Origin of the sequence: Pseudomonas sp. DR208, assembly GCF_019823005.1 — a bacterium.
Taxonomy (GTDB): Bacteria; Pseudomonadota; Gammaproteobacteria; order Pseudomonadales; family Pseudomonadaceae; genus Aquipseudomonas; species Aquipseudomonas extremorientalis.
In genome coordinates this window covers 4,116,722-4,173,944 of the sequence record NZ_CP081944.1, presented here as the reverse complement: position 1 = coordinate 4,173,944, position 57,223 = coordinate 4,116,722, and the positions used below count along the sequence as shown (strand labels likewise).

The window sequence follows — 57,223 nt, the reverse complement described above, 5'->3', positions numbered from 1 at the left end:
GTCCGGTCCTTATCGTTATGCCCCCATTACACGCCAGTCCCGCTGCCTTGGGAATGCGACGATAGACAGCAAAACCAGTACCAAAGTAGTAGGTCCCATTGGTCCCCGGGGTTCTAGCATGGCCAGAGGTACTGCCATGGGAGGCACTATGAACATCCTGCTGGTCGATGATCACGCCGTGGTCCGCCTGGGTTACGCCAGCCTGTTGCGCAGCGGGCTGCCGGGTGTGGTGGTGCGCGAAGCCGCGAGTGGCGAGGACGCCTTGACGCGGGTGCACGAAGCGGTACCCAACCTGGTGATCATCGGCTTTGGCCTGCCGGGTATCAGCGGCCTGGAAACCACCCGCCGCCTGCGCCAGCGCCTGCCGCAATTGCGCGTGCTGTTTTTCAGCCAGCATGCCGAGTTGCCCCTGGTGCGCCAGGCGTTGGAGGCCGGTGCGTCCGGCTACCTGACTAAAAGCGCGTTGCCGGCGGTGATGCTGGATGCGGTCGAGCGCATTCTTGACGGCCACACCTATATTGAACAGGACCTGGCCACCCAGCTGGCTTACCACCCCACCGACCGGCGCCTGCAAAGCATGACCCAGCGTGAGCTGGAGATTTTCCTGATGCTCGCCAAGGGCACCCCGGCGCGCGCGATTGCCGCTCAGTTGAGTATCAGCAGCAAGACCGTGTCCAATCACCTGACCTTGCTCAAGAGTAAGTTGCAGGTGAGTTCCCATGCCGAGTTGGTGCATTTGGGTATCGACATGGGGGTGGTGCGGGTGGCGGGTTAACGATCCCAGGTGGTCGGGCAATCCTTGCAACCGTCCATATTCGCGTCCTGGAAATTCGCATAGTGCTGGCGGCTCCCGGTGAGCGTGGCTTTTTCCAGGTTGCTTTCGCCGAACTTGGCTTCTTGCAGGTTGGCGTCGCTGAGGTCGGCGCCTTGCAGGTCGGCCTTGCTCAGCCAGGTCATCTCCAGGTCGGCCGCACGCAGGTTGGCGTGGTGCAGCTTGGCCCCCGACAGCCGGGCAAATTGCAGGTAGGCGGCGCTGAGGTTGGCGTTTTCAAACTGCGCACCCTGGGCGAACAGCCCCCAGCCTTGCACGGCCATCAGCGTGGCGCCAGTGAAGTCGGCCAGGCGCAGGTTGGCTTGTTGCAGGCTGGCGCGGGTCAGGTTGGCGCCTTGCAGCTGGGCTTTTTCCAGGTTGGCCAGGTCGAGGTTGGCGTGGCGCAGATCGGCATCGCGCAGGTCGGCACCGGCCAGGTTCATTTTGCTCAAGTCCTGGTTGCTCAGGTCGGCGCCCTTGAGGTTGGCACCGGGGCATTGGCTGTGTGCGGCCAGGCTGCAGCCGTTGATGACCAGCGGCGCGTCGTCGCCCTCGTCGGCGTGAGCCAAGGGCAGGGATAGCAGGATTAAAAATGGCAGATATTTCATCGCGAAACCTCTGGGGATCCTGGGGTGAGCGGGCTTGCTGTGGCGAGCGGGCTTGCCCCGCGTTGGGCTGCGCAGCAGCCCAAAACCTGACGACTCGGTGAGGCTGGAGAAAAGCCGGGGGCCGCTTCGCTGCCCAACGCGGGACAAGCCCGCTCGCCACAAAGGATGACCCCGGCATATAGGGTGAGGTTACTTCTGCGCGGTTTTCAGGTCCCAGCTCGGGATCTTGAACACCCAGAACGACCCACCCTGTGCCACCGGCTTGGTCAGCTCCGCCATGTCGCCGCCCCACAACGGCACCGCGCCGCCGTAGCCGACTGTCACGCCGATGTACTGCTCGCCATCCTGTTCCCAGGTGATCGGCGGCGAGACGATGCCGCTGCCGGTCTGGAATTTCCACAGCTCCTTGCCAGTCTTCGCGTCGAAGGCCTTGAAGAAGCCATCGCCGGTGCCGGTGAACACCAGGTTGCCCTTGGTCGCCAGTACGCCGGCCCACAACGGCAGGTGTTCCTTGTGCTCCCACACCACCTTGCCGGTGGTCGGGTTCATCGCCCGCAGGGTACCGACGTGGTCGTCATACATGCGCTTGATGCGAAAGCCCATGCCCAGGTACGCCGAGCCCTTCTTGTAGTTGACCTCTTCGGTCCAGTATTCCTCTTTCCACTGGTTGCCCGGGATGTAGAACAGCCCGGTGTCCTGGCTGTAGGCCATGGGGTTCCAGTTCTTGCCACCCAGGAACGGCGGCGAGACTTCCACCGGCTTGCCCTTGGTTTCACCCGGCAACGGCTTGGCCGGACGCTGGCCTTCGTTTTCCACGGGGCGGCCGGTCTTCAGGTCGATGTGGCTGGCCCAGGTGATGTTGTCGACGAACGGGAAGGCGTTCTGCAGCTTGCCGTTGTTGCGGTCGACCACGTAGAAAAAGCCGTTGCGGTCGGCGTGGCCGGTGGCCTTGATGACTTTGCCGGCCTTGTCCTTGTAGTCGAACAGCACCAGCTCGTTGTTGCCGGAGAAATCCCAGGCATCGTTCGGCGTGTGCTGGTAGAACCACTTCACTTCGCCGGTGCTCGGGTCGACGCCGACCTGGCCGGAGGTGTAGAGGCTGTCGAAGTCGTGGGGGTTACCGTCCTTGGAGGTGCGCGCCCAGGTGTTCCACGGGCCAGGGTTGCCGGCGCCGACGATGATGGTATTGGTCTCGGCATCGAAGCTCGCACTCTGCCAGGGCGCGCCGCCGCCGTGGCTCCAGGCCTCGACCTTGCCGGTTTCGGTGGTCGGGTCATCCGGCCAGGACGGAGCCTTGACGTCGCCGGTCGGGGTGCTGTCCTTGCCGTTCAGGCGGCCCATGTGGCCTTCCACGAACGGGCGCATCCACACCTCTTCGCCGGTGTCCGGGTCGCGTGCATACAGCTGGCCGACCACGCCGAATTCATCGCCGGAGCTGCCGTGGATCAGCAGCACCTTGCCGCTGACCTTGTCTTTGATCAGCACCGGGGCGCCGGTCATGGTGTAGCCAGCGGCGTGGTCGCCGAACTTCTTGTTCCACACCACTTTGCCAGTGTTCTTGTCGAGGGCGATCAGGCGTGCATCGAGGGTGCCGAAGTAGATCTTGTCGCCGAAGATCGCCGCGCCCCGGTTGACCACGTCGCAGCACGGGCGAATGTTGTCGGGCAGGCGGTGGTTGTAGGTCCACAGGCGTTTGCCGGTCTTCGCATCGAGGGCGAACACCCGGGAATACGAGCCGGTGACGTAGACCACGCCGTCGCTGACGATGGCCTGGGATTCCTGGCCACGCTGCTTCTCGTCGCCGAACGAATAAGACCAGGCCGGTGTGAGCTTGAACACGTTCTTGTCGTTGACCTGGGCCAGCGGGCTCCAGCGCTGGGCGTTGGTGCCCATGCCGTATTGCAGCACGTCCTTGGTGGTCAGGTGGTCGTTGGCGATGTCTTCCCAGGTGACGTTGCGGGTCTGTTTGGCAGGCTCGGCGGCGGCGAAGCTGGCCGCACTCAAGGACAGGCTGCCGACCAGCAGGAAGGCCTGCACGGCAAGGCTCAGCGGCGAGAGGGCGGGTAGCGATCTTATTGTCATGGTTGCAGTTCCCAGTGGAGGTTATGGCCTGCACAGGGTGCGATGTGAACGCCGTGGCGAATACGGAAAAAGTCCCGGTGTTGCCGGGACAATTTCCCGAACCGCCTCTGATTTAGCAGTGCCCCACAAGGCCTGCTACCAACGGATGAGAACCCGCCCACCAAAGCAGCATACGGGTCCTGCCGGGTGCTTCCTAAGATGGTTGCCATAGCCTCTGCCAAGAGGTTTTGCGTGCACTCCCGAGGGAAAAAATAATGACAACAAAACGCAACGCCTTGATTACCGCCTGCCTGCTCGCCAGTGCAATCAGTAGTGGATCCGCCTGGGCTCATGGCAACGTGACGCCCACCGCCGTGGAAACCAAAGGCCTCACCCCGATCAAGGACGCAGGCGTGCCGCTGGACGCCGATGGCTGGGCCGCCACCAACCCCTATCGCACCACGCCCGAACATGACAAAGCGGTGGAGGTCGGTGCGTCGGCCTATAACCAGAACTGCGCGGCGTGCCATGGCCTGGAAGCCAAGTCCGGTGGCATCGCCCCCGACCTGCGCATGCTCGATGCCGGCGACGCCGGCGATGAATGGTTCGTGGAACGTGTGCGCCACGGCGCCGTGCGCGATGGCCGGGTGTACATGCCGAAAATGGCCGACTACCTCAGCCAGGAAGCCCTGTGGGCGGTGCGCACCTACCTCGACAGCGTGCACGTCGAGGAGTAAGCCATGGGCCTGCGCGGGTGGTGGCTGTGCTGTGTGCCGATGCTGGCCTGGGGCGCGCCCGTGGACCCGGTGCCCTCGGTGATGTGGGCCTACTATCACCAGCGCTTGCTCGACAATGCAGCGTTTGTCTTCGACGAGCGGGTGAAGCTCCTGGCGCCGCCGTTCGCCGAGGATGCGCGCCAGGTGCCGCTGGAGATCGACGCCCGCGCCTTCAAGGGGGACGTGGTGAAGATCCTTGCCTGGGCCGAGCTGAACCCGCTGCCGCAGATCGTCGATTTCCAGCCGTTGGGGCCAGTACTGCCGTGGCTGTCGCTGCGGATTCGTATCGAACAGGCCACGCCGTTGCGTGCAGCGGTGCTCACCCGGGATGGCATGTGGCATGTCGGCTCGGCCCTGATCGATGCCGCCGGTGGCGGCTGCACCGCGCCCAGCGTGGTGCGCACCCAACCCGGCTGGGAAGAACACCTGGGCGAAGTGCTCGGCGGCCGTTACCCGCGTGCCGAGTTCAGCCGCGTGAAACTGCAAGTTGCCCATCCGATGGATAACGGCATGATCAGCGGTATTCCCGAATTCTTTATCCACCAGGCCGAGCTGCGTGGCGCAGATAACCAACTGCTGGCACGCCTGGAACTGTTCCCCGCCGTCAGCGAAAACCCCAGCCTGGCCTTCGACATCGAAGGCCGCGAGCCCACGCGCCTGACCCTGCGCGACACCAGCGGCAACCAGTTCGAGGCGGCCATCCCATGAGCCTGCGCTGGATTGTGCTGTGGCTGCTGCTGTTCAGCCTGCCGGTGCTGGCGGACCTGGATTACGTCCTCAAACCTCGGTTGATCGCCGATAACACCTGGCTGCTGGAAGGCAGCACCGACAACTTCACCAGGGACAATGGCGGCAATATCGTCAATGTCGGGTTCATCGTCACCGAGCCCGGCGTGGTGGTGATCGACACCGGGCCGTCCAGGCGCTACGGCGAAGCCCTGCGCCAGGCCATCGCCCGTGTCACCGACAAACCGGTGATCCAGGTGCTGCTGACGCACCACCATCCCGACCACGGCCTGGGCAACCAAGCCTTCAGGGATGTACCGATTGGCGCCCTGGCCGGCACCAAGGATTTGCTGCATGAGCAGGGCGACAGCATGGCCGAGAACCTGTACCGCATGGTGGGTGACTGGATGCGTGGCACCGAAGTGGTGTTGCCCAACGAAGCCCTGCCAGCGGGGGGGAAAACCTTCGGCAGCCACGACCTGCAACTGCTGCACCTGCGCGGCCATACCGGCGCCGACCTGGCGATCCTCGACCGCAGGACCGGCGTGCTGTTTGCCGGCGACCTGGTGTTCTACCAGCGCGCACTCACCACGCCCCATTCACCGGGGCTGGCGATCTGGCTGGCGGATATCGCCACCCTGCAAGGCTTGCCCTGGACCCTGATCGTGCCCGGCCACGGCCCCATTGCGACCGACGCCAAACCCTTCGAACAGATGCGTGACTACCTCACCTGGCTCGATCAATTGCTACGCGACGGGGCAGCCCATGGCAGCGACATGCCAGAGCTGATCCGCAGCCCGATCCCCGAGCGATTCGCGGGCATCAACCTGAGCCGCTATGAACTGACCCGCAGCGTGACCCACTTGTACCCCCACTACGAACGCACCCAGATGCAGCCCATCAACACCCAACAATAAGCAGAGGCCTCACCATGATCTACGCCCAACCTGGCACCCCCGGCGCCATCGTCAGCTTCAAGCCGCGCTACGGCAACTACATCGGCGGTGAGTTCGTCGCACCGCTCAAGGGTGAGTACTTCACCAATACCTCGCCGGTCACCGGTGAAGTCATCGCCGAGTTCCCGCGTTCCAGCGCCGCCGATGTCGATAAGGCCCTTGACGCCGCCCACGCCGCCGCCGATGCCTGGGGCAAGACCTCGGCCCAGGACCGCGCCCTGGTGCTGCTGAAAATCGCCGACCGTATCGAGCAGAACCTGGAAGTGCTGGCTGTGGCCGAGACCTGGGACAACGGCAAGGCCGTGCGCGAAACCCTCAACGCCGACGTGCCCCTGGCCGCTGACCATTTCCGCTACTTCGCCGGGTGTATCCGTGCCCAGGAAGGCGGGGCCGCCGAGATCAACGAGCACACAGCGGCTTATCATTTTCACGAACCATTGGGCGTGGTCGGGCAGATCATCCCGTGGAACTTCCCATTGCTGATGGCGGCGTGGAAACTCGCGCCAGCACTCGCCGCCGGTAACTGCATCGTGCTCAAGCCGGCCGAGCAGACGCCGTTGTCGATCATGGTGTTTGCCGAGCTGATCGGCGACCTGCTGCCGCCCGGCGTGCTGAACATCGTGCAAGGTTTTGGCCGCGAGGCCGGGGAGGCCCTGGCTACCAGCAAGCGCATCGCCAAGATCGCCTTTACCGGCTCCACCCCGGTGGGCGCGCACATCATGCACGCGGCGGCCGAGAACATCATCCCGTCCACTGTGGAGCTGGGCGGCAAGTCGCCGAACATCTTCTTCGAAGACATCATGAGCGCCGAGCCTGCGTTTATCGAAAAGGCGGCCGAAGGTCTGGTGCTGGCGTTCTTCAACCAGGGCGAAGTGTGCACCTGCCCCTCGCGGGCGCTGGTGCAGGAGTCGATCTACGAGCCGTTCATGGCCGAGGTGATGAAGAAGATCGTCAAGATCAAGCGCGGCAACCCGCTGGACACCGAGACTATGGTCGGCGCCCAGGCCTCGGAGCAGCAATACGACAAGATCCTGTCCTACCTCAAGATCGCCCAGGAAGAGGGCGCGGTGCTGCTCACCGGCGGCGCGGCCGAGCGCCTGGAAGGCGACCTGTCCAGCGGCTATTACATCCAACCGACCCTGCTCAAGGGCCACAACAAGATGCGTGTGTTCCAGGAGGAAATCTTCGGCCCGGTGGTGGGCGTGACCACCTTCAAGGACGAGGCCGAAGCCCTGGCGATTGCCAATGACAGCGAGTTCGGCCTGGGCGCCGGCCTGTGGACCCGCGACATCAACCGCGCCTACCGCATGGGCCGGGCGATCAAGGCGGGTCGGGTGTGGACCAACTGTTATCACCTGTACCCGGCGCATGCGGCGTTTGGCGGGTACAAAAAATCGGGCGTCGGGCGTGAAAACCACAAGATGATGTTGGATCACTACCAGCAGACCAAGAACCTGCTGGTGAGCTACGACATCAACCCGCTGGGTTTCTTCTGACCCTCTGATTGCAACGCGGTCCCCTGTGGGAGGGGGCTTGCCCCCGATAGCGGTGTGTCATTGACATAAATGTTGACTGACCCGCTGCCATCGGGGGCAAGCCCCCTCCCACATTTTGGCCTCTGTACATTCGCGACTAATGCAGTGCGCTTGATACTTCGAAAGTAGCATTCGCTGCCCCATCTCCCCCATGCATTAATGACCCCACCGGAATTTTCCGGAACAACAAGAGGACTGCCCCCATGTGGACCAAACCTGCGTTTACCGACCTGCGTATCGGCTTCGAAGTGACCATGTACTTCGCCAGCCGTTGATCGCGGGAGCTGTCGGAAGGATGCCTCTTTGGTCTGATTGCATTCGCAGCCGGATCGGTTAGTGTGGAGCGCATTCTTCCAAAATAATAAAAACAGGCTTTCCAATGAGCCCAAATCTGAGCCTCCTGCGTAAATTCGTCTCGCCTGAAATCATCTTTGGAGCCGGTTGCCGGCACAACGTCGGTAACTACGCCAAGACCTTCGGCGCGCGCAAGGTGCTGGTGGTCAGCGACCCTGGCGTGATCGCCGCCGGTTGGGTGGCCGATGTGGAAGCCAGCCTGCAAGCCCTCGGCATCGACTACTGCCTGTACAGCGCCGTCTCGCCCAACCCGCGTGTCGAAGAAGTGATGACCGGCGCCGAGGTGTACCGCGAACACCACTGCGACGTGATCGTAGCCATCGGCGGCGGCAGCCCGATGGACTGCGGCAAGGCCATCGGCATCGTGGTGGCCCACGGGCGCAGCATTCTTGAGTTCGAGGGCGTCGACACCCTTCGTGTGCCCAGCCCGCCGCTGATCCTGATCCCCACCACCGCCGGCACCTCGGCGGATGTCTCGCAGTTCGTGATCATTTCCAACCAGCAGGAACGCATGAAGTTCTCTATCGTCAGCAAGGCGGTAGTGCCGGATGTGTCGCTGATCGACCCGGAAACCACGGCCAGCATGGACCCGTTCCTGTCCGCCTGCACCGGCATCGACGCATTGGTGCATGCTATCGAGGCGTTCGTTTCCACCGGCCACGGCCCACTCACCGACCCCCATGCGCTGGAGGCAATGCGCCTGATCAACGGCAACCTGGTGCAGATGATCGCCAACCCCACGGATATCGCCCTGCGCGAGAAGATCATGCTCGGCAGCATGCAGGCCGGGTTGGCGTTTTCCAACGCGATTCTCGGCGCAGTGCACGCCATGTCCCACAGCCTCGGCGGCTTCCTCGACCTGCCCCATGGGCTGTGCAACGCAGTGCTGGTGGAGCATGTGGTGGCGTTCAACTACAGCTCGGCGCCGGAGCGTTTCAAGGTGATTGCCGAGACGTTTGGCATCGACTGTCGCGGCCTCAATCACCGGCAGATCTGCGGGCGGCTGGTGGAGCATTTGATAGCGCTCAAGCGGGCCATCGGCTTCCACGAAACCCTGGGCCTGCATGGTGTGCGCGTGGCGGATATTCCGTTCCTGTCCCAGCATGCGATGGGGGATCCGTGCATCCTCACCAACCCGAGAGAGTCGAGCCAGCGTGACGTCGAGGTCGTCTATGGCGAAGCTCTCTGACGACCAGCAACGCGCACTCGCCGGGTTGCTGGGGCTGGGCGACCAGTCGGCGCGCAAGAGCCATTACCCGGAACTCACGGCGCGGCTGGATGAGCTGGAGGCTGAGCGCAAGCGCTATATCCGTCTCAATGACGAGTTGGAGCAGCGGGTCGCCGCACGCACCGATGAACTGTTGGAAGCCAACCACAACCTGCAACAGCAGATCGCCCAGCGCGAGCAGATCGAACAGGACCTGCGCGACGCCCGCGACGCCGCCCAGGCCGCCAACCGCAGCAAGGACAAATACCTCGCCGCCGCCAGCCACGACCTGTTGCAACCGCTGAATGCCGCACGCTTGTTGATCGCCACCTTGCGTGAACGGTCGTTGCCCAGCGTCGAGCAGGTGCTGGTGGAGCGCACGCACCAGGCGCTGGAGGGCGCCGAGGACTTGCTCACCGACTTGCTGGACATCTCGCGGCTCGACCAGGCGGCGGTCAAGCCAGATGTGGCGCTGTACCGCCTCGACGAATTGTTCGCGCCGCTGGTCTCGGAGTTCCAGTCGGTGGCCCAGGCGGCCGGGTTGAACCTGCGGGTGCACACCGGCTGCTATGCGATCAGCACCGACTTGCGATTGCTGACGCGGATCTTGCGTAACTTCCTCAGCAATGCCTGCCGCTATACCGACGAAGGTTGCATCCTGTTGGGCGCGCGTAAGCGGGGCGATGGCCTGCGCCTGGAGGTCTGGGACACCGGGCGCGGGATTGCGGAGGACCGGCTGGAGGCGATCTTCCTCGAGTTCAACCAGCTCGACGTCGGCCGCGCTGCGGACCGTAAAGGCGTTGGGCTGGGGCTGGCGATTGTCGAGCGGATCGCCGAAGTCCTGGGCTACCCGATTGCCGTACGCTCGTGGCCGGGACGTGGCTCGATGTTCAGTATCGAGGTGCCGTTGAGCAACGAGATCCCTCTGCCGATCAGCCAATTGCCAGCCCAGCCGACCACCGGCAACCCGCTGCCGGGACGGCGTCTGCTGGTGATCGACAACGAGGTGAGCATCCTCGACAGCATGCGCGCGCTACTCGGGCAATGGGGCTGTGATGTGGTCACCGCCACCGACCAGGCCGGAGCGTTGCTGGCGTTGGAGGGCAGGGCGCCGGAACTGATCCTGGCCGATTATCACCTCGACCATGGGGTGGTGGGGTGTGCGGTGGTCAAGCACCTGCGTGAGCATTTCGAACTGAACATCCCGGCCGTGATCATTAGCGCCGACCGCACCGACCAGTGCCGTAGGGCGTTGCGCCGGTTGGAAGCGCCGTTGCTGAACAAGCCGGTCAAGCCCGGCAAGTTGCGGGCCGTGTTGAGCCAGTTGTTGGCCTAGGTCAACACGTCGCAGGTGCTTTTAGCTCATGCTCAAGGCCTGATCTAGAGCCTTGGAGTGGCCCATGAGTGCGGCATCTTTCAAATTACCCCTGGGCCTGGTCGTCGCCGTGTTGGTGATGGCCGGGGTGCTGCTGTTGCCGGTGCCCGCCGACTTGCCGGTCGCCGGGCACCGCATGCTGGCGATCCTCGCGTTTGCCGTGGTGGTGTGGATCACCGAAGCGGTGTCCTATGAAGCCAGTGCGATCATGATCACGTCGCTGATGGCCTTTCTGCTGGGCACCGCGCCGTCGTTGCAGGACCCCGCGCATGTGATCGGCACCAGCCCGGCGATCAGCATGGCGCTCACCGGGTTTTCCAACCCGGCGCTGGCGCTGGTGGCCGGGGCGCTGTTTATCGCAGCAGCCATGACCCACACCGGCCTGGACCGGCGTATCGCCTTGGTGACCCTGAGCCGGGTCGGCACCAGCACCCGGCGCATCCTGCTGGGGGCGATTGCGGTGACGGTGCTGCTCAGCCTCGTGGTGCCCAGCGCCACGGCGCGCAGTGCCTGCGTGGTGCCGATCATGATGGGCGTGATCGCCGCGTTCGGCGTGGACAAACGCTCGAATATCGCCGCCGGCATCATGATCGTGGTGGCCCAGGGCACCAGCATCTGGAACGTCGGTATCCAGACCGCCGCCGCGCAGAACCTGCTCACCGTCGGTTTCATGGACAAGATGCTTGGCCAGCGCGTGTCGTGGATCGACTGGCTGATTGCCGGCGCGCCGTGGGCGTTGATCATGTCGGCGGTGTTGCTGTTCCTCGTGCTCAAGTTGCTGCCGCCGGAGACCGACAGCATCCCCGGCGGTAAAGAGGCGGTGGCGCAGTCGCTGGTGGAGATAGGGCCGATGACCGGCGCGCAGAAGCGCCTGTTGAGCGTTTCGGTGTTGCTGCTACTGGCCTGGGCCACGGAAGGGCGCCTGCACAGTTTCGACACCACCTCGACCACCTACGCCGGCCTGGTGTTCCTGTTATTGCCGGGTATCGGCGTGATGACCTGGAAGGATGTGCAGTCGCGCATTCCGTGGGGAACGGTGATCGTGTTCGGGGTAGGCATCAGCTTGGGAACGGCGCTGCTGACCACCCAGGCCGGGCAATGGCTGGGCGCGCAAGTGGTGGCGCATACCGGGCTTGACCAGGTGGGGCCGCTGGGTGTGTTTGCGATTCTTGGTGCGTTCCTGATCCTGATCCACCTGGGCTTTGCCAGCGCCACCGCGTTGACCTCGGCGCTGTTGCCGATCCTGATCGCGGTGTTGCAGACCTTGCCGGGGGATTTCAGCCGGTTGGGCATGACCATGCTCTTGGGGTTTGTGATGAGCTACGGGTTTATCCTGCCGATCAATGCGCCGCAGAACATGGTGTGCCTGGGGACCGGGACGTTCACGGCGCGGCAGTTCGCCAAGGTGGGGGTTCTGGTGACGCTGGTTGGCTACCTGTTGATGCTGGTATTCGCTGCGACCTACTGGAGTTGGCTCGGCTGGATCTGAATACGCAGGACATCCCAGGGGGGGCAGGGCGCCGAGTCGACTTGCCCTCGCACATTTCAGGTGATGCCTGTTCTTCGCATCAATTATGCCCTCGACATGGCAAGATGAACTCCGCTCAGGTTTACTGTCTCTGAGTATGGGTTTACCTGAGTCATCGAATGAACAAATACACCCCCCACACCTGGGAGCCCCACGAGCGCCCGAGCCTGCCCGGTTCGCCGTCTACGCCGCTGCACCCGACGCACAAGCGTTGGCTGTTCGCGATGGTGGGCGTGCTGGTGGCGATTACCGGCGGGTTGGGAAACGCGCTGGTCATCGCCAACCTGCAATACCTGCAGGGCGCACTCGGCGCGACCACCGCTGAAATGGCCTGGCTGCCCGCCGCCTATGTGATGACCAACGTGTGCATGAACCTGCTGCTGGTGAAGTTCCGCCAGCAGTTCGGGCTGCGTGCATTTACCGAGGTGTTCCTGGTGCTGTACGCCTTGGTGACTTTCGGCCACTTGTTCGTCAACGACCTCAGCTCGGCCATCGCGGTGCGCGCGGCCCATGGCATGGTGGGGGCGGCGCTGAGTTCGCTGGGTTTGTACTACATGATCCAGGCGTTCCCGGCCAAGTGGCGCTTGAAGTCCCTGGTGCTGGGGTTGGGTACGGCGCAGTTGGCGTTGCCACTGGCGCGCCTGTTCTCCGAAGACTTGCTGCAAATTGCTGAATGGCGCGGGTTGTATCTGTTTGAACTGGGCATGGCGCTGATCTGCCTGGGCTGCGTATTCCTGCTTAAACTCCCGCCCGGCGACCGCTTCAAGACCTTCGAGAAACTCGACTTCCTCACCTTCGCCATCCTTGCCACCGGTGTCGCCTTGCTCTGCGCCGTGCTGTCCCTGGGCCGCATCGACTGGTGGCTGGAGGCGCCGTGGATCGGCGTGGCCTCGGCCTGTTCCCTGGTGCTGATCATGGCCGGCCTGGCCATCGAGCATAACCGCGCCAACCCGATGCTGATGACCCGCTGGCTGGGCAGTGGCGTGATGATCCGCCTGGCGCTGGCGGTGATCCTGATCCGCATGGTGTTGTCCGAGCAGTCCACCGGCGCCGTGGGTTTCATGCAGATGTTGAACATGAGCTACCAGCAGATGCACACCCTGTACGTGGTGATGCTCGCGGGGGCGATTGCCGGGCTGGCGGTGAGTGCGTTGACCATCAACCCGGCGCACCTGTTGATGCCGCTGGTGATCTCCCTGGCTCTGATGGCCACCGGGTCGGTGATGGACAGTTTTTCCAGCAACCTGACCCGGCCGCAGAACCTGTATGTCAGCCAGTTCCTGCTAGGCTTCGGCGGTACATTCTTCCTGGGGCCGACCATGGTGCTGGGCACCAGGAACGTGCTGGCCAACCCGCGCAACCTGGTGAGTTTCTCGGTGATGTTCGGTATCTGCCAGAACCTCGGCGGCCTGATTGGCGCGGCGTTGCTGGGCACGTTCCAGATCGTGCGCGAGAAGTACCACTCCAGCATGATCGTCGAGCACTTGACCCTGCTCGATCCGCGTGTGGCCGCGCGGGTATCGAGCGGCGGTTCGGCCTATGGCGGCATTGTCGCCGACCCCGAGTTGCGCAACCTCATGGGCATTCGCAGCCTGGCCACGGCGGCGACCCGCGAGGCGAACGTGATGGCCTACAACGATGTCTTCATGCTGATCGCGATCATCGCGATACTGACCATGATCTGGATCTTTATCCGCAGCCTGTGGCTGATGAGCACGACCAAAACAGCAGCCCCTCCCGTTCAACCCAGCGGCGCTTCTTCATGACCGAACCGACTTCCACCACCACGACCACCAACGCCATCGCCGCCACCCCGGAAGGCACCACGCCGCCAGGCGCCTCGGTCACCGAGCCACGTTCCCTGCGGGTGCGCATCGTCTCATCGCTGGGGTTTGCCGCGATTGCCATTGTCGGGGTGCTGATCGTGTTGTATGCCTGGCAGTTGCCGCCGTTCAGCAGCGCCGTGGAAACCACCGAGAACGCCCTGGTGCGTGGGCAGGTGACGATCATCGGCCCGCAACTGAGCGGCTATGTGTTCGAAGTGCCGGTGCAGGACTTCCAACACGTCAAGGCCGGTGACCTGCTGGTGCGCCTCGACGATCGCATCTACAAACAGCGCCTGGACCAGGCGTTGGCGCAACTGGCGGTGCAGAAGGCCTCGCTGGCGAATGTGGTGCAGCAGCGCAACAGCGCCGAAGCCACCATCAAGCTGCGCCAGGCAGCCTTGGTGGACAGCCAGGCACAAGCCCGCAAAAGCACGGCCGATTTGCGCCGCAATGAAGAACTGATCAGCGACGGCTCAGTGTCCAGGCGCGAGCTGGACGTGACCCGCGCCGCCAATGCACAGACCATCGCCGCCGTGGCGCAAGCCCAGGCCAGCCTGGAAATCGCACGACAGGACCTGCAGACAGTGATCGTCAACCGTGGCTCCCTGGAAGCTGCCGTAGCGAGTGCCGAGGCCGCGGTGGAGCTGGCGCGTATCGACCTGTCCAACACCCGCATCACTGCGCCGCGTGACGGTCAGTTGGGGCAGATTGGCGTGCGCCTGGGGGCCTACGTCAACTCCGGCGCGCAACTGATGGCGCTGGTGCCGCCGCAGCTGTGGGTGATTGCCAACATGAAGGAAACCCAGATGGACAACGTGCAGGTCGGCCAGCCGGTGACCTTCACGGTAGATGCCTTGAACCACCGCAAATTCCACGGCACGGTGCAGCATATTTCCCCGGCCACCGGTTCGGAGTTCAGCCTGTTGCAGGCGGACAACGCCACCGGCAACTTCGTGAAGATCGCCCAGCGCGTGCCGGTGCGGATCACCGTAGATCCGAACCAGGCCGAGAGCGAGCGGTTGCGGCCTGGGTTGTCGGTGGTCGTCAGTATCGACACTGCCGGGCGCCTGAAAAACGCTCCACCCTGACTCAACACACATCAAAACTGTGGGAGGGGGCTTGCCCCCGATAGCGGTGTGTCAGCTACCCACTGTATTACTGATTCACCGCCATCGGGGGCAAGCCCACTCCTACATGTTGTATGTATTTGAGCTTGAAGTTGAGTTGTACCGACTGATTGTGTTCCAGCAGTTTCAGGCCCGGCCGTCCGGCCAGGTGATGGGCATTCACCGGATGGCTCACCGGTTCGATGCAGAAGAACCCCAGCCCCGGTGGGCAGTACAGCAGAAAGTAGTCGGCGCCGGTGGCCTCGCATTCCAGCGTGTAGCCCAACTCTGGCTGCTCGATCAGGCAATGCCCGTCCCACTGGCAAAAGCCATTGTCCACCAGGCCTTCCGGCAAGGTCTTCAACGTCTGGAAGTCCCAGGCGGCCGGCACGGGTGCCAGCCCCGTGGGCAGTTTCGACGCATCACTCATCCACACCTGCGAGGCCTTTGCCTGCAACCGCGTTTGTGGTGTGCGCGGCAGGTAGGGATGCAATCCCAAGCCATGCCACGCGGGGTTATCCGCCAGATGAGTCACCCGCAACGTGATGCTCAGTTCACCGTCGCGCAAGCAAAACCGCTGCTCGGCGCGATAGGCGAACGGTGTGTCGCACAGCAGTTCCAGCACCACTTCGTCCGCCGACTGGCTGACTACCTGCCACGCCTGTTGCCAGGCCGACCCATGGATGGGCAGCGGGTCGGTCAGGCTGTTCGGCGTGAGCGCCAGCCAGCCGTCGGGGTTATCGAACCCGCCTTGGGCGATCCGGTTAGACCAGGGCGCCAGCGGATAACAGCCGAGTTTGCCCGGCAGGCCTGTATCCAGGGCCTGTTGGTCGCTGTGGCGCAACAACGGCTGGCCGCTGGCCCGCACGCGCCAGTTGACGATGCTTGCGCCCACGGCCGGGGCCAGGGTGAGGTGGGTCAGGTTGTCTTCCAGTTCGATCAGCATCACAGCACCACGCTTGGCAGCCACAACGACAGCGCCGGAATGTAGGTCACCGCCATCAGGATCAGGAACAGCACCCCATAGAACGGCAGCAGCGCTTTCACGGTCTTCTCGATGCTCACCTTGCCCACTGCGGCGCCCACGAACAACACCGCGCCCACCGGTGGGGTGATCAGGCCGATGCCGAGGTTGACCAGCATGATCATGCCGAAGTGCACCGGATCGACACCCAGCCCGAGCACCACCGGCAGCAGGATCGGCGTGAGGATTAGGATCAGCGGCGCCATGTCCATCACCGTGCCGAGCAACAGCAGCATGATGTTGATGCACATCAGGATCACGTAGCGGTTGTCCGACAGGGTCAGGAACGCCGTGGTGATCTTCGCCGGGATCTGCATCAGGGTCATGATGTAGCCGAAGCTGGCGGCGAAGGCGATCAGGATCATCACGATGGAAATGGTGCGCACCGTGCGGTGCATCAGCTTGGGCAGCTCGCGCCATTTGTAGTCGCGGTAGATGAACATGGTCACGAAGAATGCCCACAGCACGGCAATCGCGGCCGATTCGGTGGCGGTGAAGATGCCCGAGAGGATGCCGCCGAGGATGATCACCATGGCCATCAGGCCCCAGAGAGCATCGGCGGCGATCTTCAGCGCCTGCTTCAGGGGAATGACTTCGCCCTTGGGGTAGTTGCGCTTTTTCGCGAAGATCAGGCACAGCACCATCAGGCAGGCGCTCATCAACAGGCCCGGCACCACGCCGGCCATGAACAGCGAGGCGATGGACACGGTGCCGCCGGCGGCCAGGGAGTAGAGCACCGAATTATGGCTGGGTGGCGTCAGCAACGCCTGCACCGAACCGCTGACGGTCACGGCGGTGGCAAATTCCCGCGGGTACCCACGGCGTTCCATTTCCGGGATCAGCACCGAGCCGACCGAGGCGGTATCGGCCACCGAGGAGCCGGAGATGGCGCCGAAGAACGTCGAGGCCATGATATTGACGAGGGACAGGCCGCCGCGCACAAAGCCCACCAGCACCCCGGCAAACGCCACCAGCCGACGTGACATGCCACCCTCGGCCATGATCGCCCCGGCCAGCACAAAGAACGGAATCGCCATCAGCGAAAACTTGTTCACGCCCCCGGCCACCTGAATCATCAGGGCCTGGAACGGGATGTCGATCCACCACGCGCCGATCAGTGCCGACATCCCCAGGGCATAGGCCACTGGCATGCCCAGCAGGATCAAGGCGATAAAACTGCCCAACAGAATCAATGCATCCATTTCAGGCAGCCCCTTCGTTTTCTTCCACCAGGTCGAACCGCACCACGCGCCGCTGGCTCTGGTCGCCGAGCAGGAGTTTTTCCAGCACGAACACCAGGGTCAGCAGCCCGCCGATGGGGATTGGCATATAGGTGATGCCCACGCGCAGTGTGGGGATGGCGCTCATGAACTGGTTCCAGGTGGACAGGCACAACTTGGTGCCCCACACGGCCATGAACAGGCAGATGGTCGCCATCAGCAGTTGCGCGACGATACCGGCGATCTGGCGTTGGCGTGGCGGCAGGCGGTCAGTCACCACCGCCACCGACATATGCGCACCCGCGCGGTAACTGGCGGCGGCGCCGACGAAGGTGAAGATCAGCATCAGCAGGATGGCGGTGGGTTCCGGCCAACTGGCGCCGGTGCCGAGGACGTAGCGGGCGAAGATGCCCCAGGGGATGATCAGCGCAACCCCCAGTACCGAGAGGCCGGCGACCCAGATACAGGTCATGTACAGGCGGTCGTTGATGCGCAGCAGTAAATTCTTCATGGCGTTCACCGTAACCGGGCGCGTCGGTGCCGACCGCGCCGGGCCTTGCTAGAGAAGGAGGGCGTTACTGAACGGCGTCGATACGCTTGATGATATCGGCGTAAGCCGCGCCGTATTTGGCGCGAACCGGCGCGGTGGCGTCATAGAAGGGCTTTTTGTCGACGGTGATGAATTCCACGCCGGCGGCCTTGAGCTTGGTTTCACTGCTGGCGGACTTGGCGTCCCACAGCACGCGCTCGTCCGCCTGGGCGGCCTTGGCGGCTTTCTTCACCATGTCCTGCTGGGCGGGAGTGAGCTTGTTCCAGGTGATTTTCGACATCACGATGGGCTCGGGCAAGATCAGGTGTTCGGTGAGGGTGTAGTACTTGGCGTTCTGGAAGTGGTTGTGTTCGAGCAGGGTCGGCGGGTTGTTTTCCGCGCCGTCGATCACCCCGGTCTGCAGGGCGCTGAAGATCTCGCCGGTGTCCATGGCAATGCCGTTGGCCCCCATTTCATTGAAGGCCTCGATGAACAACGGGTTGCCTTGCACGCGGATCTTCATGCCCTTGAGGTCTTCGATCTTGCGCACCGGTTTCTTGGTGTAGAGGTTGCGCGTGCCACCGTCCATCCAGGCCAGGGCCACCAGGCCGAATTCCGAATTGGTGATCTTGGCGAGGATCTCATCGCCGATCTCGCCGTCGATGACCTTGCGCATGTGCGCCTGGTCACGGAACACGAACGGCAGGTTGAACACATTCACGTCCGGCACCACCGGGCCGACGATACCGAGGCTGACACGGGTCATCTGGACCGCGCCGACCTGGGCCTGTTCGACCACTTCTTTCTCGGAGCCCAGCACACCGCCTGGGAAGTACTTGAAGGTCAGTTCGCCGTTGCTTTCCTTGGTCAGGGCCTTGCCCATGTTTTCTTCGGCGACGACGGTGGGGTAGCCGGCAGGGTGGATGTCGGCGAACTTGATTTCCAGGGCGTGGGCGGCGCTGGCGAGGGTCAAGCATGCAGCGGCGAGCAAGGTGCGTTTGAAGTCCATGGGGTGTCACTCCTGTCTTGTTATTGTTGTATTCAAGGCACAGCGATGCAGCTAGAGGGTGAACGTGGGCTCCGGCAATCCGACAACGCCGGGGTTGAGGGCGAACACGCCGCCGGACAGCGACTGGGGACTCTGGTCGTCACGGATCGAGGTGACGAACAGGGTGTCCAGGCGGCTGCCGCCGAAGGCGCACATGGTGGGTTTCTTCACCGGTACGGTGAGGGAACGGTCGAGGCGGCCGTCGGGGGTGAACCGGTGGATCAGGCCGGCGTCATTGGCGCAGATCCAGTAGCAGCCGTCGGCGTCTACTGCCGCGCCGTCGGGGCGACCGAGGTAGTTGTGCATGTCCACGAAAACGCGGCGGTTGGAAGGCGTGCCGGTGTCGGTGTCGTAGTCGAAGGCCCAGATCTGTTGCACCAAGGGGTGCGAGTCCGAGGCGTACATCGTACGGCCATCCGGGCTGAAGGCCAGACCGTTGAGGGTGATGAAACCGTCCAGTTGTGCATGGGGCGCCGCGCCGCAAGCGTAGCGGTAGAGGATGCCCTCGGCCGCATTCAAGCCCATGTTCAGCACCATGCTGCCGGCCCAGAAGCGGCCCTGGCGATCACAGCGACCGTCGTTCAGGCGCATGTCGGCGCGGGGGTGTTCGACACCGGCCAACGGCGTGGTGTCGAGGCTGCCATCGTTGTGCGGGGTCAGTTGGAAGAAGCCGGTTTCCATTCCCGCGACCCAGTTGCCGGCATCGGTGCGGGCGATACAGGCGAGCATCTGCGGGGCTTTCCAGGCGGCGAGATGGCCGGTGGCAGCACTCCAGCGTTGCAGGCCACCGTTGGGAATATCCACCCAGTACAGTGCGTTCTCCTCGGGCACCCACACCGGGCATTCGCCCACGGCGTTGCGGGCGTCGACGATCAATTCAGCGTTCATGGTCAGTCCCCGAATGGCCCGGCCGCGCAGAACGCGCCACCCTGGTAGACCTTGGCCGGGTCATCGGCGGCCACCGGTGGCTGGGTCTCGACCTGGGCGCGGAACACTTCCGAGCTGTCCTTGGGCGCAAAGCCCAGGTGCGCGGCGTAGCGGTTGTCCCACCAGGTGTCGAGGTTATCCGACATGCCGTACACCACGGTATGGCCGACGTTGGGCGTGTACAGCGCACGTTCCAGCAACTGTGTGAGGTCATCGAAACTCAGCCAGGTGTGCATCATCCGGCGGTTCTGCGGCTCCGGGAACGACGAGCCGATGCGGATGCTCACGGTCTCGATGCCATAGCGGTCGAAGTAGAAACTGGCCATGTCTTCGCCGTAGGACTTGGACAAGCCGTAGTAGCTGTCCGGGCGGCGCGGCGAGTGGGCGTCGAGTTGTTCACCCTGCTTGTAGAAGCCGATCACATGGTTGGAACTGGCGAAGATCACACGCTTCACGCCGTGGCGGCGGGCGGCTTCGTAGATATGGAAAATCCCGCAGATATTGGCGCCGAGCACTTCTTCGAACGAACGCTCAACCGATACGCCGCCGAAGTGCAGGATGGCGTCGACGCCTTCCACCAGGTGGTGCACGGCTTGCTTGTCGGAGAGGTCGCAGGTCTGCACTTCTTCGGACGCGTCGGCGGCCGGCGCCATGTTGGCGATGTCCGACAGGCGCAGCACGTTGGCGTAGGGGCGCAGACGTTCGCGCAGGACTTTGCCGAGGCCGCCGGCGGCACCGGTGAGCAGCAGGCGGTTGAATGGAACAGGCGTGGTTGTGGAAGTGGTCATGAGGGTTCCATTGTTGTTGTAGGTTGTCGTATGACTATGGGGAAGTATCGTTAGGGATTCCCTGGGTTGTCAACGCTCATACAGGCGATGGGGTTTCAAATGCGGGATATCCATTGACTCGACGTTTGCGCCCGACCCGAAACCTACAGCAGCGAAATCGGGTAGCTGATAAAGAGCCGGTTCTCGTCGAACTCGTTATTGCTGAAATCCCGACGCATGGTCGAGTTGCGCCAGCGCACGTTCAAGTCCTTGAGTGCACCGCTCTGTACGGTGTAGGCCAACTCCGATTCGCGACCCCATTCCTTGCCATCGGTGATCGCCCCGGTGTGCACGTTGCTGCCGCTGATGTAGCGGTTCATCAGGGTCAGCCCCGGAATGCCGAGCACCACGAAGTTGAAGTCATGGCGCACCTGCCAGGATTTCTCCTTGGCGTTGTCGTAGCTGGCGTTGTAGCTGTCGTTGGCCAGGGTGCCGCCGCTGGTGCCATTGACCCGCATCCACACGCTGTCGCCGGTGAGTTTTTGCAGGCCTACATAGAAGGTGTTGCCGTTGTACCTGGCCGAGAGCAGGGCGAAGGCGGTCTTGTTGTCGAGGTCGCCGGCCAGCGCGCTGCCATCTTCCTTGCCGGTGAAAAAGCCGAGGTTGGCGCCCAGGGTCCAGTCGCCCACGGGTTGGCTGTGGGTCAGGTTGAAATACTGCTGCTGGTAGATGTCGGTGAGTTCGGCGTACCACACGCCGATCTGGGTGCGTTTGTCGTTGAAGCTGTATTCGCCGCCACCAAAGTTGAAACGGTCGGAGGTGAACGCGGCCTTGCCGTTCATGAACATGTCTTCCATGCTCGCGTCGTTGCGCGGGCTGTTGCCGCGAAACTGGCCGCCGTAGAGGGTCAGGCCGGCGATCTCATTGGACGTGACCTGGCCGCCACGGAAGGTCTGGGGCAGGGAACGGCCATCGTCGGAGCGCAGGATCGGCAGTACCGGCATCCATTCGCCGACTTTCAGCTCGGTCTTCGACAGCTTGGTTTTCAGCGCCACACCCAGGCGTCCGAAGTTATCGGCCGGGCGGCCATCGCTGTGGATCGGCAGCAACTGCGTACCGCCGGTGCCTTTACCGCCATCGAGCTTTTGCGAATACAGGCCCAGCACATCAATACCGAAGCCCACCGTGCCTGTGGTGTAGCCGGACTTGGCATCGAGGATGAAGTTCTGCGTCCACTCTTCGGCCTTGCCCTGAGGGTTGCTCGGGTTGGTGAAGTTGCGGTTGAAGTAGGCGTTGCGCAGGTTGAGCGTGGCTTTGGCATCGTCGACGAAGCCTTCTGCCGAGGCGGCGAGGGGGAAGGTGAAGGCCAGGCTGCCGAGGCCGATAACACCCAGGCGAACGGAGGAATTGCGGGCGAGTGAACTCACAGTGAAGCTCCCTTTCTTTTGTTGTTTTTATTATTTGTCATACGTTGTCGTACAACATTGAGTGCGATATTTGCGAGGTTTTCAGGCGCTGTCAAGTAGAAGTTATACGATGACCTGCTCGGTGTGGAGGTTCAATGTAGGAGGGGGCTTGCCCCCGATGACGGTGTGTTTCAGTCAACCATGAGCATCGGCGGCAAGGTGCCCAGGAGGGAAACGGCGGCGACGGCGGCAATCCCCAGCACCCACTCCAGCTTCACGCTGGCCTTCAGGCTGCCCAGGCGTTCTTCACAGCGCTCGATACGCAGCCGGTTCAGCAGCGCCAGGGCCAACATGCCCAGCACCAGCATCACCTTGATCAACAGAATCAGGGCGAACCCGTTGAACAACGGTGTAGGCCACAGTTGCCCGGTGAGTACACGCACGTTGATCAAGCCAGTCACCAGCAAGCCGGCGACCAGGCCATAACCCACACCGCTGAACCGTCGCAGGATCGGCTCCAGCGCAACAGGCGGGGATTGGCGCAGGATCAACACCAACAGCAGCAACCCGCCGAGCCAGGCACCGACACACACCAGGTGCACCACCTGATTGAGGATCAGCAATCTGCCGCTGAGTCCGTCCAGCATGGCGCCATGGCCGACCGGTGCCAGTGTCGCCAGCAGCAGTGCGATCACTGGCAGGCGCATCATCGGCCATGGTTTGACCAACACGATCACCAGCAGCAGGTTCAGCAACAGATGCCACACCCACACCTGGCCAAAGAAGGTCTTGCCCAGCACCAGCTGTACGGTGGCCGGCTGCAATGCCGCGTCCCAGCGGCCGGCCATGCTCGCGGTGATCAGTAACAGCCAGGCGAGACCGGAGCCCAGCCCCAGCCAGGCCAGCCCCCGGGTGATCCGCTCAAGTTGCCGGTCCAGCGCCGGTTGCGGTGCAGCGCCGAGCAGCCAGGGCCTGAATGCGCAGGCCCCGAACATCAACAACACGACGCTGAAATGCAGGAAACGGCACAGCACCAGCAGGGTAGCCATGGGTTACTGGCCGACTTTGAAGCTGTATTCGCCGTTGCTCTTGTGGGTGTCGACCGAGACCGCGTTCCACACCACTTTGTAGGTGCCGGCGGCCAACGGGGCGGCCGGGGTGACCACCAGCACTTTCTTGTCGGCGTCCGGCGTTTCCAGGCCCTTGATCGCGATTTCGGTGCCGTCCTTGCTCAGGGACACCTTGGTGAAGGTGGCTTCGACGCCTTCGCTGAAGGTCAGGCGCAGGTCCTTGGGCGCAGCGACGCTGCTGTCGGCCGCTGGCTCCGCAGCCTTGAGGTGGGCGTGGGCAAACGCTGCCGAGGCGCCTAGCAAGGAGGCGAGCAGGGCGAGGGTGGTGAGGCTTTTCTTGATCAACATTGTTCAATACCTTCGGGGTCAGGGAGTCGGTAGAGCCATGTGCAGCAAGGGAAAGGGCTTGCCTTCGCCATCCAGCGGCGAGCGCGCGACCTGGATAAAACCATAGTGCAGGTAGAACCTCACGGCTTGTGGGTTTTGTTCGTTTACATCGACGGTGAGCGTGTCGTGACGGGCACGGACGTGGTCCAGCAACTGGCGGCCGATGCCCTGGCCACGACGCTCGGGGTCGATAAACAGCATCTCCACATTGTTCCCGCCGGTACCGATAAAACCGGCGATGCCTTGTTGATCTTCATACACCCACACTTCCAGGGCAGGCATCGGCAGGTAGGTGTCGCGTACCAGGGGCAGCAAACGTTGAATGTCATCCTCGGGGAGGAAGTCATGGGTGGCGCGCACCGAGCGTTCCCACAGTGCTCCCAGCACGGGGTCGTCGGTGGCCACACGAGGTCGAATAGTCATTGCAATGATCCTTCATGGGGACCGCGATCCTAACCAATCCGATTTCCGGGGGAAAGGTTCGCGTCAGAAGTTTCACTATGGCCTGTCGCCCCGATCTAGAGCCGATGGTAGTCTTTAAGCCAAGTTGTTGTCAGGGAGCCCTTATGGGCAATCACAAGATCGGAATTCGTCGGGTCAACGTCGAAAAAATCCTGCTGGCCGCGGAGAAAATCTTCGCCGAAAAAGGCTACGGCAGCACCGCCATGGCCGACATAGCTGAAGAAGTGCAACTGCCGCGCTCCAACCTGCATTACTACTTCACCACCAAGAGCGAGCTGTACAGCGCCGTGCTGTTCGACCTGCTGGAAGTGTGGAAGCAGGACGCCCTGAGCTTCGAGACCTTCGATGACCCCCGGGTGGTGCTCAGCAGCTACATCCGCGCCAAGATGCAGCGCTCGCGCACGCGGCCGTATGGTTCGAAAGTCTGGGCCAACGAAATCATCCACGGCGCGCCGACCCTGGGTGAGGCGCTGGATGAAAGCCTGTACGACTGGGCCAAGATGAAGGAAGCGAAAATTCGCCAATGGGTGGAGGACAAACGCATCCTGCCGGTGGAACCATCGAGCCTGCTGTACATGATCTGGGCCTCGACCCAGCACTATGCGGACTTTGATCACCAGGTAAAAATCTTGAATGATCACCAGCCGTTGTCAGATATGCAGTTCGAGAAGGCGATCCAGACGGTGACCAGTGTGATTTTGCGGGGGATTGGGTTGGAGCCTTGATCTTTGTTGGGACTGAGGGCCTCATCGGGGGCAAGCCCCCTCCCACACGTTGATTTATGAACATATTCAAAAATGTGGGAGGGGGCTTGCCCCCGATGGCGGTCTAAAGGCCTACACAGCCTCCCGGTAGGGATTCCTCGGATCCTGCGTCCAATTCAAAAACGGCTTGCCGGTGTCTATCGGTACCATCTCGATGCAATTGGCCACCGGACAGGTGATCTGGCATAGGTTGCAGCCCACGCACTCATCGTCGATCACCTCATATTTATGCGTGCCATCCGCCTGTTTCAGGCTGGCAATGGCCTGGTGCGAGGTGTCTTCGCAGGCGATATGGCAACGCCCGCAGCCAATGCAGGCGGCCTGATCGATCCTGGCGATCACCTGGTAGTTGATATCCAGGTACTTCCAATCCGTGGTGTTGCCCACCGCTCGCCCGGAGACCTCCTGCAGGCTGGTGTAACCCTGGCTGTCCATCCAGCGCGACAGCCCGTCCTTCATTTCCTCCACAATGCGAAAGCCATGCAGCATTGCCGCCGTGCACACCTGCACCGCGCCGCAGCCCAGGGCGACGAACTCCGCCGCATCGCGCCAGTTGCCGATGCCGCCAATGCCGCAGATCGGCAGGCCCTGGGTCTGCGGGTCGCGGGCGATTTCGGCGACCATGTTCAGCGCAATCGGCTTCACCGCCGAACCGCAGTAACCGCCGTGGGTGCTCTGGGTGCCGACTACCGGCAGGGCGACCATGCGTTCCAGGTCCACGCTGGTGATGGAGTTGATGGTGTTGATCAGTGACACCGCATCCGCACCGCCGCGGTACGCCGCCCGCGCCGCCACGCGGATATCGGTGATGTTCGGGGTGAGCTTGACGATCACTGGCAGCGAGCAGTACGTCTTGCACCAGCGCGTCACCTGTTCCACGTACTCCGGCACCTGGCCCACCGCCGCGCCCATGCCGCGTTCGGGCATGCCGTGGGGGCAGCCGAAGTTCAGCTCGATGCCGTCGCAACCCGTGGCTTCAACCAGCGGCAGGATGTTTTTCCAGGACTCTTCGACGCACGGCACCATCAGCGACACGATGAGTGCACGGTCGGGCCAGTCCTTTTTCACCTGGGTGATTTCCCGCAGGTTGATCTCCAGCGAGCGGTCGGTGATCAGCTCGATATTGTTGATGCCCAGCACTTCCCGGTTGGCGCCGTAGTGCGCCGAGTAGCGTGACGACACGTTGACCGCCGCCGGGTCTTCGCCCAGGGTTTTCCACACCACGCCGCCCCATCCGGCTTCGAAGGCGCGGACCACGTTGTAGGCTTTGTCGGTGGGCGGCGCGGAGGCCAGCCAGAATGGGTTGGGGGCCTTGATACCGGCGAACACTATCGAGAGATCGGCCATTACGCAGCCTCCACAGTCAGCATGAGTTGGGCGTGCATGGCTTCGGCGGCCAGCTTGCCGTGTTGCACCGCCTGCACGGTGAGGTCCTGGCCGAGGCTGACGCAATCGCCGCCGGCGTACACCCCGGGAATGCTGGTGCGCAGCTGTTCGTCGACGAAAATACGCTCGCCGACCCGGTGCAGTTGCTCGGCCAACGGGTCGTGCAGGGCCTCGTTATCGAAACCCTGGCCGATGGCCTTGAAGATCGCGTCGGCGGCCAGTTCGAAGGTTTCACCGGTGGGGTGCAGACGGCCGTTTTCCATGCGCGTGCGCAGGAAGCGCATGCCGCGTACATGACCCAGGTCATCCAGCAGCACGGCTTCGGGCTGGGCCCAGGTCAGCAGGCGCACCTGGTTGGCCTTGGCGATATCCTGTTCGTGGTGGGTGGCGCCCATGTCCGCCAGGCCGCGGCGGTACACCAGGTTCACATCGCGAGCGCCGAGGCGGGCCATTTGCACGGCCATGTCGACGGCGGTGTTACCGGCGCCAAGCACGATGCAGCGATCGGCCAGGGGCAGTTGGGTGAGGTCGTCGGCCTGGCGCAGCTCGCGGATGTAGTCGGTGGCGGCGAGCAGGCCGGGCGCGTCTTCATTCGGCAAGCCGAGCTGTTTGCTGGCGGCAAGGCCGAGGCCGAGGAACACCGCATCGAAGTGCTGGTGCAGTTCGCTCAAGGTCAGGTTGTCCCCCAGGCGCTGGCCGTGGCGGATCTCGATACCGCCGATCTGCAAGAGGAAATCCAGCTCCTTCTGCGCAAAGTCATCCACCAGTTTGTACTTGGCGATCCCGTATTCATTCAGGCCGCCAGCTTTTTCCCGGGCTTCGAAAATCACCACGTCGTGACCGTGCATGGCACTGCGATGGGCACAAGACAGACCGGCAGGCCCGGCACCGACCACGGCAATCCGCTTGCCGGTGGGCGCGGCGCGGTGGAAGGGGTGTTCGCTGAAGTGCGCGTTGTCGATGGCGTAGCGTTGCAACAGGCCGATCAGCACCGGAGCGCATTCTTCGGCGTTGTTACGCACGCAGGCTTGCTGGCACAGGATTTCGGTGGGGCACACCCGCGCGCAACTGCCGCCGAGGATATTGGCCGAGAGAATCTTCTGCGCCGCGCCTTGCACGTTTTCGGTGTGGATGTTGCGGATGAACGACGGGATATTGATTTCGCTGGGGCACGCGTTCACGCAGGGCGCGTCGTAGCAATACAGGCAGCGCGAGGCTTCCAGTTGGGCCTGGCGGGCGTTGAGGGGCGGCGCCAGGTCGGTGAAATGGCTGGCGAGTGTCGGTCCATCCTCAACGGGATGGGGGAGGTGGGTCAGGGTCTGGATCACGGTGTTGGCCTCACGGTTATTGAGGTGCTGCCTCTGATGGGCATTGGTTTTGTTGTTGCTTGCACTGGCCTCATCGGGGGCAAGCCCCCTCCCACACTTGACCGCGTTGATCCTGTTGGAATGGGGTCAATGTGGGAGGGGGCTTGCCCCCGATAGCGGTTTCAGCGCTTTACAGCAGTGGGCTTGGAATACTCAGCCCGCTTGCTCAACTGCTCGAACACCGGCGGATACGCCGGCCGCTCCACATAACGCCCGGCCCCGCGCTCGGCGCGCAGATCGCCATCGGCCCAGACCTGCTTGCCCTGGCTGATGGTGTGGCTGGGCACACCGCGTACGGTCTTGCCTTCGAAGATGTTGAAGTCGACCTGCTGGTGATGGGTCTTGGCGGAAATGGTCCGCGTGCCCTGTGGGTCCCACAGCACCAGGTCGGCATCCGCACCCACGCGAATCGCACCTTTGCGCGGGTAGAGGTTGAAGATCTTCGCAGTGTTGGTGGAGGTCAGCGCCACGAACTCCTGCATCGACAGGCGCCCGGTGTTCACGCCTTCATCCCACAACAGCGCCATGCGGTCTTCGATACCGGCGGTGCCATTGGGGATCTTGCTGAAGTCGTCGCGCCCGGCGGCTTTTTGCTCGGCGCAGAAGCAGCAGTGGTCGGTGGCGGTGGTGTGCAGGTTGCCCGATTGCAGGCCGTGCCAAAGCGCGTCCTGGTGCCCGCGGGGTCGGAACGGCGGGCTCATCACGTAGCCGGCAGCGGTCTGCCAGTCGGGGTGTTGGTAGACGCTGTCGTCGAGCAACAGGTGCCCGGCGAGGACTTCACCGTAGACCGGCTGGCCTTTGGCACGGGCGTAGGTGATTTCGTCCAGCGCTTCTTTGGTGGACACATGCACCAGGTACAACGGCGTGCCGAGGGTCTCGGCGATCCGGATCGCCCGGCTGGCCGCTTCGCCTTCCACCTGCGACGGACGCGACAGCGGGTGCGCTTCCGGCCCGGTGATGCCCTGGGCCATCAGCTTGCGTTGCAGGTGATACACCAGCTCGCCGTTTTCCGCATGCACGGTGGGCACTGCGCCCAGCTCCAGGCAGCGCTCGAAGCTGGCGACCAGGGTGTCGTCCGCCGCCATGATCGCGTTCTTGTAGGCCATGAAGTGCTTGAAGCTGTTGATGCCGTGGTGGCTGACCAGCTCGGCCATTTCCTCGCGCACCTGCTCGCTCCACCAGGTGATCGCCACATGGAAGCCGTAATCGGAGGCGGACTTTTCCGCCCAGCCGCGCCATTGGTGAAAGGCTTCCAGCAAGGATTGCTGCGGGTTGGGAATGACGAAGTCGATGATCGACGTGGTGCCTCCCGCCAGGCCCGCCGCCGTACCGCTGAAAAAGTCTTCACTGGCCACGGTGCCCATGAAGGGCAATTGCATATGGGTGTGGGGATCGATGCCGCCGGGCATCAGGTATTGGCCGCTGCCATCGAGTATTTCAGTGCTGGCGGGAATATCCAGGTTCGTACCAATAGCCCGGATCAGACCGCCTGCGCATAACACATCGGCGCGGTAACTTTCATCATGGGTAATAACGGTGGCGCCACGGATCAACAGCGACATGTCGAGTTCCTCACAGGCTTGACCGGCTTGTGCCAGTTCTAAGTGTTGTATTGCTGCTTGCCGATGGTCGGTTAATTCCTGTCATCGGTGACAGGAATAGAAACTAGCCCGAGTTTTTCGATTGGGCAAGAAGATTTTTTATAAGCATATATCGTTTTCAACCTATTGATTTTTAAGGATAAAAATCAATAATCACCAAAATGTAGCGACCTCTCACCATTTTGACGCACTTGACAGGTTCTTGAATTGAGCAACATTTCCTATTGCAAATCAGACGCTTGAGACATGCCTCTTGACGGGTAGGGGAAATAAAAATAATTGTGTTGCACCAGATTGAGTCCTGATGGTTCGGGCAACTTCCGCACTATTTAGCCTGAGTAAGGCGGCAAGTACCGAAGGCGCAATCGGAAAGCTGATAAACATCAGCACGTTATATAAGCGGTGAGGGTGCGGTAACGCTTGTCGGCACGGTTATTGAGTGCAGAGGCGGCTGGCCGGGCCCGTGATGTCATGTTGTTTACGAGGTACTCCGGCCGCCTGCACCCAACTGCAGGCGCGCAACAATAATTCGAAAAAACCGTGGAGCGGCCATGCAACAGAACAGATCGCAAGTCATTGAACGCAACGGCCTGTACGAACTCGACGCCGGCCCCGACGTCCTCGACAGCCCTCGCTACAACCACGACATGGCACCGACCAAGGTGCACGAACGCACCTGGAACAAGTGGCACATCACCGCGCTGTGGGTCGGTATGTCGATCTGCGTGCCCACGTATACGCTGGGTGGCGTGCTCACTGCGTACTTCGGGCTGTCGGTGGGCGAGGCGCTGATGGCGATCCTGCTCGCGAACATCGTGGTGCTGATTCCGCTGACGCTGAACGCCTTTCCGGGCACCAAGTACGGCATACCGTTTCCGGTGTTGTTGCGGTCGTCATTCGGCATCCTCGGCTCCAATGTGCCGTGCCTGATCAGGGCGTTGGTGGCCTGTGGCTGGTTTGGTATCCAGACCATGTTTGGCGGGCTGGCGATCCACCTGTTCCTGGGCTCGATCTTCGAGGGGTGGAAGTCCCTTGGCGGCACCGGCGAGGTGATCGGTTTCATGATTTTCTGGTGCCTGAACCTGTGGGTGGTGCTGCGTGGCGCCGAATCGATCAAGCGCCTGGAAACCTTGTCGGCGCCGTTGCTGGTGGCGGTGGGCATCGGCCTGCTGGTGTGGGCGATGCCCAACGTGTCGATCAGCGAATTGATGGCGATCCCGCCCAAGCGTCCCGAGGGTGCGAGCCTGACCGGTTACTTCATGGCCGGGCTCACCGCGATGGTAGGGTTCTGGGCCACCTTGTCACTGAACATTCCCGATTTCAGCCGCTACGCCAAAAGCCAGAAGGACCAGATTCTCGGGCAGATTTTCGGCCTGCCGCTGACCATGTTCCTGTTCGCCGCCCTCGGCGTGATCATGACCGCCGCTTCGGTGAAACTGGTGGGCGTGAGCGTGTCCGATCCGGTGACACTGATCGGGCATATCCAGAGCCCGGTGTGGGTGGCCGTGGCCATGGCGCTGATCATCGTCGCCACCTTGTCCACCAACACCGCCGCGAACATTGTCTCGCCCACCAATGACTTCCAGAACATCGCGCCCAAGCTGATCAACCGCACCACGGCGGTGATCCTCACCGGCCTGGTCGGGCTGGCGTTGATGGCCCATGAGCTGCTGAAGAAACTCGGCCTGATCGTTTCCGAGGTGAGCCTGGAGACCGTCTACTCCAACTGGTTGCTCGGCTATTCCAGCCTGCTGGGGCCGATCGCCGGGATCATGGTGGTGGACTATTTCATCACCCGCAAACAGCAACTGGACTTGGCCGGCCTGTATCGCGATGACGTTTACCCGGCATGGAACTGGAGCGGTTTCATCGCCTTCGGCGTGCCGGTGGTGCTGACCTTGCTGTCGTTGGGCAGCGATGCGTTCAGTTGGTTCTACAGCTATGGCTGGTTTACCGGTTCGGCGCTGGGTGGGTTGCTGTATTACGGCCTGAATGCCAAGCGCGGGGCCACGCCGGTCACCGTCAATCCATAAGAAGAAATGTAGCCTGAGGAGATCCCCATGAACGCTGCCCTGGACGTTCTGCAATCCACCCATCAGCACATCAACCGCGACCGCCTGTGGCAATCGCTGATGGACCTGGCCAGGCTCGGCGCCACGCCCAAGGGGGGTGTGTGTCGCCTGGCCCTCACCGACCTCGACCGCAAGGCCCGCGATCTGTTCGTGCAGTGGTGCGAAGACGCCGGCTGCACCGTGACCGTCGACGGCATCGGCAATATCTTCGCCCGCCGCCCCGGACGCAACCCTGACCTGCCGCCGGTGATGACCGGCAGCCATATCGACACCCAGCCCACCGGCGGCAAGTTTGACGGTTGCTTTGGCGTGCTGGCAGGGGTGGAAGTGCTGCGGACGCTCAATGACCTCAAGTTGGAGACCGAGGCTCCGTTGGAAGTGGTGGTGTGGACCAACGAAGAAGGCTCGCGTTTTCCGCCCTGCATGATGGGCTCGGGGGTGTTTGCCGAGAAATTCACCCTGGCCGATACCTTGGCCAAGGTCGATGTGGATGGCGTCAGTGTGGGCGATGCGCTGAATGCGATTGGCTACGCGGGCTCGCGGCCGGTCAGCGGGCACAAGGTGGGAGCGTATTTCGAGGCGCATATCGAACAAGGGCCGATTCTTGAGGATGAGAAGAAGACGATTGGCGTGGTGCTCGGCGCCTTGGGGCAGAAGTGGTTCGACCTGAAACTGCGCGGCGTCGAGGCGCATGCGGGGCCGACGCCGATGCACCTGCGCAAGGATGCTCTGGTGGGCGCGGCAGCGGTGGTGGCGGCGGTGAACGCAGCCGCATTGGCGCACCAACCTCATGCATGTGGGACGGTGGGTTGCCTGCAGGCTTATCCGGGATCGCGCAACGTCATTCCCGGTGAAGTGCGCATGACCCTGGATTTTCGTCACCTGGAGCCGGCGCGCCTGGACTCGATGATCAGTGAGGTGCGCAAGGTTATTGAGGACACCTGCACCAAGCATGGGCTCAGTTTCGAGATGGAGCCCACCGCTGACTTCCCGCCGCTGTATTTCGATCAGGGCTGCGTAGACGCGGTGCGCAATGCCGCCAATGGCCTGGGCTTGTCGAACATGGATATCGTCAGCGGGGCAGGGCACGACGCAATTTTCGTCGCCGAACTGGGCCCGGCGGGGATGATTTTCGTGCCGTGCGAGGGCGGCATCAGCCACAACGAAATCGAGAATGCCGCACCGGATGACCTGGCGGCGGGATGTGCGGTGTTGTTGCGGGCGATGGTTGCAGCGTCAGCCGCTATCGCCAGCGGCAAGCTGGCCGCCTGACATGCAGTAAAAAATGTGGGAGGGGGCATGAACTGGTCAAGTAATCTTGGACACCGATTAAGGTTCATGCCGCCAACCTTTCCTTCGCGACCGGCGACCGGTAGTCGTTGTAGCTGTGAGGCCTGCTGATGTTGTAGCGCGAGACATAGCGCTGCACATCTGCCCGGGCCTCATGCTCCAGTTTGTAGCCCGTTTCAGGAACCCACTCGGATTTCAAACTACCAAAGAAACGCTCCATCGGGGCGTTGTCCCAGCACTCGCCTTTACGGCTCATACTTTGCCTAAACCCATGCTTCACAAGCGCGTTTCGGAATTTATGGCTGGTGTACTGGCAACCTTGGTCAGAGTGAAACAACACATCCTCGGGATGGCCGCGTAGCTCAACTGCCATGCGTAGTGCCTCGCAGGTCAGGTTGGCATCCGAAATCATCGAGAACGACCAGCCTACGATCCTGCGAGCGTACAGATCCAGAACGGCGGCGAAGTACATCCAACGCTTGCCGACCTTGATGTACGTTACGTCGCCACACCACACCTGATTAACCGCCGTCACATCAAATTTCCGCTTGAGCACATGCGGCGCCACCAAGGCCTCCACGCCCGGCGACTTGTACTTATGGCGCCTGCGCTGACGACTAGCGATGCCAGCCTCGCGCATCAAATTGCGAGCCATGTAACGTCCGACACGATGTCCTTTGGCTTGCAGCTCCTTGGACAAGGTACGTGCGCCCGCCGACTCTCTCGACGCCTTGTGGTGCCTGACCAGCGCGGCTTTGAGCTTTTCCCGCTCAGGATTTGCTCTGCCCTGGCGCTGGCGCCAGGCATAGAAGCTGCTGCGGTTAACCCCGAACGCCCGGCAACACCTTTTAACGCCGTACTGCTCGTCCAGCTCATCGATCAGCGTGAATGATCTTTGGCGTCCAAAAGCAGGAGAGCACTGGCCTTTTTTAAGATTTCAATGTCCAGGTCTTTCTCCCTGAGCAGGGCTTTGAGTCTCTGGATCTCTCGTTGATCAGCGGTAATTGCCTTGGCTCCCACCGGAGTCGAGCCCAAGCGTTCTTTTTGCACTTGATCGACCCAACGGCGCAGAGCAGTAGGACCAATATCCAGGCTGGCACAGACCTCGGTAACCGGCTGACCTTCATCCAGCACCATGCTGGCAGCCTTGAGCTTGAACTCACTCGAATAAGATTTACGCATATCCAAACACCTCAGATTTGGGCGCTATCATAGCGCCCGATTGAAGTGTCCAAAATCATTAGGCCAGTTCAAGCCCCCTCCCACATTATTTTGCGGTGTGCCTGGACCAAGAGGTGCTCGTACAGAATTGTCGCCCCCACTAGCATCAGCACCACACCACCGACCATCTCCGCACGCTTGCCACCAGATCATGTGCAGCCCCAGCCCGACCAGCAGGGTAAACGCGATCCAGTGCTCCCAGTCTCTGGCTGAAACCCTCCCGTTAAGAGCGAACACTGCAACTGTGGCAAGCCCGCTCGCCACAGGGGACTTATCGCCCGTTTTGAAAGGGTTGGCCCTCAGGGCCGCTGCGGTTTCACCGACGTCCCGAAGGTATTGCCCATGCGCACGCTGGTCGCCGCCGGGGTGGATAGGCCTACCGCGTTCGGCGGGCGTTTTTCGATGGGGAGGTTCTGCGCCTCGCGGTTCTTTTTGGCCGCCTTGGTAGCGTTCGTGTCGTTGCCCATCTGCTGGCTCAGGCAGCCATAGTCGGGCGCCTTGTAGCCATCCACGCTGACCTCGGCGCACGTGCCGGCGGCAGTTTCGGCATGGCCCAGCAAGGGCAGGGTGGCGCACAGCAACAGGCTGGCAACGGTCGGCAAGGTTTTCATCGGGCCTCCTGGCAGGCCCGAAGGAGTGGGCCGGTAAGGCTTGGAAGTCTAGTGCAGCGAGTCTCTCATCACCGTGATGTTTTTTTTGCTATCACCGTAACATCAGGTTCATAAACTGGCCTCAGGATGACGGTTTTCTAGGGCGCGTCGGCCGTGCAGCGATGCAGAACAGGGGGTGAACAGGGAGCCTGGAGGCGCGTCATGCGCGCCCTGGTCTTGCTGTTGCTGCTGGCCGCTGGTCGCGCGGCGCAGGCAGAGTCACCGCTGCTGCCGTTGAACCTGCCGGCGCAGGACCTGGAACATGCACTGCAAGCCTACAGCCGTGCCACCGGGATGGCGGTGCTGGTGGACCGTGAGTTGACGCGCGGGCGGCGCTCCATCGCAGTGCGCGGGCGCTTCACGGCGCAAGAGGCACTGGCGATGTTGCTGACAGGGAGTGGCCTGATGGCCCGTTATGCACGCAGCGATGCGTTTACCTTGCAGACCCCAGTCAGCCCTCCGCCTACTACTACGCGGGGTGCGGCGGCGCGCAACGCTGCGCGGATCAACAACAGCTATGCGACGGCGTTGCAGCAAGCCATCGAGACCAGCCTGTGCCGCTCGCCGCTGACCCGGCCCGGCAGTTTTCGCGCGCTGGTGCAGGTGTGGGTCAACCCGGATGGGCGGGTCGAACACAGCCGGTTGGTGAGTTCCACCGGCGATGAACAACGCGATGAAGCACTGGTGCGCAGCCTGGCAGCGGCGCGGGTCGAACGCCCGGCGCCAAGCTCGCTGCGCCAACCGGTGACTTTACTTTTGATGCCTGACACAACAGGAACGCGCATGGAATGCACAGCCGCAAAAGGAGCCTCGGAGGGATGAAAAATACCGGGCACAGTACGATGGTCAGCCTGTTCCTGGCCTCTTACGAAGACTTCAAGGTGCGGTTGCGCAAGCGCCTGGGCTCGGAGGACCTGGCCAACGACGTGCTGCACGAGACCTACCTGCGCGTCGACCGCATGGACGTGCCGCCGAACCTGCAACAGCCCAATGCCTACCTGTACCGCATGGCCCTGAACATCGCCGCCGACCGCCGCCAGGCCGATGCGCGCCTGCTCACCGGCAGCGAGGTGGAAGAGCTGCTGCAAAGCGCCGACGAAGCCCAGGACCCGTCGCGGGTGGTGGGCGGCCAGAAAGAAATCCAATCCCTGGTCAAGGCCCTCTACGAACTGCCGGCGCGTCGGCGCAAGATCCTCATCGCCGCGCGCCTGGAAGAGGCGCCGCACCTGGAAATCTCCCAGCGTTTTGGCATTTCCACGCGCATGGTCGAAAAGGAAATCAAGGCCGCCCTGGGCCACTGTGCCAAGCGCCTGGAAAGAAAAGTGATTCAGCGGTTCGGTCCCGGGGCCGGAAAACCGTCTTAGTGTCGAGTCCCTGATAAATCCGTGAGTACGTGCGCGCTTGAATATTTTTAGCCTCTCCACCGCCCGGCAGTCCGCCGCCAGCCCCCTGCACGATGAAGCCCGCGACTGGCTGCTCCTGCTGACCTCGGGCCGCGCCACCGTGGCCGATGCCAAGGCCCTCAAAGCCTGGTGCGCGCAGAGCCCGGAACACGCCCAGGCTTTCGAACAGGCCAAGGCGCTGTGGCAGCAACTGTCCCCGGCCCTTGATCAAATGTCGCAACCGCGCAGCTTTGGCCGCCGTGCCTTCCTCGGCGGGGCCATCGCCGCCTCGGCAGCCGTGGTGATGGTGCGCGTCGGTGTGCCGGGCGGCTTCGCCGGGCTCACAGCGGACTATCGCACCGAAGTCGGCGAGCAGCGCCAAGTGCTGTTGAGCCAAGGCATCAGCCTGGAACTCAACACCCAGACCCGCATCAGCCGGGTGGGCGAGGGCATCGAACTGCTCGAAGGCGAAGTCGAGGTGGTCACCCACGTTGCGCAACCGCTGCTGGTCCAGGCTGGCGAGGGCTCGGTCAGCGCGGCGCAGGCACGCTTCAATGTGCGCAATACCGACCACCGGGTATGCGTCACCTGCATCGACGGTTCACTCGCGGTGGCCATCGCCGGGCGCAGCGTGCGCCTGGACAGCGGCCGGCAACTCACCTACGGCGCGTCCGGCGTCAGCGAGGTGACAATGGTGGACACCCAGGCAGTGGTGGCCTGGCGTGAACAGGTGCTGGTGTTCAACAACGCCACGCTGGCGACGGTGGTGGACGAGATCAACCGTTATCGCCCGGGCATGCTGCTGCTGTTGAACAAGGAACTGGGCCAGCGTCGGGTTCAGGCGCGCTTCAGTTTGCAGCAGTTGGCGGGCGTGGCGTTGTTGATCCGCGATGCGTATGGGGCCAAGTGCACGGAGTTGCCGGGTGGGGTGGTGTTGTTGAGTTGAGGGGCTGCCGCTCGTCGGGTAACTCCAATTTTTACGATGTAAATGGACCGGGCCAGAACGCTAATCTACGCCTGTCGCTTTCAGGTATGCCTGTGTGCTCATGGGTAGAGCGACCGGTCTTTTTCCTCTGACAGATCTCCTTTCTTATCCTCTCTGAATTGTCTTTCTCGTTTGTAGGGGAAAGGATTTTCAGCGTAAGAAAAACCCAGGAAATGTACGTTTCAAGTCTCACTTCCTATCCGGTTTCTTCCTTCGACTGACATTGTTCGGAAGCATCTGACAGCCCTCCAGTGGCTGTGTGACAGACAGGGCGACGCCCTCAGGAACGCCGAATTTTTTGTAACCTTTCCTGTTTTCCTTAAGCGTTTCAGCCTCGGCAGCATGGGTGCTCTTTCCATTTGAGTACCTGTATGAGGGTGAAAGGATGCCGGCTGTTTTTCGACCTGCGCTGCTGGGGATAGCGCTGTTTTCAGGTCCGCTTCTTGCCGCGTCCCCCGTGTCGCCCGGCGACCGCGAATTGGCCCGTGAGCGTCAGCAGCAAGTGTTGGAAGAGCAGCGTCGTCGCCTTGAAGACCTGCAGAACCTGCCCGGCCAAATCGCTGTGCCAACGGCTCCCGCGCTGCTGGAAGACGGCCAGTGCATCACCGTCACGCGTATCAACATTGAAGGCGCGACATTGCTGCCCGAAGGCCAGCGCGAGGCGCTGTTGCAACCCTGGCAGGGGCGTTGCCTGGGGGTGCCCCAACTCAACGCCGTGCTCAAAAGCCTCACCGATCACTACCTGCATCGCGGCTACGTCACCACCCGCGCCTACCTGCCACAACAGGACCTGAAACATGGCGAACTGAACATCATCGTGGTCGAAGGGCGCCTTGAAGGGCTCGACAGCTCATCGCTGGCCAGCCCGCTGGAGTCCGCCATGACCTTTCCCGGCACCGTAGGGGAGGTGCTCGACCTGCGCGAGCTGGAGCAGTGGGTGGATCAACTATCGCGCTTGCCCTCGCGCCAGCCGCAGCTTGAGGTGTTGCCGGGGCAGGCAGTGGGGGGCAGCCGCGTGACGCTCAAAGGTGAGCGCCGCGAACCCTGGCGTGTCTCGGCCAACCGCAACAACCATGGCGATGCCAGCACCGGTCGCCAGCAGGCCGGTATCGGCCTGGATTGGGACAGCCCCCTGGGCCTGGCGGATCAATTGAACCTGCGGGCCAGCCGCGACACCGTCAGCGACCGCTGGCGCCATTCCCATAGCCAGAATCTGTTCTACAGCCTGCCGTATGGTTGGTGGACGTTCAATGTCAGCCACAGCCAAAGCTTCTACCGCACGCGCAACGACCTTTCCGGGTTTGCCTTCGCACTGTCGGGCGAGACGTCCAGCCAGCAGTTGCGCGCCGAGCGCGTGCTGCACCGCGATAACCTGGGCAAGACGGCGTTCAGCTTTGGCCTGAGCCACCTGCGGACCCGCAACTACCTGGAAGACGCGTTGCTGCGCACCTCCAGCCATCGCATCACGGAGCGTCAACTGGGCTTCAACCATGGCCGCCGCATCGGCAACGCCTTTCTCAACCTCGATGCCGGCTGGCAACAGGGCATCGGCGCCCTGGACGCCCAGCGCGATCTCTCTACACAGCGCGGCGCGCCGACCTCGCGCTATCAGAAATACACCCTGACCCTCAGCTATTTGCAGGCCTTTCGCTGGCTGGGCCAGCACTGGAGTGTCGACAGCCTTGCCACCGGCCAACACGCCGAAGACGAACTCTATGGGCCACAACGCCTGAGCGTCGGCGGCCTCGGTGCGGTGCGCGGGTTCCAGCAACAGAACCTTTCGGGCAATAGCGGCGGCTACTGGCGCAGCCAGGTGCGCTGGCGCCAACCGGTGGCCTGGGACGCGCTGCGGCCCTGGGTGCACGAAGTGGGCGTGGGCTTTGGCTACGACGTCGGAGTGATCCGCCGTGGCCCGCACAACCCTGACGTTGCCGGGCGCCTTACCGGCCATGCCTGGGAGCTCAGCGCACGCGGTACTCACCTTGCCGCTTCGCTGGTGCTCGCCCGCTCCCTGGAGCGCCCGGCCATCGTTGAACGTCGCGAACACCCGATCTATGCCCGAATCGACCTGTTTTTCTGAATAACAACAAGGAACCTAGCCTATGGACGTGCGCCGCCCGTTTTACCAGTGCCTGGCCCTGAGCCTCGCAGGCATCATCTTCCTCAACCCGATTGTCGCGGCCGCCGCCGAGCTGAGCGTGGACCCGGCCAGCCCCGACACCAGCCTCGGCCATGCGCCCAACGGCGTGCCGGTGGTGAATATCGCCGGGCCCAATGGCAGCGGGCTGTCCCATAACCTGTTCACCGACTACAACGTCGGCAGCAACGGGCTGATCCTCAATAACGCCACCCAGTCCACGCAAAGCACCCAACTGGGCGGTGTGATCCTCGGCAACCCAGGCCTGCAAGGGCGGCCTGCCAGCGTGATCCTCAACGAAGTCACCGGTGGCAACCGCAGCCATTTGGGGGGCTACACCGAAGTGGCGGGGCATGCCGCGCGGGTGATCGTCGCCAATCCTCACGGCATCACCTGCAATGGCTGCGGGTTTATCAATACGCCGCGCGCGACGCTGACCACCGGCAAGCCCGTGATCGAAGGTGGGCGGCTGGATCACTTTCGCGTAGACGGCGGCGATATTGCGCTGGAGGGCGCCGGGCTCAATGCCCGCAATGTCAGTCAGTTCGATCTGATCACCCGCACGGCCAAGCTCAACGCGCAACTGCATGCCGACCAGCTCAACATTATCACCGGCCGTAACGATGTCAGTGCCGACACCTTGCAGGCCCGTGCCCATGCCGAAGATGGCCGGGACAAACCGCAACTGGCCATTGATGCCAGCGCCCTCGGCGGCATGTACGCCGGGACGATTCGCCTGGTGGGCACTGAGCAGGGCGTCGGCGTAAGGCTGGCGGGCGATATGGCCAGCACCGCCGGCGACATCGTGATCAACGCCAATGGCGGCTTGAGCCTGTCCCACACCACCAGCGTCGGCGCCCTCACGGCCAAGGCCGCGTCGATTGACTTGCAAGGCCCGACCTTTGCGATGGCTGATATCGACCTGCAGGCCCAGGGCGATCTGGTGGTACGGCAGACTCTGGCCAGCGCCGGGAATGTCAGCCTCGAAGGCAGTACGGTGAGCAACCAGGGCAAGGTCGTCAGCGGCATCCTGGAAGACCGGCGTATCGCGGGCAAACAGCTGAGCATCAAGGCCCAGCGCCTGGATAACCCGGGTGAACTCAATGCCAGTGGCCACCTGGAAATCACCAGCGGCAGCCTCGATAACAGCGGCCAGATCGCCGCCGACAGCGCCAGGATCGAAGCCCGCCAGGACCTGAGAAACACTGGCCAGGTGGTCACCGCCGGCCAACTTGAAATTGCTGCCAGACAGGCCATCAACCATGCCGGGACGCTGCATGCCGAAGGCGATTTGAGCCTGGTCGCCGACAGCGTCGACAACAGCGGCAAGATCGTGGGGGCAGGCACTGCGCTGAGTATTGCGGCCGGCACGTTCACCAACGCGGGCGAACTGCTCGGCGACAACCACCTGCTCCTGCAGGTCGATGGCGACCTGAACAACCGCGGCCTGATCGCCGCCAAAGGCGATGCCTATATCAGCGCATCAAACCTTACCCAAGACCACGGCCAGATTCTCAGCGGCCAAGACATCCAACTTCGCGTGCGCGATGTACTGCATAACCTCGGCGTGCTCAGCGCAGCGCGGCATATGCAGATCAATGCGGCTCAACTGAATAACCCCGGCACGCTCGGCAGCCAAGGCAATCTCCTGCTCACTGCCAACGTCACCAACAGCGGCCTGCTGTTCAGCGGCGGCGACCTGCATGTGCGTGGCGAGCATTTCAGCAACCTTGAAGGTGACCTCTACAGCGTCGGTGATTTCAGTTTCGCCGGCACGCGCTTCAGCAACCTCTCCGGCAGCGTGGAAACCGAAGGCAACCTGCACATCAACGCCCGCGAGTTTGAAAACGCCCGCACCCACCTTGTCCTCGAACGCGAGCTGGTCGGCGGCAGTATCCAATGGGTCTGCGGCCAGCACTGCCACGGCAACGACAGCTTCAAGCGTGGGACCATCTACATCAGCGAAACCTGGCGCGAAACCGCCGCGCCCAACTCCACCAGGGCGGCGCGACTGGTGGCCGGCAAAGACCTGCGCATCGACGCGCAGACCCTGGAGAACCGCTACAGCCTGCTCGCCGCCAATGGCGACGTGCACCTTTCCGCCAGCCGCCTTATCAACCAGGGCGCAGCCTCCCAGACCGGCATCTCCAGCACCATCATCGGCACCCCCGGTCGCATCGACAAAGCCCTGTGGGACCAGATGGAATTCCACGACCTGCCGGCCTTCAATAACGCACCCTTCGACCCCGTGCGTTTTGCCGAACTCAAGGCCCGCTCGACCGGAGAGGGGTTCAGCAACCCCGGCACCCTCACCACCTGGCGCGAGGATGGCCGCGAAGTCTATGCCGCCACGCTGCAAGCCGGCGGCCGCCTCAACCTGCAGGCTACCGAGTACCTGCAAAACGGCACCCTGCGGGAAAACACCCTGGCGCAACTGACCGGTGACATTGGCCACAACCCCAACGACCTCGAACTGAGCCCGGATCGCCTCAGCGATGACCTGACCCAACCGCCGGAATTCCAACTCCCCAGCGGTAAATACGGGCTGTTTATCCCCAGCAAGAATCCGGGCAGCCCCTACCTGATTGAAACCAATCCCCTGTTCACCCACCTGGCCAACTTCCTCAGTTCCCAGTACTTGCTCGACAAGATCGGCTACAGCACCGACGAGGCCTGGCGACGCCTGGGCGACGGCTACTACGAAAGCCGCCTGATCCGTGACGCCGTGCTGGCGAAGACCGGGCAACGCTTCCTCGCCGGGCTGGAGAGCGACGAGGAACAGTTCCGCTACCTGATGGACAACGGCCTCAGCGCCCGCGACAGCCTGCAATTGAGCGTCGGCGTCGGCCTCACCGCGCAGCAGGTGGCGGCCCTGACCCACGACATCGTGTGGATGGAAAAACGCCAGGTGCAGGGTGAAGACGTGCTGGTGCCGGTGCTGTACCTGGCGACGGTCGACGCCAATAACCTGCGCGGGGGCAGCCTGGTGCAAGGCCGGGACATCAACCTGGTCAGCGGTGGCGACATCGTCAATGTCGGCACCTTGAATGCGGCACAGGAGCTGACCGCCATCGCCGACGGCCGCCTGCTCAATGGCGGTACGCTAAGCGCCGGTGAACGCATCAGCCTGCTGGCCACCGACAGTATCCGCAACGCGATGGCCGGCGAGATCCGTGGCAGCCATATCGAACTTACCAGCGTCACCGGCGACATCGTCAACGACCGCACCGCCCATGCCAAGCATCAGGGCGACGGCACCCTTGTCACCCATCTCGACCAGGCGGGCCAGATCAGCGCCGCACAGCAACTCACGCTCAACGCCGGGCGCGACATCACCAACCGAGGCGACATCAACAGCGCTGGCGATGCCAGCCTGAGCGCCGGGCGCGACATCAACCTCATCGCCGTCACCGACACCCAACAGGTACGCACCACGGAAAACGGCGGCCACCGGGTCACCCAACACAGCCGCACCGAACAGCTTGGCGCCAATCTCAACGCCGCCGGCAGCCTGAGCCTGCATGCCGGGCGCGACATCACCCTATTGGCCAGCCAAGCCAACGCCGACAAAGACCTGACCGTCGCCGCCGGTGGCAACCTCCACCTGTTGGCCGCCGCCAACGAAACCGATCACGCGGTCAACAGCAAACGCGGCGGCGCCAAGGTGCATGAGCAAACCACCCAGGTGCGTCACGTGGGCAGCCAGCTCACCGCCGGCGGCAAACTGAACGCCAGCGCGGGGCAAGACATCGTGCTGCACGCCAGCCAGGTCAGCAGCGGCAAGGATGCGTACCTGGTGGCGGGTGGGCAGTTGCAACTGCTGAGTGCCAATGACAGCGACTACAGCCTGTATGACTACAAGAAAAAAGGCAGCTTCGGCGCCCTCAAGACCCAACGCGACGAAGTCACCGACGTGCGTGCGGTGGGCAGCCAGATCACCACAGGCGGCAACCTCGACCTGATCAGCGGCGGCGGTCAGTTGTATCAAGGGGCAAGGCTGGAAAGCGCGGCGGATATCGCCATCACCAGTGGTGGGGCGGTGACCTTCGAAGCAGTGAAAGACCTGCATCAGGAGAGCCACGAGAAGACCAACAACAACGCATTCTGGGTGGCATCCAAGGGCAAGGGCAGCACTGACGAAACACTACGCCAGAGCCAGTTGGTTGCCGGGGGCACCATCGCGATCCAGGCCGTCGACGGTTTGCAGATCGACATCAAGCAGGTCAATCAGCAGAGCGTCAGCCAGTCCATTGATGCGATGGTCAAGGCCGACCCGCAATTGGCTTGGCTCAAGGACGCAGAACAGCGCGGGGATGTGGACTGGCGCCAGGTCAGGGAGGTCCACGACAGCTTCAAGTACAGCCACTCCGGGCTGGGGCCGGCCTCGCAACTGATCATTGCCATCGTGATGTCGGCGGTCATCGGGCCCATGGCGACGGCCGCAGCAGGCGGCGGTGTCGGCGGCGCCATGGTCGGTGCGGTTGCGACCGGCGCCTCGACCAATGCCAGTGTCAGCGTGGTCAACAACCGGGGCAATCTCGGTGCCGTGTTCAAGGACGTGACGTCATCCGATGCCCTGAAGGGCTACGGGGTTTCGGCGATCACTGCCGGCCTGACGGTGGGTTACTTCGACCCATGGACCGGAGCGCAGACCAATACCACCATCAGCAAAGTGGCCACCTCCGGCTCGCTGGGCACCTGGAGCGGCGTCGGCCAATTCGCGGCCAACCAGGCGCTGCAGAACGGCACCTCTGTGTTGCTGAACAAAGCCCTGGGGCAGGGCGGCAGTGTCAGTGACGCGCTGAAAAATGCCTTGTTCAACACCTTGGCGGCGGCCAGTTTCAACCTGGTAGGGGACTACACGAAAAACGTCCTGGCGGACGGCTCGTTACCCAAGGTGGCGATCCACGCCATGGTCGGTGGCTTGCTGGCCGAAGCCACCGGCGGCGACTTCAAGACCGGCGCATTGGCGGCGGCGGCAAGCGAAGCGCTGGTAGGCCATCTGGATACGTTGGTCAAAGGCAACGACACCCTGCTCACCATGAGTTCGCAGATCGTCGGCGTGCTGGCAGCCGCGGCACAAAGCGACACGGACGCCGCCAAGCTGGAGACCGGCAGCTGGGTGGCGAAGAACGCCACGCAATACAACTACCTGTCACACAACCAACTGGAACGGGCCGCCAAACAGATAGCCCGATGCACCGACGCCTCCTGCATCCAGGATGCCACGTGCAAATTCCAGGAACTGAGCCTCCAGCAGGACATTGACGCCATCGTCAGTTGCCAGACCGACCCCAGTTCCTGCGCGGCAAGCTCCAAAGAAGTCGCCAACACCCTGGCGAACCTGAATGCCATCCGCGACATCGCCGACTACGCCTCGCCAGACGCACGGGAGGCGGTACAGAGCCTGATCAACGGCAATTACGAATTTCAGGAAATGCTGGCGACCGCCACGACCGAGCACTCGGTGGGCGCGATGGTCGAGTCGCTCAAGTCGAAGTGGGCACTGAGCGATGCTCAGGCGCAGGACATTGCGGACAATCTGAAGATCGCGCTGGCGGTTGGGGTGGGGACTGCGGCGGGGGTGGTGGCTTATAGGCGGGCTGTGGCGAGGGGGGCAAAAGGGGCAGGGACTGCGCTGGAAACAACCAATCCCATTGCTGTGAGTGGTAGTCGGGCCATCGACAAGGCGCAGAGCTACGAAAGTGGTCTTCGAGACCTATACGGTAGTGTTCCTTCTGCGGAGCGTCAGTACACAACTGTTATCAATGGGCAACGTGTTAACGGTGTCGCGGACAATGTGACTATTGTTAATGGACAGCGGACTGCTGTTGAAGCTAAGTTTGTAGCGGACTGGAGCAGCTCTCTTCGAAATCCTGCTAGCCCGGTGGGCTCAAAGCCTTGGTCGGCTGCTGAGCAGACCAAAATGGTAGATCAGGCGAAGAAATACTCATCCGGCTTCGAGGGCGGTGTTATTTATCATACGAATAGTCCAGAGTTGGCTAGTTACTATTCGAAAGTATTTACTGATGCGGGTGTCACAAACTTTAAGTTTTTAATTACACCAGTGAAAAACTGAGGTGATATTTTGGCTAACCAAATAGAAGAATTGGAGAAGGTTTTAGGCGGGAAGCTAGAAAGGTCTGATGCTAGAGTCATTCCTGGGACGGATGGTGCGACCACCAGGGAGGCTATCTATTTTTCTGATGATGGGAAAAGTAAATTTCGTAAGCAATTTAAAAATATAACGTGTTTTTCTGAACCTCCGAATGCAACTAGTGGTGGGATCAACGAAGCCGGATGCAGCATCACACCGAGAAATGGCCCGCTCTTTCATGCTGTCGTATATCACGGTGATATTGACGGCTGGAGAAAAGACATCGAAGCCGGTGCAGAGGGCCTTGGTCTACTGTTGGCAAGAATCGAAGGCGATCAATTTATGGTCTCTGATGGCCGCTCGATCCCTCTGTCAGATTGCAAAATAGAGTTTTCTTGAACACTGCTCACCCTCAACACCGGCCTCGCGCCGGTTCGGCCAAAGCAGCCGCAGAGAGTGCGCTTAAGGCTGGCAGGGTCGAAGGCCGAATATTCAAATGGCCACAATAGGTTTGAGGTATTTAAGATGAAAGAATGGTCATCGCTGTGCAAGTCAAAGGTTGGGGACGCCGTTGATGTGCGGGAGCAATGCGTTATCGCTATGGACGACGGCGCATACAAAATTTCAGACGAACAGTATTTTTTAGCTGACGCTTTTTCTGATGAGGGAGAGGAAAAACTTCGTTTGCTATCCCTTTACTGGGCCTGCAGAGCCTGCATTTAGAAGAGCCTACTACAGGGATGTTGAAAATGATGACATGGCCGTATGCCGACCGCCGCCTGAATTGCTTCCAGTTGGGGCGGGGGGGACCTATAGTCAGATTAAAAATGCTCTTAGCTCTCTTGGTTCTGACAAGTTTATGGAGTGCGCCTCTTATCGTGTTATGTCTGATGGTGCATTTGTTCATAAGGGCTTAGAAAGTTCATTGGCTGTTTATTATTTTCGCTTGCATGATATTGTTAATGATGAGCTGCCTTGCGCGATACTGTGGAAGCTTTCTAGTGTGTGATTTAATAAGAAGCAACATCCTGTTGCCGGGTTGAAACCGGGTAAACGGGGTCAGACCCTGAGGGACTGAACAAAGCCCTGAGGCAGGGCGGCAGTGCCAGTGACGCGCTGAAAAATGCCTTGTTCAACACCTTGGCGGCGGCCAGTTTCAACCTGGTAGGGGGGTAAACGGGGTCAGACCCTGAGGGACTGAACAAAGCCCTGAGGCAGGGCGGCAGTGCCAGTGACGCGCTGAAAAATGCCTTGTTCAACACCTTGGCGGCGGCCAGTTTCAACCTGGTAGGGGACTACACGAAAAACGTCCTGGCGGACGGCTCGTTACCCAAGGTGGCGATCCACGCCATAAGAGAAGGGGACAGATTTATTTGGTGCTTGCCGAGCAGCGCCAAGCCTAAATAAATTCGTTCCCTTTTTTCGGAACTCAATACATCTTGCCTGATGGTTCGCGAGTTCGGGTGATGCAGGCGGATGGTCGAAGCCCCCAGCGCGCCTCATTCGAGAACGCTAATGGTGGACCTGTCGATCCTACTACTGGAAAGCCGTCGCAGCCCCGCAGGGTTTATCGAAGGCTGAACGGAAGCAGTGGATTAGAGAGCGTACGCATATTGAGCAGGTGGACTAAATGACGAATACATTCTTGCAAGCTGTGGCCCTTTTGTTGCCTATGAAAATTGAAAGAGTATTTTGGGATGGCGATATTTTGATGCTTTTTTCTGCGGGTTGGAGCTTTCAGACCGAGAGTGCGTGGCGTGTGTCTAAGGGGGGGGAGTTGCTGTTCGCTTGTTGGGATGACGATGTGCTTGACCATGTTTCTGAGCTGTTAGGCTTATCCATTGTTGAGGTAGGTTGGCTTATCGATGCTCAGCCAATCGATCCATTTTTTAAATTATCTGACGGCCGCGTCTTGAATGCATTTTGTTCGTCATCAACTGAGCCTTGGCTTATGGAGTTCTCGGATGGGGTCGTTTATCTAGGGAATACTTAATTTTATAAAGGTAAACGGGGTCTGACCCTGAGGGATCCTAATTGGACTCAAAAATGAATGCAGAAGCCGAATTGAAAGCTTGGAATTTCCAAGTCTTAATGCTTGTTCAAGCGATGTTGTGGGCAGTTACTCCAAACTTCAGGATGGTAGTTTTGTATTGTGAGGGTGATGTTTGGGTAATAAGATTTTATCTTGAAGAAAATATAGAGGATGATGTTGGTGAGGTGGAAGATATCATATGTCAATATACTGCTTACCAGGGGGCGGATTTAAAATGCAGGTCGGAAGTTTTTGTAGGCAACGAAGATATACCTAGTTTGTCGGAAGCTGCGAGGGTCGTTTATCGTCGAAAAGAGTGATTTTTGACTTTGGAAAACGGGGTCAGACCCTGAGGGATCCAGCTCGTTGGTTATCAAGGCTCTGGAGCTGGGCGCCCAATTTATGAGTTAACTGTTAATGGGCAGCCGCATCGAATTGCTGTGACTGTTGGCGACAACGGCTTTGTCGTCGGTGCAAATCCAAGGGGCAGCGTTAAATGAAAAATATAAAGTTGATGGCGGATTATCAGTGTCATCCGCTTTGGAATATGTCCCCCGATGAGTATGGGGACATAGCTCCCTGCGAGCTTCCTATCTCTGAAGAGCTTCAGCTGCGTCTATCAAAGTGGGCCGCTATATACGATGAAACCCTGAATGCTGATTACCCGCCAAACTCTGGGTTCGAGAGTGAGGAGTTAGAGCGCGAATTCAAGCGAGAGGGAGAGCGATTAGCTGAACACTTGAGAAATGAGCTCGGTCCGGATTTTTCTATTCTCTTTAAACTTTAGTTGGGGCAAAAGGTATAAGAAGGTAAAAGAGGTTGTTTGCCGGATCGCTACACAGCGGAAAGCGGGCGGCAGCGATTATGACTTTGATCCAGTCTGCGCAAATGAACGGACATGAGCCGTATGCTTAAATGAAGGACGTTTTGACTCGTCTGCCCACGCAGCGGACAGGGGACGCCACCAACTTGTTACCACATCGTTGGGCGCCTGTTTAATCAAAAACCACTCAAGGAGAAAGCTGTGGACTTACGGATTGAGATAAATGAGACGCCTCAAGAGGTCGATTACCAAGCGATTTTGGCACCGCTGCGCGAATACAACCAAGCACAAACGGGGCTCATCGGAACTGAAAAATTTGCGTTCTTGATCAAGGATGACGCGGGGGCGACGCAAGGTGGGCTATACGCAAAAATTTCTGGGCAGTGGTTATTTGTTGAGTTGCTGGTAGTCCCTGAAGTAGCCCGAGGGCAAGGGTTGGGCGCAAAGTTGATGAACAAGGTGGAAGCGCTGGCGCGTGAGAAAGGCTGCCAAGGTATCTGGCTGGACACATTCTCTTTTCAGGCTCCGGACTTTTACCGCCGGCTCGGCTTCAGCATATTTGGAGAACTCAAAGATTACCCGGTCACTGGATACAATCGGTTTTTTATGCAGAAAAGATTTGATCTCGACGAGCATAACGCTAGTCATACTCAGCCTTGAGGCAATGACAGCAAAAACCTAAGCAAGGTGTGTTACCCGCGATCGATCGTCGCCATTCCTTTCCAGAAGAACACGCAGGACGTGGTGCATGCCTTGACCCGCAGTACCCTGGAAGAAGCGGTGCAACGCCGATTGTTGTAATGCGTGGTCAAGTCAGTTCAACCCGAACGTCGATCAGCCGTGACCGGCGTTCAGCTTCCTATCGAGTCGTAGGAATTGTTCCCTGTAATATGTAGGTCATTTCGTTTTATGCTTTTCCAGCCCTCCCAGACACCTGCTGTTTCATGCCTGCGCTGTTTTATAGTTCACGGAGCAATCCACCACGGCAGGGAGCCGCCCCCTCATGCATACCCGGAAAAAATCCCCCCGGCGCCACACCCCACTACAACCCCCGACCCTTCATTCCGGCCATCGCCTGCGTCTGGTGCTCAACACCTACGGCATCCCGCCCACGGCCTTTGCCGAATGGATGCACGTCAGCCCGCAGTGCCTCAACAATTGGTTTTCACGCGGGCTGCCGGTGGATCGTGTGGAGAAACTGGCGACAACCTTGAGCGTCAGCAAAGTGTGGCTCGAGACCGGCGAGCGCGGACGATGACAGTGGTGGGGCGGTCAAAGGGCCGCCTCTATTTCAAGGGTCCCACCACCTGCCGGTATTTTTCCACCCCCTGCGGTGTCTGCCGCACCAGGCTGATCTCCAGCCCCAGCGGGTCTTCGCGGCGATTGCCGCTCAGTTGCCGCCAGCCTTTGTCCGCTTCCCATACGCGTACCTGCAGGTCACTGACGCCAGTCAGTACCACCACGCCGTCCTTTGCCGCCGGCAGGGAGTAGCGGTCCCGTGCGGGGGCGGCGGCGCGGTAGAGTGCGTCGCCCTTGAGCCACCAACGTACCCGTTGCAGGCCATCGCCGGCTGCTGGGGCGCTGCGGATCACGTCGAGGCGAAAGCCCTTGCTGTCGGAGCTGCGCACGGTCACGGCGGCCAATCCCTCCGTTTGTGTGGCTTCAGGGGGCGTCAGTTCGACGCTGGCACGCAGGCTGATATCCCGTTGCATCTGGTTCAGCGCGCGCAGCAACACTTCGGTCTGTTCGGTGCTTGCCTGCAAATGCTGATCGGCGCGGGTGACGCTGTCCAGCCCGCGCCAGGCGATCAGGCTGACCACCGCCATGAGCATGATCGCCACCATCACTTCGATCAGGGTGAAGCCTTGCTGTGCCGGCTTCATGGTTGGCTGATCACGCGCATCAAACCGGCGGCGTCGCGTTGCAGGCTGAGGCTGTGTTGGCCGTCGGACAGCACCACGCGCAGCGGTGGGTTGATCCATTCAGCGTTGAGCACCAGGGTTTGCCGGGGCTCGAGACTGATCTGCATCGGCGTGCTTTCCCACAGGCGTGGGCGCAACGGGTCGTCGTTTTCAAAGGTATCGAGGCCCTGGCCGTCGTCCCGCTGGCGGTTGAAGCGAAACCCCTTGGCATCCGCGCGCCAGGTGATGGGTCGGCCGTCGGCGTGGGCTTCGGCCTGGGCGACTTGCAGCAGTTGGCTCAGGCGTTCGGCGTCTTTGCGCAACAGGTGCAGAGGATCGGGCTTGATGGTGAGGCTGATGGCGGCGCTGGCGATGCCGATGATCACCAGCACCACCATCAGCTCGATCAGGGTGAAGCCTTGCTGTTTCATCGCGGGCTACCTGGAGAACTGGGGAGTGTGTGAAATAAAAGCGTGCGAATTGACCTGTAGGCTGGTGCGACGGACAAACAGGAGGTCCTCCCCATGACATTTGCCCCTCGTTTCACCCTGGCCCACGGGGTGCAGGCCCTGGGTGTGCTGGCCGCGCTGGCGGGCGTGGCGGTATGGACGCCGCTGCTGCTGACCACGGCAGAATCCCACACGCCGCAAGCCACGCCCCAGGCACTGGCGGCGCGCAGCGATAACCCGGCGCTGCAATGGTTTTCCAATGCGCCGACGGCGTTGCAGGTCAAAGTCACCGGCGTACTGGCGGGGGCACGGGGGGCGGTGGCGATCCTCAGTCTGAATGACGGCCCGCCACGCAGCTTTCTGTTGGGTGAACGCCTCAGCCCCGGTGTGCGGCTGACGGCCATTGAAGGCGATGGGGTGGAGATCGAGCGCGGCGGCGAGAAGCAGCGTGTCAACCTCGACAAGTTGCCGCCGGGGCCTGCGTTGCCGCTGCTCACTCGGCCATGACCTGGGTGTCCAGCCGTGCCAGGGGCGGCGCTTCGCGGCTGGCGTCGAGCACTTGCAGGTTGACCTGGAACAGGCGGCCGTCGGCGTTGATGGTTTGTTCGCAGCGCAGTTTCAGGCGGCCTTGATCGCAGGTGAAGGTCTTCTTGCCGCTGCGCAGGTGGCCTTCCAGGCGCAGTTCGGCGAGGCGACTCTGCGCCGCCAGCAACGCGATGGATTTGTCTCGCAGCAGGCCGTTGCTCTGGGTCATCAACCCGGCCACGCGCACGGCGGCGGCCATGGCCACGGCGATGATCGCCAGCGCCACCAGCACTTCGATCAGGGTGAAACCTTGCTCCTTGCGACGGCCGTACATGGCGCTCTCAAAGCCGGGAAACAGGCCCGCAGACTAGCGCCGGGAGTTGACCGATTGGCGACTGAAACTCCCGAGGAATTTCAATACGACTGACATGTGTTCTTGCAACACTGCGCCACGAATTGCACTCAAGCCAAGGAATGTCGAGATGGATATCGCGCGCCTAACGTCCCCATTGCCAGGCCCTCACAGGCAGCGTGGCTTCACCTTGATCGAGATTATGGTGGTGGTGGTCATCCTCGGTATCCTCGCCGCAATGGTGGTGCCCAAGGTGCTTGACCGGCCGGACCAGGCGCGGGCCACGGCGGCCAGGCAGGACATCGGCGGGTTGATGCAGGCGCTGAAACTCTATCGCCTCGACCACGGCACTTACCCGAGCATGAACCAGGGCCTCAAGGTGTTGGTGGAACGCCCGGCCGACGCCAAGAACAGCAACTGGCGCGCCTACCTGGATCGCCTGCCCAACGACCCCTGGGGCCACCCGTATCACTACCTCAACCCGGGCGCCAATGGTGAGGTGGATGTGTTCTCCCTCGGCGCCGACGGCCAACCGGATGGCGATGGCGTGAATGCCGATATCGGCTCCTGGCAACTCTAAGGCCCGCCATGAAACGGTATTCGCCCCCAGTGGCGAAGCAGCGCGGCATGGCGATTATCAGCGCCTTGCTGATCGCAGCAGTGGTGGCGGTATTGGCCGGCGCCATGCTCACTCGCCAGACCGTATTTACCCGCAGCCTCGAAGCCGAGCAGTTGCGCATCCAGGGCCAATGGTTGTTGCAGGGCGGCCTGGAGCGCAGCCGGCAGATGCTCTGGGACGCCCGCCAGAAGGACGTGCTGACCCGTCTCGACCAACCCTGGGCGCGTGCCCACGGGGGGGCCTACGAGGGGCGGATCGAGGACGAACAGGGCAAGTTCAACCTGCGCAACCTGGTCAACCGCCAGCAGGTGGACACCGAGCAATTGCAGAGTTTTGAACGGCTGTGCCGCCTGATCGGTGTCGACCCGGCGGTGAGTCGGCGCATCAGTCAGCGGGTGATTGCCTCTTATGAACCGCCCGCCAAATACCCGATGCTGCGCAGCCTGGATGAGCTGAGCGGGATCGAAGGCCTTGATCCCCTGGTGTTGCAGCGCATGCAGGCCTATATCAGCGTGCTGCCCGGCCCGACCTGGGTCAACGGCAACACCGCCAGCGCCGAAGTGCTCAGTGCGGTGGTGCCCCAGCTCAGCCTGTCCCAGGCCCATGGATTGGTGGCTGAGCGTGACAGCGGGCAGTGGTTTATCAACCGGGGTGATTTCGTCAACCGCCTGCACTTGCCGCAAGTGGCGGTGGATTCGGTGCAGGTGGGCATCACCAGCGAGTGGTTCCGCGTGCGGGGCCAGGCGCGGCGCGAGCAGCGGCGGGTCAGCCTCGACGCCTTGTTGCACCGCCCCGAAGACCGGCAGCCCCGGGTGATCTGGGCGCGGGTGGGCGTATGAAACGCTTGCGCATTGGCCTGCCGCCGCTGGATCAATTGAGTGCGCAGAGCCAGGTCCGGTTTGCCTGGGTGGAGCGTGGCGTGGTCATTGAAGAGGGCGACGCCAGCCTGGCGCAGTTGGGCCAGTCACGCCAGGCAGCGGACTGTTTCCTGCATCCGCGGGACAGCCTGCTGACCAGCCTGGAACTGCCGCCATTGCCGGCGGCGAAGACCGCCGCCGCCGTGGCCTGTGCCGCACAAGCGTTGATCCTCGGCCCGGTTGAACAGATGCAGGTCGCCCACGGCCCGCGTGAAAGCGATGGGCGCGTGCAGGTGGCCTGGTTGCCCAAGGCCGGGCTGGAGCGGTTGGCGCAGTTGCCGCTCAAGCTGCGCGGCCTGTACCCGGCACCCTATGCGTTGCCGGTGGGCGCCGCTGCGTTGGATGACGGCTACCTGCTGACCCGTGACAGCCTGCAACAAGGCACGGTGCACCCGTTGGGTTTGCAGGCGCTGGACCTGCCATTGGTGGCAGCGGCGCAGCGTTGGAGTGGGCCGCTGCCCATGTGGGGGTTGCACGGTCGCCTCACACAGCCCTCGACCGGCGGGTGGGGCAGGGCATTGGCCTGTGTGGTGCTGGCCACGGCCATCTGGACCCTGGGCCTCAACCTGTACGCCGCGCGCCAGGTGGAGCAAGGCCAGCGACTCAAGGCGCTGATGAGCCAGCAGGTGCGCCAGGCGTTTCCGGCGTTGCCGGTGGTGCTCAACCCCTTGCAACAGGCCCGCCAGCAATTGGCCGCACGCCAGACCGGCGCGGCCGCCGACCCGGGCCAACGCTTCCCCGGCCTGCTGCAATTGGTGGGCAGCAACCTGCCGTTCATGGTCGGCAGTGTCGACAACCTGACGTTTGAACAGGGGCGCTTGCGTGTCGAGCTGCTCGCCGACAGTCGTCACCCGACCGCCGAAGGTGAATGGCAGGCGGCGTTGGCCCAGGCCGGTTTCACCGCCAGCCGCGAGGGCCAGGCCTGGACCATTGCTCCCGTGCCACCCGCAGAAAAAGCCGGAGCCGGCGATGAATAAAGTGCAGCGACTGCGCAGCCAGGCCCGGGTGTTCTGGAGCGGCCTGGCCCTGCGCGAAAAGCGCATGCTCGGTGGCGCCGGCCTGGTCCTGGCCAGCTTGTTGACCTGGCTGGTGCTGGTGCAACCCGCGTTGAAGAAGATCGATTACTGGCAGGCCGAAACCCCCAAGCTGCGCGCCCAGGCCGAGGCCTTGCAGGTGTTGTTGCAGGACGTCGCCGCGCCCAGGCCGGGCGACGAAGCCGCGTTGCGCCAGGCCCTGGACAGTGCCGGTCTGCAGGGGCATTACCAGTTGCAGGCGCTCGAACCCGCTGGGTGGCGCCTGACCTTGGACAACGCCCCGGCCGATGCGGTGGTGGGCTGGCTGCTGGGCAATGCCCGTTCGTTTTCCCTGGAGGTGTCCGAGGCGCATTTGCAGCGCGTGCTCGATACCGTCGACAACTCGGCCGGCACTGTGTCCGGGACCGTTCGCATGGATCAGGCGCTTGGCGCTAAGGAAGCTTCATGAAGTGGTCAGTCCCCCCTTTCCGTATGGTCGCGCCGTTGCTGGTGCTGGCCCTGAGTGCGTGCAGCAACCAGGACGCGTCCAAGCCGCTGCTGGTGGACAGCGAACTCGGCCAGCCCCTGGCGGACACCCGTCGCAGTGGCGAGACCGTTCTCGACCGCCAGAGCCAACCCGCCCCCAAAGCGCCGGTACAGCACCGCGTCACCAACAGTGCTCGCGGCCATGCCCCGGCAACCGTCAAGGCCCGCAACCCGCTGGGTGACCAACCGGTGCAGCTCAACTTTGTCGACGCCGACATCCAGGCCGTGGTGCGCGCACTCTCCCGCGCCACCGGCCAACAATTCCTGGTCGACCCGCGTGTGAAGGGCAACCTCACCCTGGTCAGCGAAGGCCAGGTGCCGGCGCATCAGGCCTACGACATGCTGTTGGCGGCGCTGCGCATGCAGGGCTTCAGCGTGGTCGATGTGGGCGGCGTCGCCCAGGTGGTGCCCGAGGCCGATGCCAAGCTGCTCGGCGGGCCGATCTACAGCGCCGGCAGCAGTGGCATGCAGACCCGCACCTTCCGTCTGCAATACGAAAACGCCGTCAACCTGATCCCGGTGCTGCGCCCCATCGTGTCGCCGAACAACCCGATCAATGCCTACCCCGGCAACAACAGCATCGTGATCACCGACTACGCGGAAAACCTGGCGCGGGTGGCGCAGATCATCAACGGTATCGACACCCCCAGTGCCATCGACACCGATGTGGTGATGGTGCAGAACGGCATCGCCGTGGACATCGCCGCCATGGTCTCCGAGCTGCTGGACACCCAGGGCGCCGACCAGACCCAGAAAATCAACGTGGTCGGCGACCCGCGCTCCAACTCGATCATCATCCGCTCCGGCAGCCCGGAGCGGACGGAACTGGCGCGCAACCTCATCTATAAACTCGACAACGCCCAGAGCAACCCCAGCAATATGCACGTGGTGTACCTGCGCAACGCCCAGGCGGGCAAGTTGGCCCAGTCACTGCGCGGCTTGCTCACCGGCGAGAGCGATTCCGGCGTGAGCGACGATGCCCGGGGCAAGCTCAGCGCCATGGGCGGCAATGGCAAGAACACCGCCCAAGGCGCGAGCAATGCGCAAAACAGCAGCGGCACGCCCACCGGCAGCGGCGTGCAGTCGGGTTATGGCCAGGTCACCGGCTCGACCACCGGCACCAACGGCACCCCCAAGGACCAGGACACCGCGTTCAGTGCCGGCGGCGTGACGATCCAGGCCGACGCCACCACCAACACCCTGCTGATCTCCGCGCCGGACCCGTTGTACCGCAACCTGCGCGAAGTCATCGACATGCTCGACCAGCGCCGTGCCCAGGTGGTGATCGAAAGCCTGATCGTGGAAGTCGGCGAGGACGATGCCACCGAGTTTGGCGTGCAGTGGCAGGCTGGCAACCTGGGGGGCAAGGGCGGGTTTGGTGGCGTGAACCTCGGCGGTAGCGGCGTGAATGGTAAGCCCAATAGCCCTACCAGTATTGATGTGCTGCCCAAGGGGCTGAATGTGGGGGTGGTCAACGGCACGGTTGATATTCCCGGCATCGGCAAGGTGCTCGACCTCAAGGTGTTGGCCCGTGCGCTGAAGAGCAAGGGCGGCACCAACATATTGTCCACGCCCAACCTGCTGACCCTGGATAACGAAGCGGCGAGTATTTTCGTGGGCCAGACCATTCCGTTTGTCACCGGCAGTTATGTGACCGGCGGCGGGGGCACCAGCAATAACCCGTTCCAGACCGTGCAGCGTGAAGAGGTGGGGCTCAAGTTGAACGTGCGGCCGCAGATTTCCGAAGGCGGCACCGTGAAGCTGGATATCTATCAGGAGGTCAGCACCGTGGATGCGCGGGCGTCGGTGGAGGCGGGTACGGTGACCAACAAGCGGGCGATCGATACCAGTATTTTGCTGGATGACGGGCAGATCATGGTGCTCGGCGGGTTGCTGCAGGATGGGTATAGCCAGAGCAATGACGCGGTGCCGTGGTTGTCGGATATTCCGGGGTTGGGGGCGTTGTTTCGCAATGAGAAGCGCAGTGTGAACAAGACCAACCTGATGGTGTTCTTGCGGCCGTACATTATTCGGGACAGTGGGGCGGGGCGCAGTATTACGTTGAATCGGTATGAGTTTATGCGCAGGGCGCAAGGGGGGTTGCAGCCGGAGCACAGTTGGGCGATGCCGGATGTGCAGGCGCCGCAGTTGCCTTCTGTGGACAAGGCGATTCCTGGGGGCCGGCCTTGAACGTTTTGACCGTGTACATATCCATTCCTTCGGTAACGGCGGCTTATGGTTCCGCTCTTACAGCGGGTCACTTTTGGAAGGACCCAAAAGTAACCAAAAGGTCCTCGCCCCACCACTCGGCACCTCGCCCAGGCTCGGTGTTCCCTCACTCCGGCTTGAATCCGTGGGCCGCCGCAATGGGCCATCCATGGCCCAGTGCGGCTAACCCGGCGTCCTGCCGGGTTACCCACGGATTCAAGCCTGCGTTCGGCCAGCGTGGTTTTACGGGGCGCCGAAGATCAAGAGCAAGAGCGACTCGCTGCGCATCGTGGATACGTTTTTTGTTCTGTGTCGCCGCCTTACTGTGGCGAGCGGGCTTGCCCCGCGTTGGGCTGCGAAGCAGCCCTAATACCAGTGAGCGCGCCGTGTGCATTCTGGTTTCCCACGTCATCGTTAACAACCATCGCGGGCAAGCCCGGCTCCTACAGGGGAACGCGTTTACTTCAACGATTCGGTCGGCTACTAGGCCGCCGCGTTTGCTTTTGATGTTAGGCGGCCCCCCAAATCACTGTCGGATTACGGGCACACCGAGCCTGAGCGAGGTGCCGAGTGTTGGGGCAAGAGCGTTTTGCTTACTTTTGCGCTTTTCAAAAGTGAGCCGCCGTAAGGGCGGAACCATAAGCCGCCGTTACCCAAATAACGGATATGTACACCCACCCAAAGGGCAACCCCAATGAGCCTATTGCCCTACGCCTGGGCCAAATCCCAACGCATCCTCCTGCGCCCCAGCGACCAGGGCATGCTGCTGACGGTCTGCCCCTCAACCCCCGGCTGGTCCATCAGCGAAGTCCACCGCCAATTCGGCCCGGCCCACCTCGAACAGGTCCGCGACGACGAACTCGACGGCCTGCTCACCAGCGCGTACGCCGACACCGGCAGCGCCGCCGCCGTGGTGGGCGCCGCCGAAAACGAAGTCGACCTCGACCGCCTGATGCAAGACATGCCCGAAGTCACTGACCTGCTGGACACCCAGGACGGCGCCCCGGTGATCCGCATGATCAACGCCTTGCTGACCCAGGCCGCCCGCGACGAAGCCAGCGACATCCATATCGAGCCCTACGAAACCCATTCCGTGGTGCGCTACCGTGTCGACGGCACCCTGCGTGACGTGGTCTCGCCACGCAAGGCATTGCATGGCGCGCTGGTCTCGCGGATC

General features: G+C 62.0%; 52 protein-coding genes and 2 pseudogenes (1 of these 54 only partly in view). 32 read left to right on the top strand and 22 right to left on the bottom strand.

Going from position 1 to position 57,223, the window contains the following annotated elements:
* Positions 1 to 148 precede the first annotated feature (148 nt).
* Positions 149 to 775, top strand: coding sequence for a response regulator transcription factor (locus K5K89_RS18695; RefSeq protein WP_071492078.1), 627 nt, complete (start codon positions 149 to 151; stop codon positions 773 to 775).
* On the opposite strand, the gene K5K89_RS18690 is transcribed toward K5K89_RS18695, so the two are convergent.
* Positions 772 to 1,419, bottom strand: a complete 648-nt coding sequence (locus K5K89_RS18690; protein WP_222540010.1) for a pentapeptide repeat-containing protein — start codon at positions 1,417 to 1,419, stop codon at positions 772 to 774. The genes K5K89_RS18695 and K5K89_RS18690 overlap by 4 nt on opposite strands.
* A gap of 189 nt (positions 1,420 to 1,608) precedes the next feature.
* Complete coding sequence (gene exaA, locus K5K89_RS18685; protein WP_083351482.1) at positions 1,609 to 3,501, bottom strand: quinoprotein ethanol dehydrogenase; 1,893 nt, start codon at positions 3,499 to 3,501, stop codon at positions 1,609 to 1,611.
* Between the two features lie 254 nt (positions 3,502 to 3,755).
* Between exaA and pedF the strand changes: the two genes are divergently transcribed.
* From pedF to K5K89_RS18635, 10 genes are all read left to right on the top strand, one after another.
* Complete coding sequence (gene pedF / locus K5K89_RS18680) at positions 3,756 to 4,217, top strand: cytochrome c-550 PedF (RefSeq protein WP_071492075.1); 462 nt, start codon at positions 3,756 to 3,758, stop codon at positions 4,215 to 4,217.
* A gap of 3 nt (positions 4,218 to 4,220) precedes the next feature.
* The gene (locus K5K89_RS18675; protein WP_071492074.1) at positions 4,221 to 4,964 is read left to right on the top strand and encodes a quinoprotein dehydrogenase-associated SoxYZ-like carrier; all 744 of its coding nucleotides are present in this window, start codon (positions 4,221 to 4,223) and stop codon (positions 4,962 to 4,964) included.
* Complete coding sequence (locus K5K89_RS18670) at positions 4,961 to 5,899, top strand: quinoprotein relay system zinc metallohydrolase 1 (protein WP_409996276.1); 939 nt, start codon at positions 4,961 to 4,963, stop codon at positions 5,897 to 5,899. Before K5K89_RS18675 ends, K5K89_RS18670 begins: the two co-directional genes overlap by 4 nt.
* A 14-nt stretch (positions 5,900 to 5,913) precedes the next feature.
* On the top strand, positions 5,914 to 7,434 hold the full coding sequence (locus tag K5K89_RS18665; protein WP_093124282.1) for an aldehyde dehydrogenase family protein: 1,521 nt from the start codon (positions 5,914 to 5,916) through the stop codon (positions 7,432 to 7,434).
* Between the two features lie 242 nt (positions 7,435 to 7,676).
* Complete coding sequence (pqqA, locus tag K5K89_RS18660; RefSeq protein WP_010209364.1) at positions 7,677 to 7,748, top strand: pyrroloquinoline quinone precursor peptide PqqA; 72 nt, start codon at positions 7,677 to 7,679, stop codon at positions 7,746 to 7,748.
* A gap of 104 nt (positions 7,749 to 7,852) precedes the next feature.
* Complete coding sequence (gene ercA / locus K5K89_RS18655; RefSeq protein ID WP_071492072.1) at positions 7,853 to 9,016, top strand: alcohol dehydrogenase-like regulatory protein ErcA; 1,164 nt, start codon at positions 7,853 to 7,855, stop codon at positions 9,014 to 9,016.
* Positions 9,000 to 10,370 carry a hybrid sensor histidine kinase/response regulator gene (locus K5K89_RS18650; protein WP_222540009.1) on the top strand — a complete coding sequence of 457 codons (1,371 nt, stop codon included), beginning with the start codon at positions 9,000 to 9,002 and terminating at the stop codon, positions 10,368 to 10,370. The genes ercA and K5K89_RS18650 overlap by 17 nt, the downstream gene beginning before the upstream one ends.
* 64 nt (positions 10,371 to 10,434) lie before the next feature.
* Positions 10,435 to 11,898: a DASS family sodium-coupled anion symporter gene (locus K5K89_RS18645; RefSeq protein WP_071492070.1), complete on the top strand. Its 1,464-nt coding sequence runs from the start codon at positions 10,435 to 10,437 to the stop codon at positions 11,896 to 11,898.
* Between the two features lie 158 nt (positions 11,899 to 12,056).
* A complete protein-coding gene (locus tag K5K89_RS18640; RefSeq protein ID WP_071492069.1) occupies positions 12,057 to 13,703 on the top strand; it encodes an MFS transporter in 1,647 nt (548 codons plus the stop codon).
* On the top strand, positions 13,700 to 14,851 hold the full coding sequence (locus K5K89_RS18635) for an HlyD family secretion protein (RefSeq protein WP_071492068.1): 1,152 nt from the start codon (positions 13,700 to 13,702) through the stop codon (positions 14,849 to 14,851). Before K5K89_RS18640 ends, K5K89_RS18635 begins: the two co-directional genes overlap by 4 nt.
* 67 nt (positions 14,852 to 14,918) lie before the next feature.
* On the opposite strand, the gene K5K89_RS18630 is transcribed toward K5K89_RS18635, so the two are convergent.
* The 10 genes from K5K89_RS18630 to K5K89_RS18585 form a co-directional block, all read right to left on the bottom strand.
* Complete coding sequence (locus K5K89_RS18630) at positions 14,919 to 15,815, bottom strand: aldose 1-epimerase (protein WP_222540008.1); 897 nt, start codon at positions 15,813 to 15,815, stop codon at positions 14,919 to 14,921.
* Positions 15,815 to 17,095, bottom strand: coding sequence for a TRAP transporter large permease (locus K5K89_RS18625; RefSeq protein ID WP_092244716.1), 1,281 nt, complete (start codon positions 17,093 to 17,095; stop codon positions 15,815 to 15,817). Before K5K89_RS18625 ends, K5K89_RS18630 begins: the two co-directional genes overlap by 1 nt.
* A 1-nt stretch (position 17,096) precedes the next feature.
* Positions 17,097 to 17,624 carry a TRAP transporter small permease gene (locus K5K89_RS18620; RefSeq protein ID WP_071492065.1) on the bottom strand — a complete coding sequence of 176 codons (528 nt, stop codon included), beginning with the start codon at positions 17,622 to 17,624 and terminating at the stop codon, positions 17,097 to 17,099.
* A 64-nt stretch (positions 17,625 to 17,688) separates the two neighbouring features.
* Positions 17,689 to 18,651, bottom strand: a complete 963-nt coding sequence (locus K5K89_RS18615; RefSeq protein WP_222540007.1) for a TRAP transporter substrate-binding protein — start codon at positions 18,649 to 18,651, stop codon at positions 17,689 to 17,691.
* Positions 18,652 to 18,702: 51 nt separating this feature from the next.
* The gene (locus K5K89_RS18610; protein ID WP_222540006.1) at positions 18,703 to 19,578 is read right to left on the bottom strand and encodes an SMP-30/gluconolactonase/LRE family protein; all 876 of its coding nucleotides are present in this window, start codon (positions 19,576 to 19,578) and stop codon (positions 18,703 to 18,705) included.
* 2 nt (positions 19,579 to 19,580) lie between these two features.
* Positions 19,581 to 20,405 carry an NAD-dependent epimerase/dehydratase family protein gene (locus K5K89_RS18605; RefSeq protein WP_071492062.1) on the bottom strand — a complete coding sequence of 275 codons (825 nt, stop codon included), beginning with the start codon at positions 20,403 to 20,405 and terminating at the stop codon, positions 19,581 to 19,583.
* A 143-nt stretch (positions 20,406 to 20,548) separates the two neighbouring features.
* Entirely contained in the window at positions 20,549 to 21,811 is a 1,263-nt protein-coding gene (locus tag K5K89_RS18600; protein WP_222540005.1) for an OprD family porin, read from the bottom strand.
* Positions 21,812 to 21,981: 170 nt separating this feature from the next.
* Positions 21,982 to 22,839, bottom strand: coding sequence for a copper homeostasis membrane protein CopD (copD, locus tag K5K89_RS18595; protein WP_222540004.1), 858 nt, complete (start codon positions 22,837 to 22,839; stop codon positions 21,982 to 21,984).
* 3 nt (positions 22,840 to 22,842) lie between these two features.
* Positions 22,843 to 23,208 (bottom strand): copper homeostasis periplasmic binding protein CopC, encoded by a 366-nt coding sequence (gene copC, locus K5K89_RS18590; RefSeq protein WP_058426824.1) that lies wholly within the window; start codon positions 23,206 to 23,208, stop codon positions 22,843 to 22,845.
* An 18-nt stretch (positions 23,209 to 23,226) separates the two neighbouring features.
* The gene (locus K5K89_RS18585) at positions 23,227 to 23,670 is read right to left on the bottom strand and encodes a GNAT family N-acetyltransferase (RefSeq protein WP_222540003.1); all 444 of its coding nucleotides are present in this window, start codon (positions 23,668 to 23,670) and stop codon (positions 23,227 to 23,229) included.
* A 143-nt stretch (positions 23,671 to 23,813) separates the two neighbouring features.
* Here K5K89_RS18585 and K5K89_RS18580 point away from each other — a divergent pair, with 143 nt between their 5' ends.
* Positions 23,814 to 24,434: a TetR/AcrR family transcriptional regulator gene (locus K5K89_RS18580; RefSeq protein ID WP_025854871.1), complete on the top strand. Its 621-nt coding sequence runs from the start codon at positions 23,814 to 23,816 to the stop codon at positions 24,432 to 24,434.
* A gap of 111 nt (positions 24,435 to 24,545) precedes the next feature.
* Here the strand turns inward: K5K89_RS18580 and preA are convergent, their stop codons facing one another.
* The 3 genes from preA to hydA form a co-directional block, all read right to left on the bottom strand.
* Entirely contained in the window at positions 24,546 to 25,820 is a 1,275-nt protein-coding gene (gene preA / locus K5K89_RS18575; protein WP_222540002.1) for an NAD-dependent dihydropyrimidine dehydrogenase subunit PreA, read from the bottom strand.
* Complete coding sequence (locus K5K89_RS18570) at positions 25,820 to 27,187, bottom strand: NAD(P)-dependent oxidoreductase (protein WP_222540001.1); 1,368 nt, start codon at positions 27,185 to 27,187, stop codon at positions 25,820 to 25,822. The genes preA and K5K89_RS18570 overlap by 1 nt, the downstream gene beginning before the upstream one ends.
* Before the next feature lie 161 nt (positions 27,188 to 27,348).
* A complete protein-coding gene (gene hydA / locus K5K89_RS18565) occupies positions 27,349 to 28,788 on the bottom strand; it encodes a dihydropyrimidinase (RefSeq protein WP_222540000.1) in 1,440 nt (479 codons plus the stop codon).
* A gap of 590 nt (positions 28,789 to 29,378) precedes the next feature.
* Here hydA and K5K89_RS18560 point away from each other — a divergent pair.
* Both K5K89_RS18560 and K5K89_RS18555 read left to right on the top strand, forming a co-directional pair.
* Positions 29,379 to 30,860 (top strand): NCS1 family nucleobase:cation symporter-1, encoded by a 1,482-nt coding sequence (locus K5K89_RS18560; RefSeq protein WP_071492055.1) that lies wholly within the window; start codon positions 29,379 to 29,381, stop codon positions 30,858 to 30,860.
* Positions 30,861 to 30,887: 27 nt separating this feature from the next.
* Entirely contained in the window at positions 30,888 to 32,171 is a 1,284-nt protein-coding gene (locus K5K89_RS18555; protein WP_071492054.1) for a Zn-dependent hydrolase, read from the top strand.
* A gap of 64 nt (positions 32,172 to 32,235) precedes the next feature.
* Here K5K89_RS18555 and K5K89_RS18550 read toward each other — a convergent pair whose 3' ends face one another.
* The 4 genes and pseudogenes from K5K89_RS18550 to K5K89_RS18545 form a co-directional block, all read right to left on the bottom strand.
* Positions 32,236 to 33,060, bottom strand: coding sequence for an IS3 family transposase (locus K5K89_RS18550; RefSeq protein WP_409996326.1), 825 nt, complete (start codon positions 33,058 to 33,060; stop codon positions 32,236 to 32,238).
* A gap of 8 nt (positions 33,061 to 33,068) precedes the next feature.
* Positions 33,069 to 33,371 (bottom strand): transposase, encoded by a 303-nt coding sequence (locus K5K89_RS29020; protein WP_014717988.1) that lies wholly within the window; start codon positions 33,369 to 33,371, stop codon positions 33,069 to 33,071.
* A gap of 68 nt (positions 33,372 to 33,439) precedes the next feature.
* A pseudogene (locus K5K89_RS28705) lies at positions 33,440 to 33,553 on the bottom strand (hypothetical protein); the annotation flags it as partial.
* Positions 33,554 to 33,709: 156 nt separating this feature from the next.
* Entirely contained in the window at positions 33,710 to 34,021 is a 312-nt protein-coding gene (locus K5K89_RS18545) for a hypothetical protein (RefSeq protein ID WP_071487880.1), read from the bottom strand.
* A gap of 201 nt (positions 34,022 to 34,222) precedes the next feature.
* Here K5K89_RS18545 and K5K89_RS18540 point away from each other — a divergent pair, with 201 nt between their 5' ends.
* From K5K89_RS18540 to K5K89_RS18490, 11 genes and pseudogenes are all read left to right on the top strand, one after another.
* Entirely contained in the window at positions 34,223 to 34,882 is a 660-nt protein-coding gene (locus K5K89_RS18540) for a TonB family protein (protein ID WP_222539999.1), read from the top strand.
* A complete protein-coding gene (locus K5K89_RS18535; RefSeq protein WP_016980117.1) occupies positions 34,879 to 35,424 on the top strand; it encodes an RNA polymerase sigma factor in 546 nt (181 codons plus the stop codon). Before K5K89_RS18540 ends, K5K89_RS18535 begins: the two co-directional genes overlap by 4 nt.
* A gap of 37 nt (positions 35,425 to 35,461) precedes the next feature.
* Positions 35,462 to 36,388, top strand: coding sequence for a FecR family protein (locus K5K89_RS18530; RefSeq protein ID WP_071487878.1), 927 nt, complete (start codon positions 35,462 to 35,464; stop codon positions 36,386 to 36,388).
* A gap of 424 nt (positions 36,389 to 36,812) precedes the next feature.
* Entirely contained in the window at positions 36,813 to 38,507 is a 1,695-nt protein-coding gene (locus K5K89_RS18525) for a ShlB/FhaC/HecB family hemolysin secretion/activation protein (protein ID WP_093513716.1), read from the top strand.
* A gap of 22 nt (positions 38,508 to 38,529) precedes the next feature.
* Complete coding sequence (locus tag K5K89_RS18520; RefSeq protein ID WP_222539998.1) at positions 38,530 to 44,643, top strand: DUF637 domain-containing protein; 6,114 nt, start codon at positions 38,530 to 38,532, stop codon at positions 44,641 to 44,643.
* Between the two features lie 9 nt (positions 44,644 to 44,652).
* Positions 44,653 to 45,060 (top strand): hypothetical protein, encoded by a 408-nt coding sequence (locus K5K89_RS18515; RefSeq protein ID WP_093513712.1) that lies wholly within the window; start codon positions 44,653 to 44,655, stop codon positions 45,058 to 45,060.
* A 1,231-nt stretch (positions 45,061 to 46,291) separates the two neighbouring features.
* Positions 46,292 to 46,654 carry a hypothetical protein gene (locus tag K5K89_RS18510; RefSeq protein WP_071491208.1) on the top strand — a complete coding sequence of 121 codons (363 nt, stop codon included), beginning with the start codon at positions 46,292 to 46,294 and terminating at the stop codon, positions 46,652 to 46,654.
* Positions 46,655 to 46,707: 53 nt separating this feature from the next.
* Positions 46,708 to 47,013: a hypothetical protein gene (locus K5K89_RS18505; RefSeq protein WP_222539997.1), complete on the top strand. Its 306-nt coding sequence runs from the start codon at positions 46,708 to 46,710 to the stop codon at positions 47,011 to 47,013.
* A 499-nt stretch (positions 47,014 to 47,512) separates the two neighbouring features.
* Positions 47,513 to 47,692 (top strand): annotated as a pseudogene (locus tag K5K89_RS18500) (transposase domain-containing protein); the annotation flags it as partial.
* A gap of 25 nt (positions 47,693 to 47,717) precedes the next feature.
* A complete protein-coding gene (locus K5K89_RS18495; RefSeq protein ID WP_222539996.1) occupies positions 47,718 to 48,176 on the top strand; it encodes a GNAT family N-acetyltransferase in 459 nt (152 codons plus the stop codon).
* Between the two features lie 343 nt (positions 48,177 to 48,519).
* The gene (locus K5K89_RS18490) at positions 48,520 to 48,774 is read left to right on the top strand and encodes a helix-turn-helix domain-containing protein (protein WP_222539995.1); all 255 of its coding nucleotides are present in this window, start codon (positions 48,520 to 48,522) and stop codon (positions 48,772 to 48,774) included.
* Between the two features lie 28 nt (positions 48,775 to 48,802).
* Here K5K89_RS18490 and K5K89_RS18485 read toward each other — a convergent pair whose 3' ends face one another.
* Both K5K89_RS18485 and gspH read right to left on the bottom strand, forming a co-directional pair.
* Positions 48,803 to 49,399: a type II secretion system protein GspJ gene (locus tag K5K89_RS18485; protein WP_222539994.1), complete on the bottom strand. Its 597-nt coding sequence runs from the start codon at positions 49,397 to 49,399 to the stop codon at positions 48,803 to 48,805.
* Complete coding sequence (gspH, locus tag K5K89_RS18480) at positions 49,396 to 49,848, bottom strand: type II secretion system minor pseudopilin GspH (protein ID WP_222539993.1); 453 nt, start codon at positions 49,846 to 49,848, stop codon at positions 49,396 to 49,398. The genes K5K89_RS18485 and gspH overlap by 4 nt, the downstream gene beginning before the upstream one ends.
* A gap of 93 nt (positions 49,849 to 49,941) precedes the next feature.
* Between gspH and K5K89_RS18475 the strand changes: the two genes are divergently transcribed.
* A complete protein-coding gene (locus tag K5K89_RS18475; protein ID WP_222539992.1) occupies positions 49,942 to 50,373 on the top strand; it encodes a type II secretion system protein N in 432 nt (143 codons plus the stop codon).
* On the opposite strand, the gene gspI is transcribed toward K5K89_RS18475, so the two are convergent.
* Positions 50,360 to 50,725: a type II secretion system minor pseudopilin GspI gene (gene gspI / locus K5K89_RS18470; RefSeq protein WP_058427240.1), complete on the bottom strand. Its 366-nt coding sequence runs from the start codon at positions 50,723 to 50,725 to the stop codon at positions 50,360 to 50,362. The genes K5K89_RS18475 and gspI overlap by 14 nt on opposite strands.
* Positions 50,726 to 50,873: 148 nt before the next feature.
* On the opposite strand from gspI, the gene gspG reads away from it, so the two are divergent.
* The 6 genes from gspG to gspE all read left to right on the top strand — a co-directional run.
* A complete protein-coding gene (gene gspG / locus K5K89_RS18465) occupies positions 50,874 to 51,323 on the top strand; it encodes a type II secretion system major pseudopilin GspG (RefSeq protein WP_093126609.1) in 450 nt (149 codons plus the stop codon).
* Positions 51,324 to 51,331: 8 nt separating this feature from the next.
* The gene (gspK, locus tag K5K89_RS18460) at positions 51,332 to 52,201 is read left to right on the top strand and encodes a type II secretion system minor pseudopilin GspK (RefSeq protein ID WP_222539991.1); all 870 of its coding nucleotides are present in this window, start codon (positions 51,332 to 51,334) and stop codon (positions 52,199 to 52,201) included.
* Positions 52,198 to 53,256 carry a type II secretion system protein GspL gene (gene gspL / locus K5K89_RS18455; RefSeq protein ID WP_222539990.1) on the top strand — a complete coding sequence of 353 codons (1,059 nt, stop codon included), beginning with the start codon at positions 52,198 to 52,200 and terminating at the stop codon, positions 53,254 to 53,256. The genes gspK and gspL overlap by 4 nt, the downstream gene beginning before the upstream one ends.
* Complete coding sequence (gene gspM / locus K5K89_RS18450; protein ID WP_071491218.1) at positions 53,249 to 53,761, top strand: type II secretion system protein GspM; 513 nt, start codon at positions 53,249 to 53,251, stop codon at positions 53,759 to 53,761. The genes gspL and gspM overlap by 8 nt, the downstream gene beginning before the upstream one ends.
* The gene (gene gspD, locus K5K89_RS18445; protein WP_071491219.1) at positions 53,758 to 56,028 is read left to right on the top strand and encodes a type II secretion system secretin GspD; all 2,271 of its coding nucleotides are present in this window, start codon (positions 53,758 to 53,760) and stop codon (positions 56,026 to 56,028) included. The genes gspM and gspD overlap by 4 nt, the downstream gene beginning before the upstream one ends.
* A gap of 712 nt (positions 56,029 to 56,740) precedes the next feature.
* Positions 56,741 to 57,223: the 5' portion of a type II secretion system ATPase GspE gene (gene gspE / locus K5K89_RS18440; protein ID WP_222539989.1), read on the top strand. 936 nt of this gene lie beyond the right edge of the window; only the first 483 of its 1,419 coding nucleotides appear in the window; the start codon lies at positions 56,741 to 56,743; its stop codon lies off the right edge, out of view.

Coding starts and splice junctions, on each gene's coding strand:
- K5K89_RS18490 (WP_222539995.1), top strand. CDS start 48,520: ATGCATACCCGGAAAAAATCCCCCCGGCGCCACACCCCACTACAACCC.
- K5K89_RS18675 (WP_071492074.1), top strand. CDS start 4,221: ATGGGCCTGCGCGGGTGGTGGCTGTGCTGTGTGCCGATGCTGGCCTGG.
- K5K89_RS29020 (WP_014717988.1), bottom strand. CDS start 33,371: ATGCGTAAATCTTATTCGAGTGAGTTCAAGCTCAAGGCTGCCAGCATG.
- gspM (WP_071491218.1), top strand. CDS start 53,249: ATGAATAAAGTGCAGCGACTGCGCAGCCAGGCCCGGGTGTTCTGGAGC.
- K5K89_RS18540 (WP_222539999.1), top strand. CDS start 34,223: ATGCGCGCCCTGGTCTTGCTGTTGCTGCTGGCCGCTGGTCGCGCGGCG.
- K5K89_RS18580 (WP_025854871.1), top strand. CDS start 23,814: ATGGGCAATCACAAGATCGGAATTCGTCGGGTCAACGTCGAAAAAATC.
- pedF (WP_071492075.1), top strand. CDS start 3,756: ATGACAACAAAACGCAACGCCTTGATTACCGCCTGCCTGCTCGCCAGT.
- K5K89_RS18690 (WP_222540010.1), bottom strand. CDS start 1,419: ATGAAATATCTGCCATTTTTAATCCTGCTATCCCTGCCCTTGGCTCAC.
- K5K89_RS18475 (WP_222539992.1), top strand. CDS start 49,942: ATGACATTTGCCCCTCGTTTCACCCTGGCCCACGGGGTGCAGGCCCTG.
- K5K89_RS18630 (WP_222540008.1), bottom strand. CDS start 15,815: ATGCTGATCGAACTGGAAGACAACCTGACCCACCTCACCCTGGCCCCG.
- K5K89_RS18650 (WP_222540009.1), top strand. CDS start 9,000: ATGGCGAAGCTCTCTGACGACCAGCAACGCGCACTCGCCGGGTTGCTG.
- K5K89_RS18555 (WP_071492054.1), top strand. CDS start 30,888: ATGAACGCTGCCCTGGACGTTCTGCAATCCACCCATCAGCACATCAAC.
- gspG (WP_093126609.1), top strand. CDS start 50,874: ATGGATATCGCGCGCCTAACGTCCCCATTGCCAGGCCCTCACAGGCAG.
- K5K89_RS18625 (WP_092244716.1), bottom strand. CDS start 17,095: ATGGATGCATTGATTCTGTTGGGCAGTTTTATCGCCTTGATCCTGCTG.
- K5K89_RS18510 (WP_071491208.1), top strand. CDS start 46,292: ATGACGAATACATTCTTGCAAGCTGTGGCCCTTTTGTTGCCTATGAAA.
- K5K89_RS18645 (WP_071492070.1), top strand. CDS start 10,435: ATGAGTGCGGCATCTTTCAAATTACCCCTGGGCCTGGTCGTCGCCGTG.
- K5K89_RS18610 (WP_222540006.1), bottom strand. CDS start 19,578: ATGAACGCTGAATTGATCGTCGACGCCCGCAACGCCGTGGGCGAATGC.
- K5K89_RS18585 (WP_222540003.1), bottom strand. CDS start 23,670: ATGACTATTCGACCTCGTGTGGCCACCGACGACCCCGTGCTGGGAGCA.
- gspL (WP_222539990.1), top strand. CDS start 52,198: ATGAAACGCTTGCGCATTGGCCTGCCGCCGCTGGATCAATTGAGTGCG.
- K5K89_RS18640 (WP_071492069.1), top strand. CDS start 12,057: ATGAACAAATACACCCCCCACACCTGGGAGCCCCACGAGCGCCCGAGC.
- copD (WP_222540004.1), bottom strand. CDS start 22,839: ATGGCTACCCTGCTGGTGCTGTGCCGTTTCCTGCATTTCAGCGTCGTG.
- K5K89_RS18560 (WP_071492055.1), top strand. CDS start 29,379: ATGCAACAGAACAGATCGCAAGTCATTGAACGCAACGGCCTGTACGAA.
- K5K89_RS18695 (WP_071492078.1), top strand. CDS start 149: ATGAACATCCTGCTGGTCGATGATCACGCCGTGGTCCGCCTGGGTTAC.
- K5K89_RS18605 (WP_071492062.1), bottom strand. CDS start 20,405: ATGACCACTTCCACAACCACGCCTGTTCCATTCAACCGCCTGCTGCTC.
- copC (WP_058426824.1), bottom strand. CDS start 23,208: ATGTTGATCAAGAAAAGCCTCACCACCCTCGCCCTGCTCGCCTCCTTG.
- hydA (WP_222540000.1), bottom strand. CDS start 28,788: ATGTCGCTGTTGATCCGTGGCGCCACCGTTATTACCCATGATGAAAGT.
- K5K89_RS18635 (WP_071492068.1), top strand. CDS start 13,700: ATGACCGAACCGACTTCCACCACCACGACCACCAACGCCATCGCCGCC.
- K5K89_RS18545 (WP_071487880.1), bottom strand. CDS start 34,021: ATGAAAACCTTGCCGACCGTTGCCAGCCTGTTGCTGTGCGCCACCCTG.
- K5K89_RS18485 (WP_222539994.1), bottom strand. CDS start 49,399: ATGAAGCCGGCACAGCAAGGCTTCACCCTGATCGAAGTGATGGTGGCG.
- K5K89_RS18535 (WP_016980117.1), top strand. CDS start 34,879: ATGAAAAATACCGGGCACAGTACGATGGTCAGCCTGTTCCTGGCCTCT.
- K5K89_RS18670 (WP_409996276.1), top strand. CDS start 4,961: ATGAGCCTGCGCTGGATTGTGCTGTGGCTGCTGCTGTTCAGCCTGCCG.
- gspI (WP_058427240.1), bottom strand. CDS start 50,725: ATGTACGGCCGTCGCAAGGAGCAAGGTTTCACCCTGATCGAAGTGCTG.
- K5K89_RS18525 (WP_093513716.1), top strand. CDS start 36,813: ATGCCGGCTGTTTTTCGACCTGCGCTGCTGGGGATAGCGCTGTTTTCA.
- ercA (WP_071492072.1), top strand. CDS start 7,853: ATGAGCCCAAATCTGAGCCTCCTGCGTAAATTCGTCTCGCCTGAAATC.
- gspK (WP_222539991.1), top strand. CDS start 51,332: ATGAAACGGTATTCGCCCCCAGTGGCGAAGCAGCGCGGCATGGCGATT.
- K5K89_RS18615 (WP_222540007.1), bottom strand. CDS start 18,651: ATGGACTTCAAACGCACCTTGCTCGCCGCTGCATGCTTGACCCTCGCC.
- preA (WP_222540002.1), bottom strand. CDS start 25,820: ATGGCCGATCTCTCGATAGTGTTCGCCGGTATCAAGGCCCCCAACCCA.
- K5K89_RS18620 (WP_071492065.1), bottom strand. CDS start 17,624: ATGAAGAATTTACTGCTGCGCATCAACGACCGCCTGTACATGACCTGT.
- K5K89_RS18505 (WP_222539997.1), top strand. CDS start 46,708: ATGAATGCAGAAGCCGAATTGAAAGCTTGGAATTTCCAAGTCTTAATG.
- exaA (WP_083351482.1), bottom strand. CDS start 3,501: ATGACAATAAGATCGCTACCCGCCCTCTCGCCGCTGAGCCTTGCCGTG.
- gspD (WP_071491219.1), top strand. CDS start 53,758: ATGAAGTGGTCAGTCCCCCCTTTCCGTATGGTCGCGCCGTTGCTGGTG.
- K5K89_RS18665 (WP_093124282.1), top strand. CDS start 5,914: ATGATCTACGCCCAACCTGGCACCCCCGGCGCCATCGTCAGCTTCAAG.
- gspH (WP_222539993.1), bottom strand. CDS start 49,848: ATGAAACAGCAAGGCTTCACCCTGATCGAGCTGATGGTGGTGCTGGTG.
- K5K89_RS18520 (WP_222539998.1), top strand. CDS start 38,530: ATGGACGTGCGCCGCCCGTTTTACCAGTGCCTGGCCCTGAGCCTCGCA.